At 67.4% G+C, this 56925-nt stretch carries 51 protein-coding genes (2 of these 51 cut by a window edge); 21 read left to right on the top strand and 30 right to left on the bottom strand.

Features of this window, described 5'->3' with window-relative positions:
* Together hpnD and VSR71_RS08215 are read left to right on the top strand one after the other, a co-directional pair.
* Positions 1–346, top strand: the 3' portion of a protein-coding gene (gene hpnD / locus VSR71_RS08220) for a presqualene diphosphate synthase HpnD (RefSeq protein ID WP_342913389.1). It extends 491 nt beyond the left edge of the window; the window shows 346 of its 837 coding nt (coding positions 492–837); its start codon lies beyond the left edge, outside the window; the stop codon is at positions 344–346.
* A 36-nt stretch (positions 347–382) separates the two neighbouring features.
* Positions 383–1645 carry a Zn-dependent hydrolase gene (locus VSR71_RS08215; RefSeq protein ID WP_342913388.1) on the top strand — a complete coding sequence of 421 codons (1263 nt, stop codon included), beginning with the start codon at positions 383–385 and terminating at the stop codon, positions 1643–1645.
* Positions 1646–1661: 16 nt separating this feature from the next.
* On the opposite strand, the gene VSR71_RS08210 is transcribed toward VSR71_RS08215, so the two are convergent.
* On the bottom strand, positions 1662–1889 hold the full coding sequence (locus VSR71_RS08210; RefSeq protein ID WP_342913387.1) for a hypothetical protein: 228 nt from the start codon (positions 1887–1889) through the stop codon (positions 1662–1664).
* A gap of 439 nt (positions 1890–2328) precedes the next feature.
* Here VSR71_RS08210 and ompR point away from each other — a divergent pair, with 439 nt between their 5' ends.
* From ompR to VSR71_RS08185, 5 genes are all read left to right on the top strand, one after another.
* Positions 2329–3051 carry a two-component system response regulator OmpR gene (gene ompR / locus VSR71_RS08205; protein WP_010810107.1) on the top strand — a complete coding sequence of 241 codons (723 nt, stop codon included), beginning with the start codon at positions 2329–2331 and terminating at the stop codon, positions 3049–3051.
* A gap of 24 nt (positions 3052–3075) precedes the next feature.
* Entirely contained in the window at positions 3076–4425 is a 1350-nt protein-coding gene (locus VSR71_RS08200) for an ATP-binding protein (RefSeq protein ID WP_342913386.1), read from the top strand.
* 356 nt (positions 4426–4781) lie between these two features.
* The gene (locus VSR71_RS08195) at positions 4782–5330 is read left to right on the top strand and encodes a peroxiredoxin (protein ID WP_133096856.1); all 549 of its coding nucleotides are present in this window, start codon (positions 4782–4784) and stop codon (positions 5328–5330) included.
* A gap of 106 nt (positions 5331–5436) precedes the next feature.
* On the top strand, positions 5437–5958 hold the full coding sequence (locus tag VSR71_RS08190; protein WP_342913385.1) for a carboxymuconolactone decarboxylase family protein: 522 nt from the start codon (positions 5437–5439) through the stop codon (positions 5956–5958).
* 180 nt (positions 5959–6138) lie between these two features.
* Complete coding sequence (locus VSR71_RS08185) at positions 6139–6714, top strand: GNAT family N-acetyltransferase (RefSeq protein WP_342913384.1); 576 nt, start codon at positions 6139–6141, stop codon at positions 6712–6714.
* Between the two features lie 42 nt (positions 6715–6756).
* On the opposite strand, the gene ispF is transcribed toward VSR71_RS08185, so the two are convergent.
* Together ispF and ispD are read right to left on the bottom strand one after the other, a co-directional pair.
* Entirely contained in the window at positions 6757–7266 is a 510-nt protein-coding gene (ispF, locus tag VSR71_RS08180) for a 2-C-methyl-D-erythritol 2,4-cyclodiphosphate synthase (RefSeq protein ID WP_342913383.1), read from the bottom strand.
* A gap of 14 nt (positions 7267–7280) precedes the next feature.
* Positions 7281–8021 carry a 2-C-methyl-D-erythritol 4-phosphate cytidylyltransferase gene (gene ispD, locus VSR71_RS08175; protein WP_342913382.1) on the bottom strand — a complete coding sequence of 247 codons (741 nt, stop codon included), beginning with the start codon at positions 8019–8021 and terminating at the stop codon, positions 7281–7283.
* Between the two features lie 239 nt (positions 8022–8260).
* On the opposite strand from ispD, the gene mfd reads away from it, so the two are divergent.
* The 8 genes from mfd (at position 8261) to VSR71_RS08135 (ending at position 18408) form a co-directional block, all read left to right on the top strand.
* A complete protein-coding gene (gene mfd / locus VSR71_RS08170; RefSeq protein WP_342913381.1) occupies positions 8261–11722 on the top strand; it encodes a transcription-repair coupling factor in 3462 nt (1153 codons plus the stop codon).
* A gap of 89 nt (positions 11723–11811) precedes the next feature.
* A complete protein-coding gene (argE, locus tag VSR71_RS08165; protein ID WP_342913380.1) occupies positions 11812–13029 on the top strand; it encodes an acetylornithine deacetylase in 1218 nt (405 codons plus the stop codon).
* 262 nt (positions 13030–13291) lie between these two features.
* Complete coding sequence (locus VSR71_RS08160; RefSeq protein WP_342913379.1) at positions 13292–14677, top strand: amidohydrolase; 1386 nt, start codon at positions 13292–13294, stop codon at positions 14675–14677.
* 105 nt (positions 14678–14782) lie between these two features.
* Positions 14783–15637, top strand: a complete 855-nt coding sequence (gene serB, locus VSR71_RS08155; protein WP_342913378.1) for a phosphoserine phosphatase SerB — start codon at positions 14783–14785, stop codon at positions 15635–15637.
* Positions 15638–15842: 205 nt separating this feature from the next.
* Complete coding sequence (locus VSR71_RS08150) at positions 15843–16157, top strand: hypothetical protein (RefSeq protein WP_342913377.1); 315 nt, start codon at positions 15843–15845, stop codon at positions 16155–16157.
* The gene (locus VSR71_RS08145; protein ID WP_342913376.1) at positions 16154–16456 is read left to right on the top strand and encodes a hypothetical protein; all 303 of its coding nucleotides are present in this window, start codon (positions 16154–16156) and stop codon (positions 16454–16456) included. The genes VSR71_RS08150 and VSR71_RS08145 overlap by 4 nt, the downstream gene beginning before the upstream one ends.
* A 10-nt stretch (positions 16457–16466) precedes the next feature.
* Positions 16467–18104, top strand: a complete 1638-nt coding sequence (locus VSR71_RS08140; protein WP_342913375.1) for a PepSY-associated TM helix domain-containing protein — start codon at positions 16467–16469, stop codon at positions 18102–18104.
* Between the two features lie 64 nt (positions 18105–18168).
* Positions 18169–18408: a DUF2789 domain-containing protein gene (locus tag VSR71_RS08135; protein ID WP_029049291.1), complete on the top strand. Its 240-nt coding sequence runs from the start codon at positions 18169–18171 to the stop codon at positions 18406–18408.
* Positions 18409–18444: 36 nt separating this feature from the next.
* Here the strand turns inward: VSR71_RS08135 and VSR71_RS08130 are convergent, their stop codons facing one another.
* From VSR71_RS08130 to phaC, 9 genes are all read right to left on the bottom strand, one after another.
* Positions 18445–19671 carry a cystathionine beta-lyase gene (locus VSR71_RS08130; RefSeq protein ID WP_342913374.1) on the bottom strand — a complete coding sequence of 409 codons (1227 nt, stop codon included), beginning with the start codon at positions 19669–19671 and terminating at the stop codon, positions 18445–18447.
* A 166-nt stretch (positions 19672–19837) separates the two neighbouring features.
* Positions 19838–20455, bottom strand: coding sequence for a hypothetical protein (locus VSR71_RS08125; protein WP_428979362.1), 618 nt, complete (start codon positions 20453–20455; stop codon positions 19838–19840).
* An 8-nt stretch (positions 20456–20463) separates the two neighbouring features.
* Positions 20464–21648 carry a beta-ketothiolase BktB gene (gene bktB / locus VSR71_RS08120; protein ID WP_342913373.1) on the bottom strand — a complete coding sequence of 395 codons (1185 nt, stop codon included), beginning with the start codon at positions 21646–21648 and terminating at the stop codon, positions 20464–20466.
* A 115-nt stretch (positions 21649–21763) separates the two neighbouring features.
* Positions 21764–23143: a 30S ribosomal protein S12 methylthiotransferase RimO gene (gene rimO / locus VSR71_RS08115; protein WP_342913372.1), complete on the bottom strand. Its 1380-nt coding sequence runs from the start codon at positions 23141–23143 to the stop codon at positions 21764–21766.
* Positions 23144–23288: 145 nt separating this feature from the next.
* Complete coding sequence (locus tag VSR71_RS08110) at positions 23289–24257, bottom strand: tRNA-dihydrouridine synthase (protein ID WP_342913371.1); 969 nt, start codon at positions 24255–24257, stop codon at positions 23289–23291.
* A gap of 228 nt (positions 24258–24485) precedes the next feature.
* A complete protein-coding gene (phaR, locus tag VSR71_RS08105; protein WP_018004481.1) occupies positions 24486–25037 on the bottom strand; it encodes a polyhydroxyalkanoate synthesis repressor PhaR in 552 nt (183 codons plus the stop codon).
* Between the two features lie 424 nt (positions 25038–25461).
* Positions 25462–26202: a 3-ketoacyl-ACP reductase gene (locus VSR71_RS08100; protein ID WP_342913370.1), complete on the bottom strand. Its 741-nt coding sequence runs from the start codon at positions 26200–26202 to the stop codon at positions 25462–25464.
* Positions 26203–26305: 103 nt separating this feature from the next.
* Positions 26306–27487 (bottom strand): acetyl-CoA C-acetyltransferase, encoded by a 1182-nt coding sequence (locus VSR71_RS08095; RefSeq protein ID WP_342913369.1) that lies wholly within the window; start codon positions 27485–27487, stop codon positions 26306–26308.
* Between the two features lie 82 nt (positions 27488–27569).
* Positions 27570–29339: a class I poly(R)-hydroxyalkanoic acid synthase gene (gene phaC, locus VSR71_RS08090; RefSeq protein ID WP_342913368.1), complete on the bottom strand. Its 1770-nt coding sequence runs from the start codon at positions 29337–29339 to the stop codon at positions 27570–27572.
* A 434-nt stretch (positions 29340–29773) separates the two neighbouring features.
* Here phaC and VSR71_RS08085 point away from each other — a divergent pair, with 434 nt between their 5' ends.
* Positions 29774–30010 carry a hypothetical protein gene (locus tag VSR71_RS08085; RefSeq protein WP_342913367.1) on the top strand — a complete coding sequence of 79 codons (237 nt, stop codon included), beginning with the start codon at positions 29774–29776 and terminating at the stop codon, positions 30008–30010.
* Between the two features lie 4 nt (positions 30011–30014).
* On the opposite strand, the gene pgeF is transcribed toward VSR71_RS08085, so the two are convergent.
* Positions 30015–30818 carry a peptidoglycan editing factor PgeF gene (gene pgeF, locus VSR71_RS08080; RefSeq protein WP_342913443.1) on the bottom strand — a complete coding sequence of 268 codons (804 nt, stop codon included), beginning with the start codon at positions 30816–30818 and terminating at the stop codon, positions 30015–30017.
* Complete coding sequence (locus VSR71_RS08075) at positions 30802–32061, bottom strand: RluA family pseudouridine synthase (RefSeq protein WP_342913366.1); 1260 nt, start codon at positions 32059–32061, stop codon at positions 30802–30804. Before VSR71_RS08075 ends, pgeF begins: the two co-directional genes overlap by 17 nt.
* Positions 32062–32078: 17 nt before the next feature.
* Between VSR71_RS08075 and VSR71_RS08070 the strand changes: the two genes are divergently transcribed.
* A complete protein-coding gene (locus tag VSR71_RS08070) occupies positions 32079–32909 on the top strand; it encodes an outer membrane protein assembly factor BamD (RefSeq protein WP_084254533.1) in 831 nt (276 codons plus the stop codon).
* Between the two features lie 84 nt (positions 32910–32993).
* Here the strand turns inward: VSR71_RS08070 and VSR71_RS08065 are convergent, their stop codons facing one another.
* The 3 genes from VSR71_RS08065 to VSR71_RS08055 are packed head-to-tail and all read right to left on the bottom strand — an operon-like array spanning position 32994 to position 36300.
* Complete coding sequence (locus VSR71_RS08065) at positions 32994–35201, bottom strand: ATP-dependent DNA helicase (protein ID WP_342913365.1); 2208 nt, start codon at positions 35199–35201, stop codon at positions 32994–32996.
* A gap of 21 nt (positions 35202–35222) precedes the next feature.
* A complete protein-coding gene (locus VSR71_RS08060; RefSeq protein ID WP_013956445.1) occupies positions 35223–35426 on the bottom strand; it encodes a DUF465 domain-containing protein in 204 nt (67 codons plus the stop codon).
* A 34-nt stretch (positions 35427–35460) separates the two neighbouring features.
* Positions 35461–36300, bottom strand: coding sequence for a hypothetical protein (locus VSR71_RS08055; protein ID WP_342913364.1), 840 nt, complete (start codon positions 36298–36300; stop codon positions 35461–35463).
* 143 nt (positions 36301–36443) lie between these two features.
* On the opposite strand from VSR71_RS08055, the gene VSR71_RS08050 reads away from it, so the two are divergent.
* The gene (locus tag VSR71_RS08050; protein WP_342913363.1) at positions 36444–38789 is read left to right on the top strand and encodes a Tex family protein; all 2346 of its coding nucleotides are present in this window, start codon (positions 36444–36446) and stop codon (positions 38787–38789) included.
* Positions 38790–38846: 57 nt separating this feature from the next.
* Here the strand turns inward: VSR71_RS08050 and VSR71_RS08045 are convergent, their stop codons facing one another.
* Both VSR71_RS08045 and VSR71_RS08040 read right to left on the bottom strand, forming a co-directional pair.
* Positions 38847–40205 carry an ATP-binding protein gene (locus VSR71_RS08045; protein ID WP_342913362.1) on the bottom strand — a complete coding sequence of 453 codons (1359 nt, stop codon included), beginning with the start codon at positions 40203–40205 and terminating at the stop codon, positions 38847–38849.
* Positions 40202–40873 (bottom strand): response regulator, encoded by a 672-nt coding sequence (locus VSR71_RS08040; RefSeq protein ID WP_342913361.1) that lies wholly within the window; start codon positions 40871–40873, stop codon positions 40202–40204. The genes VSR71_RS08045 and VSR71_RS08040 overlap by 4 nt, the downstream gene beginning before the upstream one ends.
* 275 nt (positions 40874–41148) lie before the next feature.
* Here VSR71_RS08040 and VSR71_RS08035 point away from each other — a divergent pair, with 275 nt between their 5' ends.
* On the top strand, positions 41149–42879 hold the full coding sequence (locus tag VSR71_RS08035; RefSeq protein WP_428979369.1) for a glycosyltransferase family 39 protein: 1731 nt from the start codon (positions 41149–41151) through the stop codon (positions 42877–42879).
* A 66-nt stretch (positions 42880–42945) separates the two neighbouring features.
* A complete protein-coding gene (locus tag VSR71_RS08030) occupies positions 42946–44001 on the top strand; it encodes a bifunctional UDP-4-keto-pentose/UDP-xylose synthase (RefSeq protein WP_342913360.1) in 1056 nt (351 codons plus the stop codon).
* Between the two features lie 42 nt (positions 44002–44043).
* Here the strand turns inward: VSR71_RS08030 and VSR71_RS08025 are convergent, their stop codons facing one another.
* The 11 genes from VSR71_RS08025 to VSR71_RS07975 form a co-directional block, all read right to left on the bottom strand.
* A complete protein-coding gene (locus VSR71_RS08025) occupies positions 44044–45123 on the bottom strand; it encodes an alpha/beta fold hydrolase (protein ID WP_342913359.1) in 1080 nt (359 codons plus the stop codon).
* A 268-nt stretch (positions 45124–45391) separates the two neighbouring features.
* Positions 45392–45823 (bottom strand): hypothetical protein, encoded by a 432-nt coding sequence (locus tag VSR71_RS08020; RefSeq protein ID WP_342913358.1) that lies wholly within the window; start codon positions 45821–45823, stop codon positions 45392–45394.
* A gap of 235 nt (positions 45824–46058) precedes the next feature.
* Positions 46059–46499, bottom strand: a complete 441-nt coding sequence (locus VSR71_RS08015) for a hypothetical protein (protein WP_342913357.1) — start codon at positions 46497–46499, stop codon at positions 46059–46061.
* Between the two features lie 282 nt (positions 46500–46781).
* Positions 46782–48683 (bottom strand): potassium transporter Kup, encoded by a 1902-nt coding sequence (locus VSR71_RS08010; protein WP_342913356.1) that lies wholly within the window; start codon positions 48681–48683, stop codon positions 46782–46784.
* Between the two features lie 320 nt (positions 48684–49003).
* Positions 49004–49729 (bottom strand): ABC transporter ATP-binding protein, encoded by a 726-nt coding sequence (locus VSR71_RS08005; RefSeq protein WP_342913355.1) that lies wholly within the window; start codon positions 49727–49729, stop codon positions 49004–49006.
* Positions 49726–50487 (bottom strand): ABC transporter ATP-binding protein, encoded by a 762-nt coding sequence (locus VSR71_RS08000; RefSeq protein ID WP_342913354.1) that lies wholly within the window; start codon positions 50485–50487, stop codon positions 49726–49728. Before VSR71_RS08000 ends, VSR71_RS08005 begins: the two co-directional genes overlap by 4 nt.
* Positions 50484–51590: a branched-chain amino acid ABC transporter permease gene (locus tag VSR71_RS07995; protein WP_342913353.1), complete on the bottom strand. Its 1107-nt coding sequence runs from the start codon at positions 51588–51590 to the stop codon at positions 50484–50486. Before VSR71_RS07995 ends, VSR71_RS08000 begins: the two co-directional genes overlap by 4 nt.
* Position 51591: 1 nt before the next feature.
* Positions 51592–52458, bottom strand: a complete 867-nt coding sequence (locus tag VSR71_RS07990; protein WP_342913352.1) for a branched-chain amino acid ABC transporter permease — start codon at positions 52456–52458, stop codon at positions 51592–51594.
* A gap of 254 nt (positions 52459–52712) precedes the next feature.
* The gene (locus tag VSR71_RS07985) at positions 52713–53915 is read right to left on the bottom strand and encodes an ABC transporter substrate-binding protein (RefSeq protein ID WP_342913351.1); all 1203 of its coding nucleotides are present in this window, start codon (positions 53913–53915) and stop codon (positions 52713–52715) included.
* Between the two features lie 120 nt (positions 53916–54035).
* On the bottom strand, positions 54036–54851 hold the full coding sequence (locus VSR71_RS07980) for an alpha/beta fold hydrolase (RefSeq protein ID WP_428979368.1): 816 nt from the start codon (positions 54849–54851) through the stop codon (positions 54036–54038).
* Positions 54852–54876: 25 nt separating this feature from the next.
* Entirely contained in the window at positions 54877–56499 is a 1623-nt protein-coding gene (locus VSR71_RS07975) for a benzoate-CoA ligase family protein (protein WP_342913349.1), read from the bottom strand.
* A gap of 305 nt (positions 56500–56804) precedes the next feature.
* Here VSR71_RS07975 and VSR71_RS07970 point away from each other — a divergent pair, with 305 nt between their 5' ends.
* Positions 56805–56925: the 5' end (the start) of a helix-turn-helix transcriptional regulator gene (locus tag VSR71_RS07970; RefSeq protein ID WP_342913441.1), read on the top strand. It continues 833 nt past the right edge of the window; only the first 121 of its 954 coding nucleotides appear in the window; its start codon is at positions 56805–56807; the stop codon falls past the right edge of the window.

Genomic DNA, 56925 nt, shown 5'->3' with positions numbered 1-56925 from the left:
CGTAGGCGAGGATGCGCGGCGCGGCCGCATCTACCTGCCCGTCAGTACGCTGCAGCAGTTCCAGGTGCCGGCTTCCGAAATCCTCAAGGGCCAGCATTCCGAGCGCTTTGTCGCACTGATGCAATACCATGCCGAACGCGCCCGCAGGCTGTACCGCGAGGCGCTGGCGGCCCTGCCCCGCCAGGACCGCCGCGCCCAGCGCGCCGGCCTGCTGATGGGGGCGATCTACCATGCGCTGCTCGATGAGCTGGAAGCCAGCCAGTTCCAGGTCCTCAGCCAGCGCATCGGCCTGACGCCGCTGCGCAAGCTGTGGATCGCCTGGAAGACCTGGATCCGCAATAGCTGACACATAGCAAGCACCCAACGAGCCACGACACCCGCCATGACCCAGACCACTGCTTCCCTCGGCCAGGCCATCCTCGACCACGCCGCCCAGCTCGCCCGCTTCTCGGACATGGAAGGCGGCCTGACCTGCGCCTACCTGACGCCGGCGCACCGCGCCGCGCAGGACCGGCTGGCCCAATGGATGGAAGCCGCGGGCATGCAGGTGCGCACCGACGCCATCGGCAACGTCATCGGCCGCTATGCCGCCGACCCCGCCGTCACCGATGCGCGCGTGCTGATGACCGGCTCCCACTTCGATACGGTGCGCAATGGCGGCCGCTACGACGGGCGTCTCGGCATCCTGCTGCCGATCGCCGTGGTGGATGCGCTGAACCGGGCCGGGATCCGGCTGCCGTACCACTTCGAGGTGGTGGGGTTCGCCGAGGAGGAAGGGCTGCGCTTCAAGACCAGCTTCCTGGCCAGCAGCGTGCTGGCGGGCCGCTTCGATCCCGCGCTGCTCGCCCGCACCGACGCGGACGGCGTCACGCTGGCCGAGGCCCTTGCCGCCTCCGGCCTGCCCGGCGCGGGCGACCTGGACGCGCTGCGCGCGGCGGCACTGGACCCGGCGACGCTGCTGGGATTTGTCGAAGTGCATATCGAACAGGGTCCCGTGCTGCTGCACCACGACCTGCCGCTTGGCGTGGTCACGCAGATTGCCGGAAGCAGCCGCTTCCAGGTGCGGGTGGAAGGCCAGGCCAGCCACGCCGGAACGACGCCGATGGGCATGCGCAAGGACGCCGCCGCGGGCGCGGCCGAAATGATCCTGCTGGTGGAACAGCGCTGCGCCGCCGCGCCCACGCTGGTCGGCACCGTCGGCCAGCTGCAGGTCCCGGACGGGTCGAGCAACGTGATCCCGGCGGCCTGCACCTTCTCGATGGACATCCGCGCCGGCGCCGACGACATCCGCGAGGCGGCCATCGCCGACATCGTTGCCGGCATCCAGCGGATCGCCGCACGGCGCGGGCTGTCGGCGCAGGTCGAGCGCGTGCCGCCGGTCAACAACGCGCCTTGCGCCCGCTGGCTGATGGACCAGTTCGGCGCGGTATTGAAGAAGCGGGGGATGGAGGCGTTCGAGCTGCCTTCCGGCGCCGGCCACGACGCCATGATGATGCACCGCATCACCGACGTGGCGATGCTGTTCGTGCGCTGCGGCAATGGCGGCATCAGCCATAACCCGCTGGAAACCATTACCGCCGAGGATGCGCAGCTGGCGGCCGAAGTCTTCGTCGACTTCCTGCGCCATTTCCAGCCGCGCGGCTGACAGCGGACGGCAGCGCTCAGCTGCCGTCGTACATCTCCCGCCCGAAATCGTAGAGGCTCTTGCGCAAGCGGCGCCGCTCGTCCGGCGACAGCCGCGAACCGCCGCGATCGCGTTCGTCCGCGCGGCGGCGATCGGTCTCGCGCTGCTCGGCGCGATGGCGCTCGGCACGGGCACGCGCCTCGCGCTGGCCGTTACCCGGATCGCTCGCCTGCGTCGACGGGTGGCGCTTGAGCAGGTTGGCCATGCCGGCCGACTGGGCCCGCGCCGGCCCGGCCGGACCAAGCAGCCATGCGGCAGCCGCAAGCGCAATGCATGCGCCGGCGATACCATGCTGGGGAGGCCCGTGCCGGGTTCGGTTCACTTTCATTGATAATGGCGGTCTTGGCTTCGGAAAACGCGGTCCTTGGAAACCGTCTGAAGCCGGGAAATTTGTTACCCCGTCCGATCCCCCGTCTGGCGCCGCTGTCCTCTGCAAGCATCGAGCCAGGGCCCGCGAGCCTGGGCTGACGATGCCGTGGATGCTGCGGTGAAAATGCGCGGAAAATCGGCGCGCAAGGGGCGCAAAAAGACGGGATGGCGCAGTGTAATCGCACGATTGATGCACGCTGCCATACCACGGGGTAAAGTATGTAACGTTTTGTTAAGCCATTTTGAGCGAAAGCGATAGTCGCTAAGATACCGCCATGGAAAATACCAGCCACAAGATTCTTGTCGTCGACGATGACCCGCGTCTGCGCGATCTGCTGCGCCGATATCTGGGCGAACAGGGTTTCACCGTGCTGGTGGCGGAAAACGCCACCGCGATGAACAAGCTCTGGCTGCGCGAGCGTTTCGACCTGCTGGTGCTGGACCTGATGATGCCGGGCGAAGACGGCCTGTCGATCTGCCGCCGGCTGCGCGGTGCCAACGACCAGACCCCGATCATCATGCTCACCGCCAAGGGCGAGGACGTGGACCGCATCGTCGGCCTGGAAATGGGCGCCGACGATTACCTGCCCAAGCCGTTCAATCCGCGCGAGCTGATCGCGCGCATCCACGCGGTGCTGCGCCGCAAGGGCCCGGCCGAAGTGCCTGGCGCCCCGTCGGAAACCCCCGAGACCTTCGCCTTCGGCGACTTCGTGCTCAACCTGGCCACGCGCACGCTGACCAAGAACGACGAGGAAATCACGCTGACCACCGGCGAGTTCTCGGTCCTCAAGGTATTCGCCCGCCATCCGCGCCAGCCGCTGTCGCGCGAGAAGCTGATGGAAATGGCGCGCGGCCGCGAATATGAAGTGTTCGATCGCAGCCTGGACGTGCAGATCTCGCGCCTGCGCAAGCTGATCGAGCCGGACCCGAGCAACCCGCGTTTTATCCAGACGGTCTGGGGCCTGGGCTACGTCTTCATTCCCGATGGCGTGAAATAACCGATAACGGCCGCTGTTCCTATCGTGGCGACCGTTATCGGCAGAACCGCGACGCGGTTCTTTGGTTCGCTGTTCTGGCGAACCTTCATGCTTATCGCCCTGCTGCTGGCGATCTCGCTGGGCATCTGGTTCCAGAGCTACCGGCTGTTCGAACGCGCCCCGCGCGCGCAGCAGATCGCCATGCAGGTGGTCAGCGTGGTCAAGCTCACGCGCGCCGCGCTGCTCTACTCCGACCCCGCGCGGCGGCGCTTCCTGCTGCTCGACCTGGTGCAGAACGAAGGCATCAAGGTCTATCCGCGCGAAAAGGACGACGATTTCGCCGCGCCCACCGCCAATCCCTTCCTGACCTCGCTGGTCCAGCAGGAAATCCGCAGCCGCCTGGGCGAGGACACCGTGCTGGCCACCACCGTCAACGACATTCCCGGCGTGTGGGTCAGCTTCGAGATCGAGGGCGACGACTACTGGGTAGCGATCAGCCCCGAGCGCTTCGAGCGCGTGCCCGGCATCCAATGGCTGTGGTGGAGTATTGCCGCGCTGCTGCTGTCGATCATCGGCGCGGCTTTTATCACCGCGCGCGTCAACTATCCGCTCAAGCGCCTGGCCAATGCCGCGCGCGCGATCGGTGCCGGCGGCGACCCGCCGGCGCTGCCCGAGCGCGGCGCCAGCGAAGTGGCGCTGGCCAACCACAGCTTCAACCAGATGGTGCAAGACCTGCGCCAGCTCGACGACGACCGCGTGGTGATGCTGGCCGGCATCTCGCACGACCTGCGCACGCCGCTGACGCGGCTGCGGCTGGAGACCGAGATGTCGCCGATGGACACGCCCACGCGCGACGCCATGATCGCCGACATCGAGCAGATGGACGCGATCATCGGCCAGTTCCTCAACTACGCGCGGCCACCGCTGGAAACCGTCGAACCGGTCGACCTGTCGGCGCTGGTGCACGATGCCGTGGGCGTCTATGCCGCGCACGACGACGTGCGCGTGCATGTGCGCGCCAACGAGCCGGTGATGGCCGTGGCCAACCGCATGGAAGTCCAGCGCATTCTCGACAATCTGGTCGAGAACGCGCGCCGCTATGCCAAGGACGAGCAGAGCGGCATGGCGGTGGTCGAGATCTCCACCCGCGTCGACGACAAGGAAGCGGTGCTGACCGTGGCCGACCGCGGCAATGGCGTGCCCGAAGGCCAGCTGTCGCTGCTGACGCGGCCGTTCTACCGGCTCGACAGCGCGCGCAGCGAGGCCAAGGGCGCGGGCCTGGGCATGTCCATCGTGAACCGCATCATGCAGCGCAACGGCGGGCGGCTGCTGCTGACCAACCGCGCCGCGCCGGATTCGGGCCTGGTGGTCAGCGCCTGCTTCCGCCGTGCATGAACGACGCCGCCCGGCAGCCATGCCGGCGCGTTGACAGGGGAACCTCCGCGCGCCGCAGCGACGCCGTGCTGCAGCCAGCTTGAATCCCGGCGGATCGTCACCAACTTGCCATTTGCGTGCCTGCCTTGCATGGCATACTTGCCGCTCCGCATCGCCTGCCGGGCGATGCCGGCGGCACTGAACCGCCACATGCCGTGCCTATCGGGCTCTTTGAGAATATCAATTAGCCCCATGCAGGATGTTCACGCATAATCACGTTTTGTCGCGGTGCACCGCAGCAAAGCTGCCTGGCAGGATCCACGCCGGGCCGCAGCGGCGGCACTGTACTCATTGCAACCGTATCTGGAGATAGTCTTATGAAGACCGTTGGTGAAAAGCTCGAAGCCTTCCACGTCGTCGGTGTCAAGCCGGGTTTCAACAATCACGAAGAGAACGGCCAGTCGGCTTTCGAAGACATCACCGAAAAGTCGTTCGAAGGCAAGTGGAAGGTTATCTACTTCTACCCGAAGGACTTCACCTTCGTGTGCCCGACCGAAATCGTTGCCTTCGCCAAGCTGAACGGCGACTTCGCTGACCGCGACGCGATCGTGCTGGGCGGCTCGACCGACAACGAGTTCGTCAAGCTGGCATGGCGCCGCGAACACAAGGACCTGAACAAGCTCAACCAGTGGCAATTCGCCGACGTGACCGGCTCGCTGATCGACCAGCTGGGCGTGCGTGACCAGGCGGCCGGCGTGGCCCTGCGCGCGACCTTCATCGTCGACCCGGACAACGTGATCCAGCACGTTTCGGTGAACAACCTGAACGTCGGCCGCAATCCGGACGAAGTCCTGCGTATCCTGGACGGCCTGCAGACGGACGAGCTGTGCCCGTGCAACCGTGCCGTTGGTGGCGCAACGCTGTAATTTGCAGTTTTTCGCCAGACACCGTGGCGATCCGCGGAGGGCCCTGCCCTCCGCTCCGAAACCCGCTCGCGCGGGTTTTTTGGGCCCCGATCGATAGGAGAAATAAATGGAATTCCTCAGCACGATTAAAAACCTGATCCCAGATTTCGCCAAGGACATCCGCCTGAACGTGGACGGCACCATCGCCCGCTCCTCGCTGGAAGACAACGATGCGGTCGGCGTGGCGCTGGCGGCGGCATTCGCGGCGCAGAGCAAAGTGCTGGTGGATGCCATCCGCAATGCCGGCGTGCTGTCGCCCGAGGAAACCAACGGCGCGCTGACCGCCGCTGCGCTGATGGGCATGAACAACACCTGGTACCCGTACGTCGAGATGGCGGACGACACCGACCTGTCGACCCAGCCCGCCGGCCTGCGCATGAACGCCTACGCCACCCATGGCGGCGTGGACAAGCGCCGTTTCGAGATGTACGCGCTGGCAGCCTCGATCGTGGGCAAGTGCCACTTCTGCGTGAAGTCGCACTACCAGCTGCTGAAGAACGAGCAGGGCATGACCGCGCAGCAATTGCGCGACGTGGGCCGCATCGCCGCGGTGATCGTGGCCGCGGCCAACGTGATCGCCGCCCAGTAAGTACACAGCGCGCCCCCGCGCCCTCCGACGGGGCCGTCCCGCGGCCCCTGTAGCACAGCAGCCGGCAGCTTCCCAGCGGGAAATGCCGGCTGTTCCCATCCTGCAACCGATCCCGCACCGGGCTGCACTGGCGCGGCGATCGGCCTACAATCCAGGCAGCATATGCACTTTCAGCCTGCCATGACCCTGCCTTCGCCGACTTCCCCCCGTTTTCACTACCGCCTTGCCGCGGTGCATGACTGGGGCGACATCGCTGCCGTCACGCAGCAAGCCTATGGCCAGTATGAGCTGGCAATCATGGAAGACTGCCGGGCCTCGTTCCAGCGCGGCATGCAGGCGGTGCTGGCGACCAGCAATCCCGACATGGAATGGTGGGTGGCAGAAACCGATCACGGCATCATGGGTGCGGTGCTGTTCTGCCATCCCGGGGCAACGCTGCCCGCGCTCGACGGCAGCACCATCACGCTGACGCAGCCGGAAGCGCGGCTGCTGTCGGTCAGCCCGCAGGCGCGCGGTCTGGGGCTGGGGCGCACGCTGATGCAGATCTGCATCCAGCGCGCGCGCGATATCGGCTCGCCTACGCTGCTGGTGCGAACCATGCCGGAGATGGCCTCGGCCAACCGGCTGGTGCAGCAGATGGGATTCACCAAGCGCACCGAGGCCGGCGCGCGCTCGGGCGCCATGGCGCGGCTGATCGACTACACCTACGCCATCCCTCCGGAAAACGCCCCTGTGGCAGACGCGCCGCACAGCTAGCAAAGCTCGCCCATCGCGCACACCGCGCCCGCCACAGGGCGTTCAGTCCTGCGCGCCCGTCACCGACGCGCGCCAGACCAGCACCGCGGCCTGTGCCACGATCCCTTCCTGCCGTCCTTCGAAGCCCAGCTTTTCGTTGGTCTTTGCCTTGACGTTGCAGCGCCCGGGCGCCAGCCCCAGGTCTTCCGCCAGGTTGGCCACCATCGCGCCGATATGCGGTGCCAGCCTGGGGGCCTGCGCAATCACGGTGGCATCGACATTGCCGATCTCATAGCCGGCCTCGCGCACGCGGCGCGCGGCCTCGCGCAGCAGCACGCGGCTGTCGGCGCCGGCAAACTGCGCGTCGGTATCGGGAAAATGGCGGCCGATGTCGCCCAGCGCGGCCGCGCCGAACAGCGCGTCAGTCACCGCGTGCAGCAGCGCGTCGGCATCGGAATGGCCCAGCAGGCCGCGATCGTGCGGGATTTCCACGCCGCCAAGGATCAGCTTGCGGCCGGGCACCAGCGCGTGGACGTCATAGCCCTGGCCCACGCGGATATCGAAAGGCATCATTGCGGTTACGCTCCTTATGCTCCATTTGCTCCAGTCCCCAGCAGCACCTCAGCGAGGGCGAAGTCTTCCGGGTATGTCACCTTGAAATTTCGCAGCGAGCCGTTGACCAGCCGCGGGTGCAGTCCCAGCCGTTCGATCGCGCTGGCTTCGTCGGTCACCACCGCGCCGGCCGCCAGGGCATCCTGCAGCGCCTGGCGCAGCACGCCCAGCCGGAACATCTGCGGGGTCTGCGCCTGCCACAGCCCTTCGCGCGGCACGGTGCCGCCGATGCGGGCATCGTCCTGCGCGCGCTTTAGGGTGTCGGGCACCGGTACCGCCAGGATGCCGCCGATGGCCGCATCCGGATCGTCGTCGCCGTCGCTTTCGACCGCGCGCACCAGCGCGTGGATCATCGCCGGCGTCAGGCCCGGACGCGCCGCGTCATGCACCAGCACCCAGTCGGTATCGGTGGCGCCGAGCTGGGCCAGGTGATGCAGTCCCGCCAGCACCGATGCATGCCGCGTGTCGCCGCCAATGAAGGCGGTGTCGAAGCGCAGTCCGGCGAACGTGGCCGCGCCGAAGCGCGATTCCAGCGGCATGTCGTCGGGCGCCAGCACCAGTGCGGTGGCGTTGATGGCGTCGCACGCCGAGAACGCCGCCAGCGCGTACCAGATCATCGGCCGGCCGGCCACGGTCTGGTATTGCTTGGGAACGGTGCCGCCGGCGCGGCTGCCGGTACCGGCACAGGGAATCAGGGCAAAGCGGCGAGCTGACACGGCTGGGGCAGGAAGTGAATGGAATGGCGAAGTGAAGCTGCAGGGCCTGGGGCCAGCGCCGGCACCGTGGCGCCAGCGGGACAACCGGGTCGCATTCTATAATACGGCCCTTGCCCGTCGCCATGGCGCATGCATGCCTGGCGGCGCGGGCGGGTGCCGCCATATGCCCGCCGCATTCTGTCCGACCCCCGCCCGCAATGCCGGCGGGGTGTCGTCGTTTTGAACGCCCCGTTGCCGACATGCCTGACGCTACGTCCTCCCTGCCCTTCGTCAACCTTCCGCTGGTCAAGCCCGGCCTGCGCCACACCGTGGCCGGCCTGCGTGGCTCGGCCGATGCACTGGCCATTGCCGCCTACGCGCGGCAGCACCGCGCGCGCGTGCCGATGCTGGCAGTGGTGTGCGCCAATGCCGTCGACGCCCAGCGCCTGGCCGAGGAAATCCCCTGGTTTGCGCCAGAGCTGCGCGTGCGCCTGCTGCCCGACTGGGAAACGCTGCCCTACGACAGCTTCTCGCCGCACCAGGACCTGGTCTCCGAACGCCTGGCCACGCTGCACGATATCCAGGGCGGGCAATGCGACGTGATGCTGGTGCCGGCCAGCACCGCGCTGTACCGGCTCGCGCCGCCGTCCTTCCTGGCCGCCTACACCTTCTTCTTCAAGCAGGGCGAGCGCCTGGACGAGGCCGCGCTGAAGGCGCAGTTCACGCTGGCCGGCTACGAGCACGTCAGCGCCGTGATGCGCCCGGGCGAATACAGCGTGCGCGGCGGCCTGATCGACCTGTACCCGATGGGCTCGGCGCTGCCGTACCGGATCGACCTGTTCGGCGACGAGATCGAGACTATCCGTGCCTTTGATCCGGACACGCAGCGCAGCCTGTACCCGGTCAAGGAAGTGCGCCTGTTGCCGGGCCGCGAGTTCCCGCTCGACGAAGCTGCGCGCACCGCCTTCCGCGGGCGCTGGCGCGAAGTCTTCGAGGGCGACCCGACCAAGTCGCCGATCTACAAGGACATCGGCAATGGCGTGCCGTCGGCGGGCATCGAGTACTACCTGCCGCTGTTTTTCGAAGCCAGCGCGACGCTGTTCGACTACCTGCCGGCGGATACGCAACTGGCCTTCGCGGGCAACATCGATGAAGCGATCCGCCGCTTCTGGGCCGACACCACGCAGCGCTACAACTTCATGCGGCACGACCGCGAGCGTCCGCTGCTGCCGCCGGCCGACCTGTTCCTGTCCGAGGAGCAGTTCTTCGTCGGCGCCAAGCCGATGGCGCGGCTGGTGCTGCAGACCGAGCCAGGCGCGGACCAGACCCCGTTCTCGGCGATCCTGCCCGATGTCTCGGTCAACCGGCGCGCCGACGACCCGCTGGTCAACCTGGAATCGCTGCTGCTCGACAAGCAGATCCGTGTGCTGATGTGCGCGGACTCCGCCGGCCGGCGCGAGACGCTGCTGCAGCTATTTGCAGAGAGCGGCCTGCGCCCGCAGCCGGTGGACGACTTTGCCGCGTTTCTTGCCGGCGAAGCGCATTTCTCGATTGCGGTGGCACCCTTGCAGAGCGGCTTCGCGCTGCCCATTGGGCTGCCACAGGGGCAACTCGCCTTCGTCACCGAGGCCGAGTTGTACGCAGGCACCGCGCGCCGCACCGGCCGCCGCAAGCAGGAACAGGCGACCGCAGTCGACTCGATGGTGCGCGACCTGGCCGAACTGAAGATCGGCGATCCGGTGGTGCACAGCGAACACGGCATCGGCCGCTACCATGGCCTGGTGTCGCTTGACATGGGCCAGGGCGAGGAGGAATTCCTGCACCTCGAATACGACAAGAGCAGCAAGCTGTATGTGCCGGTGCACCAGTTGCACGTGATTTCCCGCTATTCCGGCGCCGATCCGGACACCGCACCTTTGCACCACCTGGGCTCGGGCCAGTGGGACAAGGCCAAGCGCCGCGCCGCGCAGCAGATCCGCGATACCGCTGCTGAGCTGCTGAACCTGTACGCGCGCCGCGCCGCGCGCGAGGGCTTCGCCTTCCCGCTGTCGCCGAAGGACTATGAGACCTTTGCCGAAAGCTTCGGCTTCGAGGAAACGCCGGACCAGGCCGCCGCCATCGCCGCGGTGATCGCCGACATGACCTCGGGCAAGCCGATGGACCGGCTGGTGTGCGGCGACGTCGGCTTCGGCAAGACCGAGGTGGCGCTGCGCGCTGCCTTCGTTGCGGTGCTGGGCGGCAAGCAGGTGGCGATGCTTGCGCCGACCACGCTGCTGGCCGAGCAGCATTTCCAGACGCTGTCCGACCGCTTCGCCGAATGGCCGGTGCGCATCGTCGAACTGTCGCGCTTCAAGACCAAGAAAGAGATCGACGCGGCCATCAAGCAGATCAACGAGGGCAGCGTCGACATCGTCATCGGCACGCACAAGATCCTGTCCGACCAGGTCAGGTTCCAGCGCCTGGGGCTGGTCATCATCGACGAGGAACACCGCTTCGGCGTGCGCCAGAAGGAAGCGCTGAAGACGCTGCGCGCCGAGGTCGACATCCTGACGCTGACCGCCACGCCTATCCCGCGCACGCTGGGCATGGCGCTGGAAGGCCTGCGCGATTTTTCGGTGATCGCCACCGCGCCGCAGAAGCGGCTGGCGATCAAGACCTTCGTACGGCGCGAGGAAGATGGCGTGATCCGCGAGGCCATCCTGCGCGAGCTCAAGCGCGGCGGCCAGATCTACTTCCTGCACAACGAGGTCGAGACCATCGAGAACAAGCGCGCCAAGCTCGCCGAGCTGGTGCCCGAGGCGCGCATCGCGGTGGCGCACGGCCAGATGCACGAGCGCGAGCTGGAGCGCGTGATGCGCGATTTTGTCTCGCGCCGCGACAACATCCTGCTGTGTACGACGATCATCGAAACCGGCATCGACGTGCCGACCGCCAACACCATCCTGATCCACCGCGCCGACAAGTTCGGACTGGCGCAGCTGCACCAGCTGCGCGGCCGCGTGGGGCGTTCGCACCACCAGGCCTATGCCTACCTGCTGGTGCACGATGTCGACGGCCTGACCAAACAGGCGCAGCGCCGGCTCGAAGCGATCCAGCAGATGGAGGAACTGGGCTCGGGCTTCTACCTGGCCATGCACGACCTGGAAATCCGCGGCGCCGGCGAGGTGCTCGGCGACAAGCAGTCGGGCGAGATCCACGAGATCGGCTTCCAGCTCTATACCGACATGCTCAACCACGCGGTCAAGGCGCTCAAGGCCGGCAAGGAGCCCGACCTGATGGCGCCGCTGGCGGCGACCACCGAGATCAACCTCGGCACGCCGGCGCTGCTGCCCAACGACTATTGCGGCGATGTGCATGAGCGCCTGTCGCTGTACAAGCGCCTGGCCAACTGCGAGACTGCCGAGCGTGTCGACGATATCCAGGAAGAACTGATCGACCGCTTCGGCAGGCTGCCGGCGCAGGCGCAGGCGCTGGTGGAAACGCACCGGCTGCGCATCGCCGCGGCGCCGCTGGGCGTGCGCAAGATCGATGCGGGCGAGGCCACCATCAGCGTGCAGTTCGTGCCCAACCCGCCGATCGATGCCATGCGCATCATCGACCTGGTGCAGAAGAACCGGCATATCAAGCTGGCCGGGCAGGACAAGCTGCGCATCGAGGCCAAGATGCCGGACGTGACGGTACGCGCGCAGACGATCAAGCATACGCTGCGGCAACTGGCTTAAAGCTGCGGGCGGTGCCTGCGCCGCCTGCATGGACTCTGCACACGACCGGGTGTAGCATCGGACTCCTGATCGGTTAGAGATAGCGCCCCATGCCAGCCCAAGCCGCCGCCCCAAGCCAGACCGCCAATGACCACCCCGCGCGCGGCAGCGCGCTCGAATGGACCCAGCGGCTGGTCGCCTACGACACCACCAGCCGCCACTCCAACCTCGGCCTGATCGAGACCGTGCGCGACCACTTCCTGGCCAGGGGATTGAAGCCGCATCTGAGCTACAACCCGCAGCAGGACAAGGCCAATCTCTTTGTCACGGTGCCCGCGGCCAATGGCAGCACCAACGGTGGCATCGTGCTGTCGGGCCACACCGACGTGGTGCCGGTGGACGGCCAGAACTGGACTACCGATCCGTTCAAGCCGGTGATTCGCGACGGCAAGCTGTATGGCCGGGGCACCTGCGACATGAAGGGCTTTATCGGCACCAGCCTGTCGCTGCTGCCGGCCATCCTCGACGCAAGGCTGCGCGAGCCCGTGCACTATGCCCTCTCGTTCGATGAAGAGATCGGCTGCATGGGCGCGCCCTATCTGCTGGCCGAACTGCGCGAGCGTGGCGTGACGCCCGGCGGCTGCATCGTCGGCGAGCCGACCAGCATGCGGGTGATCGTCGCGCACAAGGGCATCAACGCCTACCGCTGCTGCGTCCGGGGCCAGGCCGCGCACTCGTCCCTGACGCCGCGCGGCGTCAATGCCATCGAATACGCGGCGCGGCTGATCTGCTTCATCCGCGATATCGCCGACGAGTTCAAGGCCAACGGCCCGTACGACCAGGCCTTCGACGTGCCCTACACCACCGCGCAGACCGGCACCATCCAGGGCGGCATCGCGCTCAATACCATCCCCGCGCTGTGCGAGTTCGTGTTCGAGTTCCGCAATTTGCCTGGGGTGGATCCGGAAGCGATCTACGCGCGCATCCATGCCTACGCCAACGACGTGCTGCTGCCGAAAATGCGCGCCGAGCATGCCGATGCCGGCCTGACGCTCAGCAAGATCGCCGCCGCGCCGTCCCTGGATGTTGCCGAGCAGGCCGCGATCACGCAGCTGGTGCGGGCGCTGACGGCAGACCGCGAGACCAACAAGGTTGCCTATGGCACCGAAGCCGGGCTGTTCCAGCGAGCGGGCATTCCGGCGGTGGTGTGCGGGCCCGGCGATATCCAGCAGGCGCACAAGCCGGATGAGTTCGTCGCGCTGGAGCAGCTGGCGGCGTGCGAAGGGTTCTTGCATAAGGTGGTGGATAGCCTGCGGGTTACGGCCTGATTTGGTCCGCCGCGGCTTTGTCGTCCGCACTGCGTCGATACGCCCGCCCTCACCCCAACCCTCTCCCGCAAGCGGGAGAGGGAGCACGGCCTCGGCGTTCGACGGCATCGTAATCATCCCATCCCCCTTGTTTGCTCCCCTCTCCCGCCTGCGGGAGAAGGGCGGGGGTGAGGGCCGGCGCCTGCAGTACTCCAGCGCCCCGCTCACCAAGTAGCCAACCACTCTGCCAGCATCAAACCAACAATAACGAAGGAGATTTTGCATGGCCGTCCGTTCCACCGCATCCCGTTCCCCCCTCCGCATTGCTTGCGCCAGCCTCGCACTCGCGGCCGGCCTGCTCTGCAACCCCGCGCAGGCGCAGACCACGCCTGCCCCGGCGGGCGCCGCCGCCGACGCCCTGCACGCCCAGATCGAAACCCGCGCCAGGGCGGTGGAAAAGCAGCTGATCGCCTGGCGCCGCGACATCCACCAGCACCCGGAGCTCGGCAACTACGAGACCCGCACCGCGCAACTGGTCGCCGACCACCTGCGCAAGCTCGGCATGGAGGTGAAGACCGGCGTGGCCAAGACCGGCGTGGTGGGCGTGCTCAAGGGCGGCAAGCCAGGCCCGGTGGTCGCGTTGCGCGCCGACATGGACGCGCTGCCGGTGAAGGAACGTGTCGACGTGCCGTTTGCGTCCAGGGCCAAGGGGCAGTATCTCGGCAAGGAAGTCGACGTGATGCACGCCTGCGGCCATGACACCCACGTGGCGATTTTGATGGCCACGGCGGAAGTGCTGGCCGGCATGAAAGACCAGCTACCCGGCACGGTCAAGTTCATCTTCCAGCCGGCCGAGGAAAGCCCGGCGGACTTCGAGCCCAATGGCTCGAACATGTGGGGCGCAAAACAGATGGTGGCCGAGGGCGTGCTGGACAACCCGAAGGTCGATGCGATCTTCGGCCTGCACGTCAGCAGCGGCATCGAGTCCGGCAAGCTCGGCTGGCGCAGCGGCGCATCGATGGCCGCGGCGGACCAGTTCTGGATCGACGTCAAGGGCCGCCAGACCCACGGCGCGCGCCCGTGGGGCGGCATCGACCCGATCGTGGTGGCCTCGCAGATCGTGATGGGGCTGCAGACCATCCAGAGCCGCCAGGTCAATGCCATGCTGGAGCCGTCGGTGATCACCGTGGGCACCATCCACGGCGGCAACCGTATGAACATCGTGCCGGAGAAGGTCGAGATGATGGGCACGATCCGCACCTATGACGAAGGCATGAAGAAGGACATCCATGCCCGCATGAAGCGCACCACCGAGGCCATCGCCACCAGCGCCGGGGCGGAGGCCAACTTCCGCGTGGTCGAGCTGTACAACGCCACCATCAACCAGCCTGCCCTGACGGACCAGATGGCGCCCACGCTCAGGCGCGTGGCCGGCGACGGCAACTGGATGACCACGCCCAAGGCAACAGCGTCGGAAGACTTCTCATTCTACCAGGAGAAGGTGCCCGGCCTGTTCTTCAACCTGGGCGTGACGCCCAGGGGCCAGGATGTGACCAAGGCGCCCTCCAACCACTCGCCCGAGTTCTATGTGGACGAGCCGGCGCTGATCAACGGCGTGCGCGCACTGTCCAACCTGACGGTGGACTACATGCTGATGGCGCAGCGCTGAGCATCCGGGCAGCGCTCAGCCAGGCGGCCAGGGCGGCTACAATAACGGTTTTTCCGTGTTGCCGCCCTCTTTGCCTGTGCTGCACGCGCCCGATCCTCACCTGTCATGCCCCTGATCCTCCAGAGCACCGCCCCGCTTTCCGCCGCCGACCTCGACACCGTCCGCACCCTCGCCCGCGCCTCGAAACTGGTGCCGCGCAGCGACACCGTGGCCGCTGCCGAGGACTGCGCGCCGCTGACGCCGGCGCTGCGCGATGCGCTGGACGATTTCTGCGGTCCGCGCGGTATCGACTGGGCCGTGGTCCCCGCCGGACGCAAGCTGTCGGACTTCCGGCTGGTGGCGATGGACATGGACTCGACGCTGATCACCATCGAGTGCATCGACGAGATCGCGGATTTCTGCGGCCTCAAGGCCGAAGTCTCCGCCATCACCGAAGCAGCGATGCGCGGCGAGATCACCGACTTCAACGAAAGCCTGCGGCGCCGCGTGGCGCTGCTCAAGGGCCTGGACGCCAGCGTCCTCGACCGCGTCTACGCCGAGCGCCTGCGCCTGTCGCCAGGTGCCGAACGCATGCTGCAGGCCGTGCAGGCACTGGGCATCAAGACGCTGCTGGTGTCGGGCGGGTTCGTCCACTTCACCGACCAACTCAAGCCGCGCCTGAAGCTGGATTTCACCCGCGCCAATACGCTGGAAATCGTCGACGGCAAGCTGACCGGCAATGTGGTCGGCGAGATCGTCAACGCCGACGTCAAGGCCCGTACCGTGCAGGAAGTCTGCGTGCAGATCGGCGCCACGCCGGACCAGGCCATCGTCATGGGTGACGGCTCCAACGATCTCAAGATGATGGCGGTCGCCGGCCTGTCGGTGGCCTTCCGCGCCAAGCCGGTGGTGCGCGCGCAGGCCAGCGTCGCATTCAACCACGTCGGGCTGGACGGGCTGCTGGCGCTGTTCCCCCACTGACGTCACGCGATCTGCCGCGGCGCCGATCTTTTGGCGCCGTCTTCTGGCGCCGAGTTCGTGGCGCCGCGTTCGTGGCGCCGCTGCATCGTACTTTCGGCATGGATGGCGGCGCCGCCACGTTTCGGCGCCTCTCGCCAACATTCCGCTTGCAGCGACAAATGCGAATCATTACCATTAATGTTTCGATTCGCTGACATTTCCTTTCATGCAAGTTCTGGCCGTTTTTCTGGGCCTGGCCGCGGCCGCGTGCCTGTACCTGGCTGCGCCTAACCAGGTCCTGCTGCCGCCCGGACGCGGCCCGCGGCCGCGCATATTTGGCTGGCTGGGCCTGGCGCTGGTGATAGCCAGCACTTGGCTGTGGAGCACCACCAATGGCTGGCCGGTGGCGATCGCCGCCAGCCTGGCAACGGTGCCCTGCGCGCTGTCGGCCTGTCCTTTCGTCGGCATTTATGCCCAACGCAAGCGCCAGGCGGCTCAGGGCCGGATGGTGCAGACAGGGCAAGGGGGCCAACAGGCATGAACGCGACCCCCGATACCATGGGCACCAAGTGGCTGGCTGGCACCCTGCTCGGCCTGCCCCTCGCCGTAGCGCTGTGCACGCTGTCGATCCTGTGGCTGCCCGGCGGCTGGGAATCCGGCATCGTCGCCGCGGTCGTGGCTTGCCTGCCGGTGTGGGTGGCCATCATCAGTGGCAGCCTGCTGTTCCGCACCAGCCGCTCGGCCTGGCTGTGGCTGGGGGGCGCCACCCTGCTCTGCTTCGGCGCGCTGTGGGCCCTGCGCCTGGCGGGCCTGGCCCCGGCCGCACTGCCCGTCTCCTGAGAACGCCATCATGAAAACCGCAACCCTGCGCCTGTACCAGACGCTGCATACCTGGGTCGGCCTGATGGCCGGCTGGGCCCTGTTTATCGCCTTCTTTGCCGGCGCCGTGACCGTGTTCCACCACGAGCTCCACGTGTGGCAGTCGCCCACGCGCCTGAAAGGCAATGCGCCGGTCGAGGCCAAGGCCGACCCGGCAGCGGTCGACCGCTTCATGCACAAGCTGGTGGCACTCCACCCTGAGGCCGCCGCCAGCGCCTATGTGATCATGCCGTCCGAAGGCGAGCCCAATATCGCCGCCTACTGGCAGGACAAGGCCGGCGAATGGCAGATGACCACCGACGCGCGGCTGGCCGGCGACGCCGCGATGCAGCGCGACACCTCGCGCGACCACGTGATCGGCGAACTCTCGGCGTTCCTGAACAGCCTGCACTATTCGCTCGGCATTCCGGTCGGCGGGATCTACTTCATGGGCGCGATCTCGGTGCTGTACGGGCTGGCGCTGGTGTCGGGCGTGCTGCTGCACCTGCCGCGCCTCAGGAAGGACCTGTTCGTGGTGCGGCCGGGACGCAACCTCAAGCGCTTCTGGATGGATGCGCACAACGTGCTGGGACTGTTCAGCCTGCCCTTCCACCTGGTCTTTGCCATCACCGGCGCGCTGTTCTGCCTGTCGCTGGTGCTGATGATGGTGTTCAACACGCTGACCTTCGACGGCCGCCTGTTCGAAGCCGTGCCGCGCGCCACCACCGCGGTGCCGGAGGTGGCTGCCGCCGGCCGCGCCGTGCCGACGATGCCCGCCGCGACCCTGGTGCGGATCGCGCAACAGCATGGCGGCGAGCGCTTCACGGCAGAGTCGTTCCGCTTCCAGCGCTTCGGCGACGCCAATGCCGTGGTCGAAGTGCGCGGCACCAGCACCAGGGCGCTCGGCAACCTCGGCTCGGTCGGCATCCACGCCGCGCAGGGCGAACCCAACGCGGGCCAGCTGACCTCCAACCAGACCGCCGGCGCACGCGACGGCAATCACGGGCTGTACAGCGCACTGTACGCGCTGCACTTCGGCACCTTCGGCGAGTTGCCGGTGCGGCTGGTCTACCTGCTGGCCGGCCTGGCCGGCGCGTTCCTGTTCTATTCGGGCAACCTGCTGTGGATCGAGTCGCGGCGCAAGCTGCGCCAGGCCGAACAGCCGCGCGTGCACCGGTTGCTGGCGCAGGCGACCGTGGGCGTATGCATCGGCTGCTGCATCGGCGTGGCGCTGTGCTTCCCGGCAGCGCTGCTGTGGCCCGAACGCGCGGTGAGCTACACCTACTTCACGGCGTTCGGCATTGCCTGCGCGTGGGCGCTGCTGCGCCCGCCGGTACGGGCGGCGATCGAACTGCTGTACGTGGCGGCCCTGGCCGCGCTGACCGTGCCGCTGTCCAACGCCATCCTGACCGGCGACCACCTGCTGCGCAGCATCCCCAGCGGGCACTGGATCATCGCCGGCTTCGATATCGGCGCCATCGCGCTGGCGGCGGGTTTCGTCGCCCTCGCCCGCGCCACCCAGCGGCGTGCGCGCAGCGGACCGGCCGAGTCGGTCTGGGCAATGCCGCGTGCCGCCTCGTCCACGGCCACGGCCGGCGCCAAGCCGATGTCCGGCGCGGACGTCCGCTGAGCGCCGGCGGTCGCACGGGGCTCGCCTACACTACATGAGCCCCCAACCAGCAAACCCGACCGCCATGGAACCGACCTTCCACCAGTTTTCCGAACTGTTCGCGCAACTCGGCCTGGCTTCCGATGAAGCCAGCATCCGCAGCTTCATCGGCCAGCACGCGCCGCTGCCAGACGATGTGGAGCTGGCGGAGGCGCCGTTCTGGACGCCGGCGCAGTCGGCACTGCTGCACGACGAGCTTCTCGACGACGCCGACTGGGCCGAAGTGGTCGACCAGCTCAACCTGGCGCTGCGCAAGCCTGCCTGAAGCGGCGCGGGGCGCCCCGCCTCCGCCCTGCCTTCCTTACACCGCGCCCAGCTTCGCCTCCATCGCCTGGCGCAGGTCGGCGATCAGGTCGCGCGTGTCTTCCAGGCCGATATAGAGCCGCACCAGTTCGCCGGAGTCCTGCCAGCCGGCCGGCGGCCAGGTTCCTGCCGGGCGCATGCTCTGCACGTGGTAAGGCACGGCCAGGCTGTGCGCACCGCCCCACGACCAGCCGATCGCGAACAACTGCAGCGCCTCGACAAAGGCATCGACCTGCTGGCGCGAGTAGCGCGCGCGCAGGACGATGGCGAACAGGCCGGTGGCGCCGGTGAAGTCGCGCCGCCAGTTGGCATGGCCGGGGCATTCGGGCAGCGCGGGATGCAGCACGCGCGCCACCTCGGGCCGCTGGCACAGCCATTCGGCGACTTCGCGCGCGCCGCGGTCGTGCGCCGCGAGCCGCACCGGCAGGCTTGGCAGCCCGCGCAGAACCAGGTGGCAGTCATCGGCGGACACCCCCCAGCCCATCAGCATGCGGGTGCGCCGCAGGCGGTCGTGCAGCGCATGGTCAGCCGTCATCACCGCGCCCATCAGCACATCGCTGCCGCCGGACTGGTATTTGGTCAGCGCCTGCACCGAGATATCGATGCCCTTTTCGAACGGGCGGAAGTAGACGCCGCCCGACCAGGTGTTGTCGATCGCCGTCAGCACGCCATGCGCCTGCGCGGCGGCGACGATGGCATCGGTGTCCGCCACTTCCATCGTCACCGAGCCCGGCGACTCCATCCAGATCAGGCGCGTCTCGGGCCGGATCATCGCGGCCATGCCGGCGGCGTCCATCGGGTCGTAGTAGCGCACCGACACGCCGTAGTCGCGCGCCAGCCATTCGCCATGGTCACGGTTGGGACCGTAGACGTTGTGCGGCACCAGCACGTCGTCGCCACTCTTGAGCAGCGCGAAGTAGACCAGCGAAATCGCCGCCAGCCCGGAAGGCAGCAGCAAGGTATGGCGCGCGCCCTCGATCAGTGCCAAGTGTTGGCACAGCGCCTCGCTGGTCGGGGTGGCGTGCAGGCCGTAACGCCAGTAGGTGGTGGCGCCGTCACCCTGCGCACGCAGTTCGGCCAGGTTCCGGAACACCACGGTCGAGCCACGGTGGATGGCGGGCGAGAACGAGGCAAAGCCGGATGCGATGTCCAGTTCGGGCTGGACCGCCACGGTCTGCAGGTAATGGGGGCGGGATGCGGGCTTGTCGGACGATGAATCGGACACGGCGGATTCCTTGCTGGCTGCTGGCCGGCGCTGGCGCGATGCCAGGCAGGCATCACACTGTCCCGGCCAGGAATGAGACTCGGTGAGCCTTCGAGCTTACCAGCAAATGCCGGCCGCGCCACCGGGAACGGTAACGGTCGGCCTATCGCGCGAGAATGGTGCCGAATTACCAGCCGGAGATCGACGACTTGGGCGGCGGCGGCGCGTAGGTGACGCCGCTGCCGGGCGTCATGTCGAACGGCGGAATGACGAGCACGCCCAGCGGGCGGATAAAGAACGGCAGCACGATGGCGGGATTGAAGGCATCGGTCCAGGTGCCGCGCACGGCGCCACTGGCGTCGATATTGCCCTCCCAGTTGCCCGTTACGCGCGTGCCATCGTCCGACTCTTCCATCAGGAAAGCGCCGTTTTCCCATTCACCGGCGAGCAGGCGCACACCGGCGCCGCGGCCGCTATATTCGCCGCGCACGCTGTCGCGCTCGTCGGGCTTGGGGCCGAGCCGCAGCCGCACGGGCTGGTCGCCGACCTTGCCGACATAGACCGGCAGCGATGCATATTCGGAGCGCGGCGCCAGCGGCCTGGGCGCGCCGGTCGACAGCGCCGTGCCGCGCCTGGCCTCGCCATCGCGGATGGCCTGGTTGATGCCCAGGCTCTCGCCGCCAACCGCGCCCGCCCCGACCGGGCCGGTCGACAGTTCGGTCGCCGGTGCGGCCTGCGCCGTGCCCGCCAGGGCGAGCACGGCAGCCAGCGCCGGGATGGACGATTTCAGCAGCACACGGCGCAAGGCGAACCTCAGATCCGCTCGAAGATGGCGGCAATGCCCTGCCCGCCGCCGATGCACATCGTCACCAGCGCGTAGCGGCCTTGCACACGTTGCAGCTCGTGCAGCGCCTTGACCGTGATCAGCGCGCCAGTGGCGCCGATCGGGTGGCCCAGCGAGATGCCCGAGCCGTTCGGGTTGACCTTGGCCGGATCCAGGCCCAGGGCCTTGGTGACGGCGCAAGCCTGCGCGGCGAAGGCTTCGTTGGCTTCGATCACGTCCAGGTCGGACACCTGCAGGCCGGCGCGTTCCAGCGCGATCTTGGTCGCCGGCACCGGGCCGATGCCCATGGTCTTCGGATCGACGCCGGCATGGCCGTACGACACCAGGCGCGCCAGCGGCTTCAGGCCGCGGCGCTCGGCCTCGGCACGCTCCATCATCACCACCGCGGCAGCGGCGTCGTTCAGGCCCGAGGCATTGCCGGCCGTGACCGTACCGTTTTCCTTGACGAAAACCGGCTTGAGCTTGGTCATGTCGTCCATGGTGGCGTCATGGCGCACGTGCTCGTCGGTGTCGAAGGTGACCTCGCCCTTGCGGCCCTTGCTCACCACCGGGACGATCTGGTCCTTGAAATAGCCGGCCTTGATCGCGGCGGACGCGCGGCGGTGCGATTCCAGCGCGGCCTCGTCCTGCTGCGCGCGCGAGATGTCATATTCCTTGGCCACGTTCTCGGCCGTGACACCCATGTGGATGCGGTGGAACGGGTCGTGCAGCGCGCCCAGCATCATGTCGACCAGGCCGGCGTCGCCCATGCGGGCGCCCCAGCGGGCCGCCGGCGCCAGGTACGGGGCCCGGCTCATGCTTTCGGCACCGCCGCCGATGGCGACGTTGGCGTCGCCCAGCAGGATGGTCTGCGCGGCGCTGACAATGGCCTGCAGGCCCGAGCCGCACAGGCGGTTCACGGTCAGCGCGGGCGCGTTGACCGTGACCCCGCCGTTGACCGCGGCAACGCGGCCCAGGTACATGTCGCGCGGCTCGGTCTGGATCACGTTGCCGAACACCACGTGACCGACGTCGTCGCCGGATACCTGCGCACGGGCCAGCGCCTCGCGCACGACCAGCGCGCCCAGTTCTGCCGGCGCCACATCCTTCAGGCTGCCGCCAAAGGTTCCGATCGCGGTACGGACACCGCTCACCACTACGACTTCACGCGTCATGACTTGTCTCCAAGGAGGTATGTTGCACCGCACAGTATAGCGGTGTCGGCACAGAAACGAACGACCGTACTTTTACCTAATCGCCGCTGCGCCGGCCTCGTCCGGCAGGACTAGCTCAGACCTCGCCCCACAGGTCGTGGCCATCGGCACCCGTGATCTTCACGTCGACGAACTCGCCCGCGCGGTAGCGCTGCGAGGTACGCTCCGGCGGCGCGATATAGACCAGGCCGTCGATTTCCGGCGCATCCGCCGACGAACGGCCAATGCCGCCGTCCTGGTTGACCTCGTCGACCAGCACGCGCAGGGTCTGGCCGACCTTGCGCTGCAGGCGGCGTGCGGACACTTCCTCGGCCACTTCCATGAAGCGGGCGCGGCGCTCTTCGCGCACCTCGTCGGGCAGCGCGCCCGGCAGGTCGTTGGCCGTAGCGCCTTCCACCGGCGAGTACGCAAAGCAGCCGACGCGGTCGAGCTCGGCCTCGGCGATAAAGTCCAGCAGCGTCTGGAACTCGGCCTCGGTCTCGCCCGGGAAGCCGGCGATAAAGGTGCTGCGGATGGTCAGCTCGGGGCAGATCTCGCGCCAGGCGCGGATGCGGTCCATGGTCTTCTCGGCGTTGGCCGGGCGCTTCATGCGCTTGAGCACGTCCGGGTGGGCGTGCTGCAGCGGCACGTCCAGGTAAGGCAGCACGTGGCCCTGCGACATCAGCGGGATGATCTCGTCGACGTGCGGATACGGGTAGACGTAGTGCAGGCGCACCCAGGCGCCGTGCTGCGCGGCCAGTTCGCCCAGCGCCGCCACCAGCTCGGTCATGCGGGTCTTGAGCGGGCGGCCGTTCCAGAAGCCGGTGCGGTACTTGACGTCGACGCCATAGGCGCTGGTATCCTGCGAGATCACCAGCAGTTCCTTGACGCCCGCCTTGAACAGGTTCTCGGCCTCCAGCATGACTTCGGCCACGGGGCGCGACACCAGGTCACCGCGCATCGACGGGATGATGCAGAACGAGCAGCGGTGGTTGCAGCCCTCGGAGATCTTCAGGTACGCGTAGTGCTTGGGCGTCAGCTTGATGCCGGCGGCCGGCACCAGGTCGGTGAACGGATCGTGCGGCTTCGGCAGGTGCGTGTGCACGGCCTGCATCACTTCGCCCAACGCATGCGGTCCGGTCACGGCCAGCACCTTGGGGTGCACCGACGACACGATGTCCTGCCCCGCCGCGTCCTTCTTGGCGCCGAGGCAACCGGTCACGATGACCTTGCCGTTCTCGGTCAGCGCCTCGCCGATGGCGTCCAGGCTTTCCTGGACGGCCTCGTCGATAAAGCCGCAGGTATTGACCACCACCAGGTCGGCGCCGTCATAGGTGCCGCTGATGGCATAGCCCTCGGCGCGGAGCTGGGTGATGATCTGCTCGGAGTCGACCAGGGCCTTGGGACAGCCAAGCGAAACGAAACCCACGCGCGGACTATGGTCTTTCTGGGTCGTTGATTCTGAAGGGTTTTTCACGGTGCGATACGAATGTGGGGCAGGCGGGGCGGAGTATATCCGGTTATCGCGCGGGCGATCGGGCGCCCTGCGATTGCAGGCCAATCGTATATTTTACCCTTTTGCCAGCCTTTGCCGGCGCCTGACGCCACACTTGACGGCTGGTTCAATCGGGAATCGGAGAGGCGCCGGGGGCACTCAGCAGCAGGCGCGCGATCTCGGCCGAGTCATGCATGCGCCGGATTGCGGCATGCAGTTCGTCGGCCTGCGGCCAGGTCCGTTTCAGATAGCTGAGCCAGAGCTTGACCCGGCCGTGCTCATGGCAGGACGAGATCCGTTCGTGCAGCTTCCTCAGGTACAGCGAGATCTGGCGCAGCACCAGCGGCCATTCCGCGGCGGACGGCGCGCTCTCCATCTGGCCGCGGATGCGCTGGGCCAGGAAAGGGTCGGAGACCGCGCCGCGCCCGATCATCACATCGTCGCAGCCGGTCACTGAACGACAGCGCTCCCAGTCGGCAACTGTCCAGACGTCGCCGTTGGCAATGACCGGAATGTCGATGGCCTCCTCGATCCGCGCGATCCACTCCCAATGCGCGGGCGGCCGGTAACCATCGTCGCGCGTGCGCGCATGCACCACCAGCGACGCCGCCCCGCCTTCCGCGAGCGCCGCGGCGCAGTCCAGGGCGAGCGCGGTATCGGAAATACCCAGCCGCATCTTGGCGGTCACGGCAATATGCGCCGGCACCGCGGCGCGCACGGCGGCAACGATGCGGTTCAGCAATTCAGGTTGGCCGAGCAGCATGGCGCCGCCGCCATGCCGGTTGACCACCTTCGCCGGACAGCCGAAATTCAGGTCGATACCGTGCGGCGACAGGGTTGCAGCATAGGCGGCATTGCGCGCCAGCCATTCGGGATCGCTGCCCAGCAACTGGATCACCATCGGGGTGCCGCTGCGAGTAAAGCCGCCCTCCAGGGTTTCGGGCGTATCCCGCTCATAGACACGCGCGGGAAGCAGCGAGCCCGTTACCCGGACAAACTCCGACACACAGCCGTCGAAGCCGCCCAGGCCGGTCAGCACGTCGCGCAAGACATAGTCCGCTAGCCCCTCCATCGGAGCGAGGATCAGCCGGCTCATATCAGGAGTGCGCCAGGCGGCGCGCGCCGGCTGTGCGGGCACGCAATGGGCAAGGAAGGTGGATTCTGGAAGGCATCGGGAGTCGCGCTTTGCAGGCGAGTCCGCAAATGAGCCGCCAGTTCAGGAGGTCGGCATTTTAACCGCTTTGGCCGCTGCGCTGCACGCCGGAAGCTTTTATCAACAGCGCACAGGAAAAGCGGCAGGCCAGGCGGCCCGCCGCCACATCGATTACTTCTTGTCCGGCTGGTTGAACGGGAACGTCCCGAACATATTCTTGGCCTGGTTCTGCATCTGTTCCTGCATCTGCACGAACAGGTTCTTGCTCTGCTCGATATAGTTGCTCATCATGCCCTGCATCATGGGGCCCTGCATGTTCATGAATTGCGACCACATGTCGGGGCTGAAGGCTTCGCCCGAATACAGGCCCTTGGAGTTCTCGGCCAGCTTGTTCTGGATATCGATAAAGGCCTGGATGTTCTTTTCCAGGTAGGTGCCCATCATGCCCTGCATGGCATGGCCATAGAACCGGATGATCTGCGACAGCATGGCACTGGAGAACATCGGCACGCCGCCAGTCTCTTCTTCAAGGATGATCTGCAGCAAAATGCTGCGGGTCAGTTCATCCCCAGACTTGGCGTCAACGACCTTGAACTCTTCGGAATCCATGACCAGCTGCTTGACGTCAGCCAGGGTGATATAGGTGCTGGTCTGGGTGTCGTAGAGCCTGCGGTTCGGATACTTCTTGATCAGTCGCTCTGCGCCTTTTTTGGTCGTGGCCATCGGTGCTCTGTCCTTGTGTCGTCGCTGATTGCGCGCTGCTGCACCGCATGGGGTGCACTGCGCAAATCGGTACCGCCTGCGCCATCTGTATTGTCGTGTCGGCTTGCCGCGGCCTGTGCGCGCATGGCTGCGCGTTGCGGCTTCGCCACCTCGCCCCCGCGAGGGCCGCGCTGCACGACTATGGTGCTGGCTGCGCCGCTGCCCTGATTCTATGCCCAACACAGCACTAAGAAAAGCGACCCAGCTTAAGGAAAACCCGGTAAACCCCCGCCAAATCGGCAAAAAAGCCGCCAAGCAGAAACGATTCGCGGGCCCTTGCGGCCCGCGAAAGCGGCAGCGAATCGAAACCTCCGCCGCCTTGTGCGCCGCGCTGGCTGCACCGCAAAATGCGGCCGCCGGCGCGGTTGCCGATCACGCCGGCAGGTCAGCCCATGTGCAGGCCGCCGTTCAGCGAGAAGTCGGCGCCGGTCGAGAAACCGGACTCATCGGACGACAGCCAGGCGCAGATCGAAGCGATCTCGTCCGGCTCGCCCAGGCGCTTCACCGGGATCGTGCCGACGATCTTGTCGAGCACATCCTGGCGGATCGACTTGACCATGTCGGTAGCGATATAGCCCGGCGAAACGGTGTTGACCGTCACACCCTTGGTCGCCACTTCCTGCGCCAGCGCCATGGTGAAGCCGTGCAGGCCGGCCTTGGCGGTGGAGTAGTTGGTCTGGCCGAACTGGCCCTTCTGGCCGTTCACCGACGAGATATTGACGATCCGGCCCCAGCCGCGGTCGACCATGCCGTCGATCACCTGCTTGGTGACGTTGAACAGCGAGGTCAGGTTGGTGTCGATCACCGCATCCCAGTCGGCACGGGTCATCTTGCGGAACACCACGTCGCGCGTGATGCCGGCGTTGTTGATCAGCACATCGACCTCGCCGACCTCGGCCTTGACCTTGTCGAAGGCGGTCTTGGTCGAGTCCCAGTCGGCGACGTTGCCTTCCGAGGCAACGAAATCGAAGCCGAGCGCCTTCTGCTGCTCGATCCACCTTTCACGGCGCGGCGAGTTGGGGCCGCAACCGGCCACCACACGAAAGCCATCCTTGGCCAGCCGCTGGCAAATGGCGGTCCCGATGCCGCCCATGCCGCCGGTCACATACGCAATGCGCTGAGTCATGTCCACTCCTTGATTGGCTCTTCGTTATCGTTGCCGGGCCCGCGAGGACCGCTGGCCCGGCCTACTGCTGATTTGTTGCCGCCTGGTTGCGGATCGGTTGCGCTCAGTTGCGCTCAACCGCCAGCGCCACGCCCATGCCGCCACCGATGCAGAGCGAGGCCAGGCCCTTCTTGGCGTCGCGGCGCTTCATCTCGTGCAGCAGCGTCACCAGGATACGGCAGCCCGATGCACCGATCGGGTGACCGATGGCGATGGCGCCACCGTTGACGTTGACCTTGGAGGTATCCCAGCCCATCTGCTGGTGCACCGCCAGCGCCTGCGCGGCGAAGGCTTCGTTGATTTCCATCAGGTCGAGGTCCTGCGGCGTCCAGCCGGCACGCGACAGCGCGCGCTTGGAAGCCGGCACCGGGCCCATGCCCATCACCTTGGGATCGACGCCTGCGTTGGCGAAGCTCTTGATCGTGGCCAGCGGCGTCAGGCCCAGTTCCTTGGCCTTGGCGGCGGACATCACCACCACCGCGGCGGCGCCGTCGTTCAGGCCCGAGGCGTTTGCCGCGGTCACCGAGCCGGCCTTGTCGAAGGCGGGCTTCAGGCCGGCCATGCTGTCCAGCGTGGCGCCCTGGCGGACAAATTCGTCGGTCTTGAACGCGACCGGGTCGCCCTTGCGCTGCGGGATCAGCACCGGCACGATTTCCTCGTCGAACTTGCCGGCCTTTTGCGCGGCCTCGGCCTTGTTCTGCGAGCCGACCGCGAACTCATCCTGCGCCTCGCGCGTGATGCCGTATTCCTTGGCGACGTTTTCGGCGGTAATGCCCATGTGGTACTGGTTGTACACATCCCACAGGCCGTCGACGATCATGGTGTCGACCAGCTTGGTGTCGCCCATGCGGAAGCCGTCGCGCGAGCCCGGCAGCACGTGCGGCGCGGCGCTCATGTTTTCCTGGCCGCCGGCCACCACGATCTCGGCGTCGCCGGTGGCGATGGCGTTGGCCGCCAGCATCACGGCCTTCAGGCCCGAGCCGCAAACCTTGTTGATGGTCATGGCCGGCACCATGGCCGGCAGGCCGGCCTTGATCGACGCCTGGCGCGCCGGGTTCTGGCCCGAGCCAGCGGTCAGCACCTGGCCCATGATGACTTCGCTGACCTGTTCCGGCTTGATGCCGGCGCGCTCCAGCGCTGCCTTGATGACCACGGCGCCCAGTTCCGGGGCCGGAATCTTGGCCAGCGAACCGCCAAACTTGCCTACTGCGGTACGGGCCGCGGAAACGATGACAACGTCAGTCATGGTGTAGTCCTTTCGATGGAAATGGAAATCCTGCAACGCGGCCGGCGCCGCCGGTTTGGCGGCCCCGGCCATCCTGCAAGCATCAAGCCTTGGCTTTGACGTAACGCCCAGGCGCGGGTTCGATCATGGGATAGCGCGCGTTGCCGTACTCAGCGGGTGCGGCGCGCTTGGCGCCGGCATGGCTGCCGAGCCATGCCATCCAGTCCGGCCACCAGCTGCCGTGGTGCTCGGTGGCACCGGCCAGCCATTGCTGCGGCGATGCCGCCAGCGTGTCGTTGATCCAGTGGCTGCGCTTGTTCTTGGCCGGCGGGTTGATCACGCCGGCGATATGCCCGGAAGCGCCCAGCACGAAACGCACGTTGTTCTTCAGCAGCGCGGTCGAGGCATAGGCGGCGGTCCACGGCACGATATGGTCTTCGCGCGAGCCGTAGAGATACGTCGGCGTGTCGATGCTGCCAAGGTCGACCGGCACGTTGGCCACGGTCAGCTTGTTGGGCACCTTCAGCTCGTCCTGCAGGTAGGTATGGCGCAGGTACCAGCAGTACCACGGGCCCGGCAGGTTGGTGGCGTCGCCATTCCAGAACAGCAGGTCGAACGGCACCGGCGTGTTGCCCTTCAGGTAGTTGTCGACCACGTAGTTCCACACCAGGTCGTTCGGGCGCAGGAACGAGAACGTATTGGCCAGTTCCAGCCCGCGCAGCAGCGAGCATGGCGCGCCGGCGCCACCACCCAGCGTGGCTTCGCGCAGCTGCACATGCGCTTCGTCGACGAACACGTCGAGGATGCCGGTATCGGCAAAATCGAGCAGCGTGGTCAGCAGCGTCAGGCTCGAGGCCGGATTCTGGCCGCGCGCGGCCAGCACCGCCAGCGCGGTCGAGACGATGGTGCCGCCCACGCAGAAGCCCAGCACGTTGATCTGGTCCTGGCCGCAGATATCGCGCGCGACCTCGATGGCGCGGATGGCGCCGTGCTCGATGTAATCGTCCCAGGTAGCGGCTGCGAGGCTGGCATCGGGATTGCGCCACGACACCAGGAACACGGTGTGGCCCTGCTCCACCACATGCCGCACCAGCGAGCTTTCCGGCTGCAGGTCGAGGATGTAGTACTTGTTGATGCACGGCGGCACCATCAGCAGCGGGCGCGCGTGGACCTTGCCGGTCAGCGGCTTGTATTGCAGCAGCTGGAAGTATTCGTTTTCATAGACCACGGCGCCTTCGGTCACGGCGACGTTGCGGCCGACCTCGAACGCGGTCTCGTCAGTCTGCGAGATCTTGCCGCGGGTCAGGTCTTCGAGCATGTTGCGCACGCCGGCGCGCAGCGATTCGCCGCCCGATTCGATCAGCAGCCGCTGCGCCTCGGGGTTGGTGACCAGGAAGTTGGCCGGCGACATCGCATCGACCCATTGCGAGATCGCGAAGCGGATGCGCTGGCGCGTCTTGGCGTCGGCCTCGACGGCATCGGCCAGCTCGGTCATGGCGCGTGCGTTGAGCAGGTAGAACGCGGCCGCGAAGCGGTAAGGAACATTGTTGCGCCACGCTTCGCCGGCAAAGCGCCGGTCATGCAGCGGCCCCGCGGCGTCGGGATTACCCTCGGCCATGGCCTGCCACAAGGCCACGAAGTCGTTCATGTAGCGCTTCTGGATTTCGCCCAGTTGCGCCGGGGCGATCTTCACGCCCGCGAGCGCGTCCAGGCCCGGAATGCCTGCAGCGGCCGCATGGCCGTTGCCGTCTGTGCCCTGCCACTGGCGGGACCATTCCAGCCAGGTGGCTGGATCGAATGGCCCCGGCGTGAACTTGAACGGTTGGGACTTGCCTTCCTGTGTGGAAGCTGCCGCACCTTTGCCGGTCGCCATGATATGAATTGTCTCTCTGCCGTCACTATACGAACCGGCTCCGGGCATTGCCCTGGCCGGCACTTTTGCATTGGGAGATGCTATCCGGATGGACCCGGCGCGCGCCTCACCCGAATCGGGCAGGCCAGCCAGTTTATTTCGCCGGAATCCCTGCCGCGCCTGCGCGGCGGATTCCGCCCATCCCGATAGCAGCTCCCATTTTTTACCGGCTACCGCGGCGTTCTGGCTGGCAACGCCATGCGGTATGCTTGCCGGCAAAAACCCTTGGAATCGTCAGCGATCCCGAGACATCTGAGGCCATTGTTGCCTTGCAACGTACGCGCTGTCAATGTGGAAATCCGCCCCGGCGCGGCGCGCTTCCCGACCTACCGGACGGTATGCCGCGCCTGCCTCCGCCGAGGCTCCGCAGGATAGACGATAAGGATGAAAATTTTATGTACATCGTCGCAATTGGCTGGCTCTATGTCGCGCTGATGATGGCGATCACCGAGCACACGGTGGTGGCGGGCATCGCCACGTTCGTGTTCTATGGCCTGGCGCCGGTGGCACTGGTGCTGTACATCCTTGGCACCCCCGCGCGGCGGCGGCGCAAGGCGCAAGCCGAGCGCACCGCGCAGGCCGGCGGCAATGCGCCACCGGCGGCGGAAACCACGCCAGAGAGGAAAGACTGATGCTTCAGTCGGCCAGCCAGACCATGCTGGCCATGCGGCCGGTCACGCCGTCGCGGCGATAGGAGTAGAAGCGCGCTGCGTCGGTGACAGTGCACGCGTTACCGCCATACACTTCGGTGCAGCCGGCGCGTGCCAGCCGCGTGCGCGCGAGCGCATAGATGTCGGCGAGGTACTTGCCCGGGGCACCGGCACGGAAAGCCGCGGCAACAGCGGCCTGCTCGCCGGCATGCGCCTGCGCCAGGAAGGCGTCGCGCACCTCGGCGCCGACTTCGAACGCATCCGGCCCGATGGCCGGACCCAGCCACGCCAGCCAACGCCGGTCCGGACCGCCGGCTGCGGCCTGCATGCGTGCCAGCGTGGCTTCGATGACGCCGTTGCACAGCCCACGCCAGCCGGCATGCGCGGCGCCCACCACCATACCTTGCGCATCGCACAGCAGGACCGGCAGGCAATCGGCCGTCATCACGGCGCAGACATGGCCCGGCGCGATCGCGACACTGGCATCGGCCCGCGGCGCGTGATCGCTTGCATCGGCCACGTGGTCGGCCGTGACCACGGCGCAGCCATGCACCTGGTCAAGCCAGCGGGGCAGCGACGGCAAGTGCGCCGCGAGGCGTTCGCGATTGCGCGCGACGTCCGACGGATCGTCGCCCACATGCGTGCCCAGGTTGAGCCCGCCCGGCACGCCGCCGGCAAGCCCGTACGGTGCATGGCTGACGCCGCCATGGCGCGTGGTCGAAAGTGCGCGCACGCGCGCCGGCGCCGGCCAGTCGGGAACCAGCCATTGGGAGTCAGGCATCGCGCTCATCGTCGTCATCGTCGTCACCTTCCTCGCCATCGCCGCCGGCATATTCCCAGTGGGCTTCGCCGCCCTCCCACACTTCGTCCCAGGCCTCTTCTTCGTGCTCATCCTGCGCGCTTTCGAAGTCGAGCGCATCGACCAGCGCCTGCAGGTCTGCAGGCGGCTGCGCGGTCCACGACATGTGGCGGCCGGTGGCCGGATGCACCAGCCCGAGCTTGTACGCATGCAGCGCCTGGCGCTCGAACGGCACCGGCAGCGGCACGCGGATCGCCGGACGCTGGCCGCGCTGCGTCGCGCGGAAGTAGACCGGATCGCCCACCAGCGGATGGCCGATCGATTCGAAGTGCACGCGGATCTGGTGCGTGCGTCCGGTCTCGAGCTTGCACATCACCATCGAGACAAAGCTGCGGCCCAGCGGCACCGTCGCCAGCGTGCGGAAATGCGTGCGCGAGGGCTTGCCGCTGGCCGTATGCACCACCGCCATACGTGTGCGTTCGCGCGGGTCGCGGCCGATCGGCGCATCGATGGTGCCCTCGTCGTACGTGCGGCCCCACACCAGCGCAATGTACGTGCGCTTGACCGTGCGCGCCTGCAGCTGGCGCACCAGGTCGGTCTGCGCGGTCAGAGTTCGCGCGACCACCATCAGGCCCGAGGTTTCCTTGTCGAGCCGGTGCACGATGCCGGCGCGCGGCAGCGCCGCGGCATGCGGATCGCGATGCAGCAGCCCGTTGAGCACGGTGCCGCTCCAGTTGCCGGCGGCCGGATGCACCACCAGCCCGGCGGGCTTATTGATGACCAGCAGCGTGTCGTCTTCATAGACCACGTCCAGCGGCACATCCTCCGGCGCAAAGGCAGACGATTCAGGCGCGGCCTGCGGCCGCACTTCGATACGGTTGCCCATCTGCACCGCGTCGCGCGGGCGGCGCACCTGGCCGTCTACGCGCACCGCGCCGCTTTCGATCCACTGCTGCAGGCGGCTGCGCGAGAATTCACTGAAGTGACGCGCCAGCAATTTGTCGAGGCGTTCGCCATGCGCGGCACTGTCCACCTCCAGGGACAGCGTTACCCCGGCCTCGGCGCCTGGCGCGGCAGTGGCCGGCACAGCCTCGGCAAAGTCTTCGAATTCCTCGGAATCGGCCACGGCTGCGGCGGCGCGCACCTGTTCGGGTGGCAGTCCTCCCACACCTGCGCCCGGTCGGGCTTGAGGTTGGGGGCTTGGGCTATAATGCTTGACGCTATTTTTCTTCATCCGGGATACGATTGCCCATGCAATTGCAGAGCATGAAACGCGCGCCGTGGCGCGCGACAATTGGAGCGGTTCTGCTCGCAGGCGGCTGCGTCATGCTGTCGGCATGCGGCCTGCTGGCAGACCAGCCCGACGAAACCGCCGGCTGGTCGGCCAACAAATTATATTCGGAAGCCAAGGACGCACTGGATGGCGGCGACTACACCCGCGCTGTCAAGCTGTACGAAAAGCTCGAAGGCCGCTATCCGTTCGGGCGCTATGCGCAGCAGGCGCAGATCGACACCGCCTACGCCAACTACAAGGACGGCGAGACGGCCGCAGCGCTGGCCGCGGTCGACCGCTTTATCCAGCTGCACCCGAACCATCCCAACATCGATTACGCCTACTACCTCAAGGGGCTGATCAACTTCAACGACAACCTGGGCTGGCTGGGCCGCTTCTCCGGCCAGGACCTGAGCGAGCGCGACCCCAAGGCCGCACGCGCCGCCTACGACGCGTTCAACACGCTGGTCACCAAGTACCCGGACAGCAAGTACACCCCCGACGCCGCGCTGCGCATGCAGTACATCGTCAACTCGCTGGCCCAGCACGAGGTGCATGCCGCACGCTACTACTACAAGCGCGGCGCCTACCTGGCCGCGGTGAACCGCGCGCAGCAGGCGCTGAAGGACTATGACGGCGCGCCGGCCAACGAGGAAGCGCTGTACATCATGATCCGTTCGTACGATGCGATGGGCATGAAGGACCTGCGCGACGATACCGCCCGCGTGATGGAGAAGAACTTCCCGGAAAGCGACTTCATCAAGTATGGCGAACGCCGCAAGGACAAGTCCTGGTGGGAAGTGTTCTGAGCCTCGCCCACGCCCACCAGTGGCGATAAAAAAACGGGACGTGTCGCATGACCGTCCCGTTTTTGTTTTCCAGGGGCGCGCCCTTCAGTCTGCCGCGTCCGCTTCCTCGGCGGGCGCCGCCTTGCCCTCGCCGCGCAGCGATTCCAGGAAGCGCACCACCGTGGCTGCCTCGCGCGTGCGCGTGAACGGCGGCAGGCTCTGCCAGATCTGGCGGCCATAAGGCTTTTCCACCAGCCGGGTGTCGAAGATGGCGAGCACGCCACGGTCGGACTCCGAGCGGATCAACCGCCCCGCGCCCTGCTTCAGCGTGATCACCGCATGCGGCAGCTGGTGCACGGCAAACGGGCTCAGCCCCTTCTTCTGCAGCACTTCCATGCGCGCGGCCAGCACCGGGTCGTCCGGCGGCGCGAACGGCAGCTTGTCGATGATCACCAGCGACAGCGCCTCGCCACGCACGTCCACCCCTTCCCAGAAGCTCTGGCTCCCTACCAGCACGGCGTTGCCCAGTTCGCGGAAGCGGTCGAGCAGTTCGGTACGGCTGGCCTGACCCTGCACCAGCAGCGGCAAATTCAGGCCGCGCTCGGCGAAGGCATCGTAAAGCAGGTCGGACGCGCGCTGCACCGCGCGCAGCGTGGTGCACAGCAGGAAGGTGCGCCCGCCGGCCGCCTCGATCAGCGGCAGCGCGGCCTGCACCACGGCATCGGTGAACTGCGGCGACTGCGGCGCGGGCATGTCGCGCGGCACATACAGCAACCCCTGCTTCGCGTAGTCGAACGGGCTCGGCAGCGTCAGCGAACGGTCCTTGTCGAGCCCAAGCTGGGCCGCATAGTGCGTAAAGTTGCCCTTGACCGACAGTGTGGCAGAAGTAAAGACCCAAGCACGCGGCTGGCCGCCGCGCTGGCGCGAAAAGATCGGCGCGATCGACAGCGGCGTGCGGTGCAGTTGCACGGTGTGGGAGAACACTTCGACCCAGCGCACTGTTTCTGCGGGCGTCGGCGCTGCCGCGCCGCCGTCGCTTCCCTCGCCTGCCGGTGCGGCGGGCACGGGCGCGGCAACGACATCGCTGCGCCATGCCGCCAGCCGCTCGGCCAGCTCCAGCGCGCGCCGATGGCACTGCTGCAGCGATTCGGCGCGCTCCGCCTGGCTTTCCAGCATCTCGACGAAGGCGGACAACGCCTCGTCCAGCGCATCGAGCGTTTCATTGAAGGGCTCGGCAATGCGGCGGTCGGCCTCGATCTGGCCCAGCGCCAGCCTCGCGTTGTCCTTGCCGAACGCCAGCCGCAGGTCACGCGCGGCACGCTCCAGCGGCGCGCCCAGCGCCACCCAGTCGACCGCGTCGCGCGCATGCGACAAGCCTTCCGCCACGGTGTCGCGGGCCAGTTCGAGCAGCTGGCTGGTCGACAGCGTCTCGCCGAAGAACAGCGTCGCGGTCTCGGGCAGCTGGTGCGCTTCGTCGAAGATCACGGTGTTGGCGGCGGGCAGCAGCTCGGCCATGCCGGTATCGCGCAGCACCACGTCGGCGAAGAACAGGTGATGGTTGACCACCACCACGTCAGCCTGCTGCGCTTCCTTGCGCGCGCGCATCACGAAGCAGTCCTTGTAGAACGGACATTCCGAGCCCAGGCAGTTGTCGCGCGTCGACGTCACCATCTGCCATACGGGCGCGTTCTCGGGCACGGCAGCCAGCTCGGCCTTGTCGCCGGTCTTGGTTTCCTTGACGAAGCGGCCGATGTCACGCAGCCACGCGGCATCCTGGCGCGATGCCAGCCGCCCGGCCGCCTGCGCGCGTTCCAGGTGATAGTGGCAGACGTAGTTGGCGCGGCCCTTGAGCAATGCCACCGAGACCGGCACGTTCAGCGCATGGCGCACCGTCGGGATATCGCGCAGGAACAGCTGGTCCTGCAGGTTCTTGGTGCCGGTGGACAGGATGACCTTGCCGCCCCACAGCATGGCCGGCACCAGGTAGGCGTAGGTCTTGCCGGTGCCGGTGCCGGCCTCGACGATCACGGTGTCGTTGGATGCGATCGCCTCGGCGACGGCATCGGCCATCTTGTGCTGCGAAGCGCGCGGCCGGTAGCCCGGGATGGCCTGCGCCAGCGTGCCGGTATCGGCAAAGATGGTGCCAAGCTCGGCGCTGCGGCTGGCTCCGGCGTCGACGGCGCTCGCGGCGACGTCATGCACGTCCGTTGCGTCGTCCGCGCTGGCGACGTCGTCTTGCTCGGGGGAATCGGAAAGGTCGGACAAGGTGGGGGAAGACTTTGTGTAAGCCGCCGGTCGGTGTGCCGGCGGCATTTGGCGCGGCGGCCCGGATGCTCAGGCCGGCACGTCGGGTTCAAGCTGCAGCTGCAGCAGCGTGATGGCGTCCTTCAGCTTCAGTCGGCGCTTCTTCAGGCGGCGCAGCTGCAGCTCGTCATGGACGGCGTCGCTGGCGAGCCGGTCGATCAGGAAGTCCAGGTCGCGGTGCTCGATCTGCAACTCCATGATGCGCCGCTCCAGGGTATTCAGGTTGCTGTCCATGTGCGCCTCCGCTGCACGGTCACAGTCGATCGGCTCAGAAGCCGAACGGGCGCGGCGCCGACGCCTGGCCCTGCTGTTCCTTGGCCTTGGCGCGCCGCTCTTCCAGTTCCTTCTGGCGCCGCTCGAGGTCGCGCTGCTTGGCGTCGTACGTCTTCACGTTTTCCTCGCGCTGGCGAGCCTGCTCGGCACCCTTCTGCTGCGCCTCCTTCATCTTGGCGTCGAAGTCGGACTGCTTCTGCTGGTACGCCTGCGCATTGGCGGCGCGCTGCGGCGCTTCGCCCTGGCGTTGCGCGTCGCGCAGCTGCTGTTCCTGTTGCTTCTTCTCGAACGCGGTGCGGCTGGACTGCTCGCCGGCGGCGCGCTGCGGCTGGCTGGCCTCGAATTCGGCACGGCGCAACGCCTGTTCACGGTCGCGCTCGGCGGCGCGGTGCGCGCGTTCGGCCTCGCCGACTTCCAGCTCGCGCTTGCGCAGCACCTGGAGCTCCTGGCGCTGGACTTCCTTGGCCTTGTCGACGCAGCTGTTGACGAAGAACTTGCTGTAGCACTCGTGCTCGGCCGCGGAGAAGCGGTAGTTGGTCCAGGCGCGCGAATCGCCAATGGCCTTGCGCTCGGCGCCGAAGTCGCGCGTAGCCCCGGTGGCGGGCGCGGCGGCCGGCGCAGAAGCCTGCGCCAGTGCCGGCCGCGCCGGCAGCAGCGCGGCCCCGGCGGCGAGCGCCAGCACTGCCAGACTGGCAGCTTGAAAGAGTACGGATTTCGGCACGTTGGCGACGGTTGGCATGGCCGGCGAGGATGCGGGCGGGAATATGGTCGAGGATAGGGGCGAGACTGCCGCTGAAGTGGCCTGGGCGGCGGCCGGACGAGGCTTGACGATCATGACGGGATTCTAGCATCCGGGCCGCCTCGCGGCCTGCCCCGCACATGCCGGCAACGCCCCTTGCGCGACGCCGGCGGCAAGCGTGGCCGAACTGCGGCGCGCTTGTGGCAAAATGCCCCGCTTTCGACCGACTGCGTTTTCAGATGTCCAACCTGCCCGCTTCCGTCTCGCAAAAAATCGTGTCGCTCATCGCGGCTGAACTGTCAGTGCAGCCGCGCCAGGTCGCGGCCGCCGTGGACCTGCTCGACGAGGGCGCCACCGTCCCGTTCATCGCCCGCTACCGCAAGGAAGTGACCGGCAACCTGGACGACACGCAGCTGCGCAACCTGGAAGAGCGCCTGCTCTACCTGCGCGACATGGAAGACCGCCGCGCGGCCATCCTGGCGTCGATCCAGGAGCAAGGCAAGCTCACGCCCGAACTGCAGGCCGCCATCGAGGCCGCCGAAACCAAGCAGGCGCTGGAAGACCTCTACCTGCCGTACAAGCCCAAGCGCCGCACCCGCGCCCAGATCGCGCGCGAATGCGGACTGGAGCCGCTGGCGCTGGCCCTGCTGGCCGATCCCACGCTGGACCCGCAGGCCGAGGCCGCCAAGTACGTCAACGGCAACCCGACCGCCGACGGCGGCGTGCCCGATGTGAAGGCCGCGCTGGACGGCGCGCGCGACATCCTGTCCGAGCAGTTCGGCGAAACCGCCGAACTGCTGGGCAAGCTGCGCGAGCATCTGTGGAACAACGGCGTGGTCGCGTCGACCGTGATGGAAGGCAAGGAAACCGCCGAGGAAGAGAAGTTCCGCGATTACTACGCCTACAGCGAGACCATCCGCACGGTGCCGTCGCACCGCGCGCTGGCCCTGTTCCGCGGCCGCAACGCGGGCGTGCTGATGGTCAAGCTGGGCCTGGGCGAAGAACAGGACGCGCTGGTGCCGCACCCTTGCGAAGGCATGATCGCGCGCCATGTCGGCATCCAGCAGCTGGGCCGCCCCGCCGACAAGTGGCTGGGCGACGTGTGCCGCTGGTGCTGGCGCGTGAAGGTGCAGCCGCACCTGGAAACCGAGTTGCTGACGCAGCTGCGCGAAACCGCCGAAAGCGAAGCCATCAAGGTGTTCGGCCGCAACCTGCATGAACTGCTGCTGGCCGCGCCGGCCGGACCCAAGGCCGTGATGGGCGTCGACCCGGGCATCCGCACCGGCTGCAAGATCGCGGTGGTCGACAGCACCGGCAAGCTGCTCGACACCGCCACCATCTACCCGCACGAGCCGCGCCGCGACTGGAACGGTTCGCTCGCCACGCTGGCGCGCCTGGCAAAGCAGCACAACGTCGCGCTGGTCTCGATCGGCAACGGCACCGCCAGCCGCGAGACCGACAAGCTGGTGCAGGACCTGATGAAGCAGATGCCCGAACTGAAGCTGACCAAGATCGTGGTCAGTGAGGCCGGCGCATCGGTCTACTCGGCGTCGGAACTGGCCGCCAAGGAATTCCCGGACCTGGACGTGTCGCTGCGCGGCGCCGTGTCGATTGCACGCCGCCTGCAGGACCCGCTGGCCGAACTGGTCAAGATCGATCCCAAGTCAATCGGCGTGGGCCAGTACCAGCACGACGTCAACCAGCGCGAGCTGGCGCGTACCCTCGATGCCGTGGTGGAAGACTGCGTGAACGCCGTGGGCGTGGACGTCAACACTGCCTCGGCGCCGCTGCTGGCGCGCGTGTCGGGCCTGAACACGGTGCTGGCGCGCAATATCGTCGAGTACCGCGACGCCAATGGCGCCTTCGCCAACCGCAATGCGCTGAAGAAGGTGCCACGCCTGGGCGACAAGACCTTCGAGCAGGCGGCCGGCTTCCTGCGCATCAACGACGGCGACAACCCGCTGGACCGCTCGTCGGTGCACCCGGAAGCCTATCCGGTGGTGCAGCGCATCCTCGATGCCATCAAGAAGGGCCTGCGCGACGTGATGGGCAACCGCGAGGCCCTGCGCGGCCTGTCGCCGGAAAAGTTCACCGACGAGTCGTTCGGACTGCCGACCGTGCGCGACATCCTGTCCGAGCTGGAAAAGCCCGGCCGCGACCCGCGCCCCGAGTTCAAGACCGCGACCTTCCAGGAAGGCGTGGAGGACGTGAAGGACCTGCAGCCCGGCATGGTGCTGGAAGGCGTGGTCACCAACGTGGCGGCGTTCGGCGCGTTCGTCGATATCGGCGTGCACCAGGACGGCCTGGTTCATATCTCGGCGCTGTCGAACAAGTTCGTCAAGGACGCGCATGAAGTGGTCAAGGCCGGCCAGATCGTCAAGGTCAAGGTGATGGAGGTCGACGTCAAGCGCAATCGCATCGGGCTGTCGATGCGGCTGGATGACGAGCCGGGCCAGGCGGCACCGCGCAGCGGCAGCGGCGACCGCGGCGGCCAGCGCAACGGCGGCAAGGGCTTCGGCGGCGGCCGCCGCGAGCCGGAGCCGGCGGGCGCGATGGCGGCGGCCTTTGCCAAGCTCAAGCGCTGAACCGCAAGCCCGGCGCAAGACCCAGGACGCCCCGCACGAAGCAGTGCGGGGCGTTTTTCATTGCGTGCCGCCGCGGGCAATCGTCACGACCAGCCCCGTCGCGCCGTCGGTCCGGTTGGTGAAGGCAAGGTCAAGCCCGTGCAGCCTGGCCACGCGCAGGGCGATGGAAACGCCGAGGCCATGCCCATGCTCCCGGTGCGCCCCGCTCCCGCGGAAAAACCGGTCGCCCAGCCGCACCAGCACCTCGGGCGCGATGCCCGGCCCCTGGTCGCGCACGGAAATGCCTCCCGGCGCGAAATCCACCGTGACCAGCGCCCCCGGCGGGCTGTAGCGGATCGCGTTGTCGAGCAGGTTGCGCAGCAGCAAGGACAGCAGATTGGCGTCGCCCGCGACCGGCAGCGGTTCCCCGCCCTGCTCCGGCCATTCGAGTTCCACGTCGACCTGCTTCTGCTGCGCCAGCGCCAGGCAGTCCGACAGCGCCTGCTGCGCCACCGGCAGCCAGCTGACCGGCTGGCGCGACGGCAGCGCCGAGGCATCCTCCAGCCGGCTCAGCGTCAGCAGCTGCGATACCAGCCGGCTGATGCGGTCGATGCCGGCGGCGACGTTGGCGCGGGCCTGGTTGCGCTCCGCGGCATCCGGCGAGCGCTCGGCAAGCTCCCATTGCGCCTTCAGCGCGGCCAGCGGCGTGCGCATCTCATGCGCGGCGTCGGCAGTCAGGCGGCGCTCGTGCTCGATCGAGTCTGAAACGCGCGCCAGCAGCCGGTTCATCGCGTGGACCAGCGGCACCAGTTCACCGGGCACCGCCGCCAGGCTGAGCGGCTGGCGATCATCAGGCGCGCGCCGTTCGATGTCGGCCGACAACGTCCGCACCGGCGCCATCGCGCGGCGCGTGAACCAGATCAGCAGCCCGATCAGCAGCGGCAGGCCCGCGGCCCATGGCAGCACCTGCGCGGCGATATAGGACAGGATCAGCTCGTTGCGCTCGGCCAGTTGCTGGCCGACGCAGACGCGCCAGCCGGTATCGGGATCATCGAGGTAATAGAGCCGCCAGCGCTGGCGGTCGAGGACGGTATCCGTGAAACCCTTCACACCCGGCGCGCGCGGCAGCAGGTCGCCCTCCGGATCGATATGCAGGGGCTGCCCGTCCGGCAGCCACGCGGCGATGGCGAGGTCACCGAGACCGGCATCGCCCTGGTCGCCTTCCACCAGCTGCGGCAGCCGGGTGCGCGACTGCCCGGCGGCAAGGTCGACCATCGGCACCACCGAGTGCATCTGCAGCGCCATGCGCACCATGTCGGTGTCGTACAGCTCGTTGATCTCATGCCGGGCGCGCACGTAGGTCAGGCCGATGGTCAGCAGCCAGACCACCGGCGTGGCGATCAGCACGGCAAGGATAAGCCGCCGCTGCAGCGTCATTGGCAGTCCTCGGCGGCGCCCAGCGTATAGCCCGCGCCGCGGAAGGTACGCACGATCCTGGGATGGATCTTGCGGCGCAGGTGGTGGATATGGACTTCCAGCGCATTGCTTTCCACGCCGCCCTGCCAGTCATAGAGCTTGTCGCGCAGGAAATCGCGCGTCAGCAGGCGGTTCGGGTGTGCCAGCAGCAGTTCGAGCAGCATGGCTTCGCGGCTGGTCAGCTCCACCGGCGTGCCGGCCCAGTACGCCTGCCTGCCGGCGGGATGGAATTCCAGCGCACCGTGCTTCCACACCGGCGACGACATCCCCACGGCCCGGCGTGTCACGGCGCGCAGGCGCGCGGCCAGTTCGTCGAGCGCGACCGGCTTGACCAGGTAGTCGTCCGCGCCGGCGTCGAGCCCGCCGATGCGGCTTTCGATCGCATCCCGCGCCGTCAGCACGATCACGGGAATGCTGCACCCGCGCGCACGCCAGCGCGCGAGCAACGCCATGCCGTCCTCGCCGGGCAGGCCAAGATCCAGAACCACGGCGTCATAGCCGGCCATCTCGAGCGCATGGTCGGCTTCCGCGGCCGTGCTGAACCAGTCGACCGCATAGTCCAGCAGCTGCAGCCCGCGCCGCAGGCCGTCGCCGAGCATGGGGTCGTCTTCAACGATAAGGATTCTCATGTTCCGGGTGTTATGCGGGTGTTATGCGCGCGTTATGCACGCATTCTGCACGCGCTGTGCGGGTGTTATGCGGCCGTCACGCCGCGCAGGCGATCGATTGTGCCTCCGCAGGCTTAATGTGCCATTAAGGTTGGCGGCTTATCCTCGCGCTCGCATTGCCAGGCCTTGTCCTGTTCAACGCCGCGCCTGGCGCCGGCGCCGACAAGGCCGTCAACTCTTCCGCCCGCGCCGCCTTGCCGTCACACCTGCCCTCCAGCCCTGCCAACCCCGCCGCGCTGCCGCACGCCGAGCGCTTCGCCGCGGGCCGTGCGCATGCCGCGCGCGTGGCTGGCATCCCCGCCATTGCGCTCGCGCTCGCCGTGCTGGGGTTCGTGCTGCTGTGGTTCGGCACGCTTGGCGCACGCCACCTGCTGGGACCGGACGAGGGCCGCTACGCCGAGATCGCGCGCGAAATGCTGGTCAGCGGCGACTGGGTCACGATCCGCTATGACGGCCTGAAGTACTTCGAGAAGCCGCCCTTCCACATGTGGGTGACAGCGCTGTCGTACACACTGTTCGGTATCGGCGAATGGCAGGCGCGGCTGTGCGTGGCGCTTGCCGGCCTGGCCGGCGTGGCGGCGTCGATGCTGGCGGCGGCGCGCTGGTTCGGCGCGCGCGCGGGTTGGCTGGCCGGGCTGGTGCTGGCATCGGCGCCGATGTGGAATGCCGCCGCACACTTCAATACGCTCGACATGACGCTCTCCGGCGTCATGGCCTGCGTGCTCGCGAGCATGCTGCTGGCGCAGCACCCACGCACCACGCCATCGGCGCAACGCCAATGGATGCTGGCGTGCTGGGCCGCGATGGGCGTTGCGGTGCTGACCAAGGGGCTGGTCGGGCTGGTGTTACCAGGGCTGGTGCTGGTGGCGTACACCGGCGTCACGCGCGACCTGGCGCTGTGGCGGCGCCTGCATGCGCCCGCGGGCATAGCGCTGATGCTGCTGGTGGCGGTGCCCTGGTACTGGCTGGTGGCACGGCGCAATCCCGAGTTCCTGCGCTTCTTCTTCGTCCACGAGCACTGGCAGCGCTACACGTCGACCGTGCATGCGCGCCAGGGCCCGCCGTGGTACTTCGTCCCGCTGATGCTGGGCGGCTTCCTGCCGTGGCTTGGAGTGCTGCCCGCGATGGTCCGCGGCGTCAGGCATCGCGCCGGGGCCACCGGGACCACCGTGGCAATTGGCCCGGCACCGTTCCAGCCCGCCCTGATGTGCGCACTGTGGGCATCGTCGATCTTCGTCTTCTTCAGCCTGTCGGGTTCCAAGCTGCCCGGCTACATCCTGCCGGTGTTCCCGGCGCTGGCGATCCTCGCCGGTGCCGCGCTGGCGCAAACCGGCGTGTCGGCGTGGCGCATACAGCTCTGGGCGATGCTGGCGATCGGCGCGCTCGGCCTGCTCGCCAGTCCTGTGGTGGCGACACTCGATTCCAACAACACACCGAACCTGCTCTATCGCGCCTACGCCGTGTGGGTGGCGATGGCGTTTGCCCTCGTCTGCGCCGGCACGCTCGCCGCGCTGTGGCTGCTGCGCCGGCACGGGCGCATGGCAAGCATCACGGCTTACGCGCTGGGCATGCTGCTGGCATTCACCGTTGCCCTGCTCGGCCATGAGGCCATTGGCCGCTCGGCATCGGGCATCGGACTGGCCGTGCCGATCGAGCGCGTGCTGCGGCCCGGCATGCCGCTCTATGGCGTGGGCATGCTCGACCATACGCTGCCCTTCTACCTGCGACATCCGCTCACCATGGTGGCGCAGCCCGATGAACTGGCCTTCGGCACGGAGCAGGAGCCGCAGAAGTGGCTGCCGACCATCGACGCCTTTGTCGATGCGTGGCAGCACGGCCCGCGTGCCGTGGCGCTGCTGTCGCCGCGGACGTTTGCCGAACTGAGCGCGCGCGTGCCGATGCATGTGATCGCGCGCGACTGGCGGCGCGTGGCCGTGGCCAACTTTCCCGTCGCCGGCATGCGCTAGCGTGCTGCCGGTGTTTCGTGCCGCGCTCGTGCGGCACGCCTTCTGTTCCATGCGATCGTCAACACAATGCAAGGCAAGAAAGTACTGATTCTCGGCGTCAACGGCTTCATCGGCCATCACCTGACGCGCCGCATCCTGGAAACCACGCCGTGGGAGGTCTACGGCATGGACATGAACACGGACCGCCTGGGCGATCTTGTCGACCACCCGCGCATGCACTTCTTCGAAGGTGACATCACCATCAACAAGGAGTGGATCGAGTACAACATCCGCAAATGCGACGTGGTGCTGCCGCTGGTCGCCATCGCCACGCCGGCCACCTACGTGCGCCAGCCGCTGCGCGTGTTCGAGCTGGATTTCGAGGCCAACCTGCCGATCGTGCGCGCCGCGGTCAAGTACGGCAAGCACCTGGTGTTCCCGTCGACCTCGGAGGTCTACGGCATGTGCAGCGACGAGGAGTTCGACCCGGAAGCCTCGCCGCTGGTCTATGGCCCGATCAACAAGCCGCGCTGGATCTACGCCTGCTCCAAGCAGCTGATGGACCGCGTGATCCACGCCTATGGCATGGAGCAAGGGCTGAACTACACGCTGTTCCGGCCCTTCAACTGGATCGGCGCGGGCCTGGACTCGATCTTCGAATCGAAGGAAGGCTCGTCGCGCGTGGTGACGCAGTTCCTCGGCCATATCGTGCGCGGCGAGCCGATCAAGCTGGTCGACGGCGGCGCGCAGCAGCGCGCCTTTGCCGATATCTCCGACGGCATCAGCGCGCTGATGCGCATCATCGAGAACCCCGACGGCATCGCCAGCGGCAAGATCTTCAATATCGGCAATCCGGCCAATATCCATTCGGTGCGCGAACTGGCCGAGATGATGCTGAAGATGGCGGGAGACTATCCCGAGTACGCCGACGAAGCACGCAAGACGCGGATCGTCGAAACCTCGTCGGGCGACTTCTACGGCAAGGGCTACCAGGACGTGCAGCACCGCGTGCCGAAGATCGACAACACCATCGAAGAGCTGGGCTGGAAGCCCGAGGTCGGCATGGAGCAGTCGCTGCGCCGCATCTTCGAGGCCTATCGCGATCACGCGGCCGACGCGCGCACGCTGGTGAACCAGTCGTAGGTACAGGCAAGCGGCAAGTGCCTCCAGGACGCCCAGGGTGCCCTAAGCGTCCGCGCGGTCAAACCCGGCCTTGCGCGCCAGCACGATGGCCTGCGCGCGGTTCTCCACTTCCAGCTTGGCGAAAATGCTGGTGATGTGGTTGCGCACGGTCTTCTCGCACAGGTCCAGGCGCGCGGCGATCTGGGCGTTGTCGCGGCCCTGCGCGATCAGTTCGACGATATCGCGCTCGCGCCGTGTCAGCGCGGTGAAGGCGGGATCGCGCACCGGTGCCGCGGCCGGCAGGAAAGCGCGCACCTCGTCGAGCCAGCGACTCCACGCGGGCTCGGTGTCGAGCAGCAGGTGGTTGCCGCTTTCCAGCGGCACGAAGCGTGCGCCGGGAATTTCGCTGGCGATCAGGCGGCCCTCGTCGAACGGCACGCGCGCGTCGCGGACCGCATGCAGCACCAGCGTCGGACACGTGACCCTGGGCAGCAGTGCGACCACGTCGATATCGTTGAAGACGCGCATGAAGCGCGCGGCATTCAGCGGCGACGTGGAGACGCGCTCCAGCTCGTTGAACCACGCATGCTGCTCGGCCGTGCCGCCCGGGATGAACTGAGTCGTGAAGAACTGCCGGAAAGCGGGGTTCTCCTGGCCCCAGCCAAGCTCGGCGAGCTTGTTCATCAGCTCGGCTTCCTCGCGCAGGCGCGGGCTCAGGTTATCGCGCTTGAGCCGCCCGCGCGCATAGCCACCGTGCAGGATCAGGTGGCTGACGCGCTCGGGGTGTGCCACGGCGTAGGCCACGGCGATCGATGCGCCCTGCGAGATACCCAGCAGCGGGAAATGCTCCACACCGTTGGCATCGACGATGGTTTCCAGGTCGCGCAGCCACGCGTCGAACGACAGGTCTTCGATGTCGCGGTCAGACAGTCCGCAGCCACGTTCGTCATAGCGGATCAGCGTGTGGTGCGCCGACAGGGCCGTGATCATGTGGCTCCACACCGGGCTGCCCACGTCGAACTCGAGGTGGCTCATCCAGTTGGCCGCCTTGACCAGCGGCGCGCCGCTGCCCGTGACGGCGTAGGCAAGGCGAACGCCATCCCGGCTGGTGCACAGGTGTATCTGCTGCTTGAACATCGGCATGTCTGGCCGCGCGGTGCTGGGACGGCCTGCCGGCGGGAAGGCCGTCGGGCCTTGCCTGCCAGGCACGGGCGCGCCGCGTGACTTCACTAGTTTAGGAAAGGATCGGCGCGGCTTTGCGAGGGATTGCGCCAGCGCTCACGGCGTTGCGCGAATGCATTTGGCCCGGCATGAAGCCGGGCCAAATGCCGGGGATAAGCGTGCGCCGGTGTCGGGCATGTGCGTGTCATGGCGCACATGCGACGGCGTGGCGCCTCACCGGCCCGGGCGCTCATGCATGGCTGACCGCCGCGCGTCCGTTCGACGACAGGCATTCGCCACTGTCGCGCGAGCCGCCGCGCGCGCCGTCGCTGTAGCCGTCGCGCGAACTGATGCGGGCCCCTTCCGTAAACGGGTCGAACGGTCCCATGCGCGCGCCATCGGTGTATGGATCGGGCTTGCGCATGCCGTCCCGGTTCGGATCAAAGCCACGGACCGCGCACACGGACATGCCCTGGCGCGCCACCACGGGCAGCATCGTGGCCTCGGTCGCGGGCCGGTGCGCTCCGTCGGTGAAGGCGTCGCGCTGTCCTTGGCGGGCATGCGCGGCAGTCCGCGTGGATTCGTCATCCGTTCCGGCGTGGGCGGTCGGGCTCATGCCGGCAGCCAGTGCTGCGGCAAGTGCGGTGACGGTGAGCAGGGTCTTGGCAAACTTCTTGTGCATTGCTATCTCCAACCGGGGATGCCGGCAGCGCGGCCGCCGCGATCCCTCATGCAGGCGATCACCAACGGAAAGCACGGGCCGCACGGGATCGCCTTTGCCGTGCGCGCCGATTGCCTGGCGCCGGCCGGCTGCCCTCCCATCGCGGCAGCGGTGCGGCGCCTGACTCCTGGATCAGGAAGATGCGGGCGTGGGTGACGCGCGGGCGCGCCTGGCGCCCCGCTTCAGTCGGTCAACGTCATTGCAGCCATCCGAACATCGCGAGCAGCGGCGCCAGCGGCATCAGCCGCGCCGGACTGCGCCAGCGTGCCGCCAGGCACGCCGACAGGCGGCCGGCGGCCAGCTGCACCGCAGTGCGCCAGAGCGCCGAATCCGGCGCCTGGCGACCGCGCAGGGAACGCGCCAGCGACAACGCGCGTCCCAGCTCGCGCGCCGGCGCGCCGTGATCGTGGTCCAGCTCGCGCAGCGAGGCGAGCCACGACTCCCAGTTCGCGTGTGAATGACAGAAGACGTAAAGCAGCAGCAGCGCCGGCGGCAGCAGCACCGCGCCGGTGGGCGCGATGCGCTGGCGCAGCATGCGTCGCAGCCATGGCGGCAGCGCACGTCGCGGCAGGCGGGCGCGACGGGCTTTGTCGGCATGCCGGCTGGACGGGCGAAACCACTGCTGCAACGAACGCATGGCACAGCTCCTCTAGGAGGTGGACCGCCACGAAGGGGTCCTGTGACAAGTTGAGGGTTGCATTGTCCGGCGCCGGGGCCGGCGCGCGCATGAGGCCGTGGTCCCGGGCCGGCTGCCGCGACGCCCGGGTTTCCGGGACAGGCGCCCCGGGGAAGCGCCTGCAGGTGGCGCATCGCACGCGCGCCCCTCGTCCGGGCTGGCCGCGCGAAACAAAAAAGCCCCGGGACTCGCCTTGCGGCGTCATCCCGGGGCTTGCAGCGGCGGGCACCAGGCCCGTCCGCTTCAGATCTCGACCTTGGTGCCCAGCTCGACCACCCGGTTGGCCGGGATCTGGAAGAAGTCTGACGGCTTGGCGCCGTTCTGATGCATCCAGGCGAACAGGCTCTCGCGCCACATCGGCATGCCCGGCAGCTTGGACGGGATCACCGATTCGCGCGCGATGAAGAACGAGGTTTCCATCAGCTCGAAATGCATGCCGAGCTTGCGGTCGGCCAGGTCCAGCACCTTCTGCACGTCCGGCGTTTCCTTGAAGCCGTATTCCGACTTCAGGATAAAGACGCCGCCGCCCAGGTCCTTGCAGCTGACGCGATGATCGTCGTCGACATACGGCACGTCGCGCGTGACGAAATGCATGAACACTACGCGCTCGTGCAGCACGCGGTTGTGCTTGAGGTTGTGCAGCAGCGACACCGGCACCGAATCGGTATTGCCGGTCAGGAACACCGCGGTGCCCTCGACACGGTGCGGCGGGTGCGCCAGCAGGCCGGCGATGAACGGCTCCAGCGGGATGCCGTCTTCCAGGCTGCGCGCGCGCAGCAGCTTGCGGCCGCTGTACCAGGTCATCAGCATGAAGAAGGCCATGCTGCCCAGCAGCAGCGGGAACCAGCCGCCTTCGGCAATCTTGAGCAGGTTGGCGGCAAAGAACGACAGGTCCACCACAAGGAAGCCCGCGCCGACCACCACCACCATCGCCGTGTTCCACTTCCACACATTGCGCATGCACACCGCTGCCAGGATGCTGGTGATGACCATGGTCGTGGTCACGGCGATGCCGTAGGCCGCCGCCAGGTTCTCGGACTTCTTGAACGAGATCACCACGCCGATCACCAGCACCAGCAGCAGCCAGTTGACCACCGGCAGGTAAATCTGGCCGATCTCCGCGGCCGAGGTGTAGCGCACGCGCATGCGCGGCACGAAGCCCAGCTGGATCGCCTGGCTGGTCAGCGAGAAGGCGCCGGAGATCACCGCCTGCGAGGCGATCACCGTGGCGCAGGTGGCCAGCAGCACCATCGGGATCAGCAGCGGCTCCGGCACCATCAGGTAGAACGGATTCTCGGCGCCGGCCGGGTTGTGCAGCAGCATTGCGCCCTGGCCGAAGTAGTTCAGCATCAGGCACGGCATCACCAGGATGAACCAGCCGATGCGGATCGGGCGCGCGCCAAAATGGCCCATATCGACGTACAGCGCCTCGGCACCGGTCAGCACCAGGAACACGGAGCCCAGCACGATAAAGGCCTGCAGCGCATGCTCGACCAGGAAGGTGATGCCGTACAGCGGATTGACGGCCTTGAGGATCTCCGGCGCCTGAACCAGGTTGAACACGCCCAGCGCGCCCAGTGTCAGGAACCACGCCGTCATGATCGGCCCGAACAGCTTGCCCACCGCGTGGGTGCCATGCCGCTGGATCAGGAACAGCGCGGCCAGGATCACCAGCGTGATCGGTATCACGAACTGCGACAGCTGCGGCGCGGCGATCTCCAGCCCTTCCACCGCCGACAGCACCGAGATCGCCGGCGTGATGACCGCATCGCCATAGAACATGCAGGCGCCGAAGATGCCCAGCATCATCAGGATCTTGGCCTTGGCCGAGCGCTGCGCCACGGTGCGCAGCACCAGCGCCATCAGCGCCAGCACCCCGCCTTCGCCGTCGTTGTCGGCACGCATCACGAACACCACGTACTTGATCGAGACCACGATGATCATGGCCCAGAACAGCATCGAGATGACGCCAAGCACGGCGTCGGTGCTGAAGGCGATGCCATGTTCCTTGCTGAAGCACTCCTTGAGCGCGTACAGCGGGCTGGTGCCGATGTCGCCGAAGACGACACCGACCGCACCGAGTACCAGGGCACGCGTGCTGGGACTCTCGACGAAATAATGGCTGGTTGTGGACTGGGTAGTCATGAGATTGGGTCTGCCCGGCCGGCTCGCCGGCAGTTTTGTTGGCTCTGGCAGTCGCCACCCGGTCGCGAGGATGCCGACTGCTGCGACCGTTTTCCGGCGCTTTTTGCGTTCTATTGCATTGCACAAACCCGCGCAATTCTAGATGAACTGCCCGCCAACGACCACTCCGGATGATTCGGATGCCGTTTTCGTGGCTCAGCAAGCATGGGAGGGAAGTGGCCAGTGGTCAAGGCCCGGGTAAGCAAAACAGCGTGTCCTTGCGCCCGCAAGGGCCGTTGTGGCATGGCAACATTTGCGCCCAATAGGGCACCCGAAGAGGGTCAGACGCCGAGGTAACGATCCAGCGCCTCCGGCTTGCCGGCCAGGTCGGCCGCGGGGCCGGCCAGCACCACCCGGCCTTTTTCCAGCACCACGGCGCGGTCGGCGTGCGCCAGCACCGAGCGGAAGTTCCGGTCTACCACCACCGAAGCGATCCCGGTGGCGCGCACCGTGGCAATGACTTCCCAGATTTCGCGCACGATGCGCGGGGCCAGCCCTTCGGTGGCTTCGTCCAGCACCAGGCAGTCAGGATTGGTCATCAGCGCGCGGCCGATCGACAGCATCTGCTGCTCGCCGCCGGACAGTTGCTGGCCGCCATGCGTCAGGCGCTCCTTCAGGCGCGGGAACAGGTCTAGCACGCGCGCCTCGTCCCAGTCGTTGCGGCCGTTGCAGCCCTTGCGGGCGGCCATCAGCAGGTTTTCACGCACCGACAGGCTGGGGAAGATGCCCCGCCCTTCGGGCACGTAGGCGACACCCAGGCGCGCCACCTCGAATGGCTGCGCTCGCGACATATCGCGGCCGGCCACGCGGATCTGCCCCTGGCGCTGGCGCACATGGCCCAGCAGCGTACGCAACAGCGTGCTCTTGCCCATGCCGTTGCGCCCCAGCAGGCCCACGGTCTCGCCCACGCCGACGGTGAAATCGATCCCGCGCAGAACATGGCTCGAACCATACCAGGCATTGATGCCGGTGGCTTCGATCATCGGGGTGCTGATGGGCGTACTCATGCGGCCTCGCTTTCTTCCTCGCCCAGGTAGGCGAGCTGGACTTCGCGGTTGGCCCGGATCGCCTCGGGCGTGCCGGTGGCGATCACCGCGCCGTTGACCATCACGGTGATGCGGTCGGCAACCGAGAACACCGCGTCCATGTCATGTTCGACCAGCAGGATGGCATGGCCCTCGCGCAAGCCGCGCAGCAGCCCCAGCATGCGCGTCGATTCCTCGGCGCCCATGCCGGCGAGCGGCTCATCAAGCAGCAGCGCCACCGGCTGCGTGGCCAGGCACATCGCCACCTCGAGCTGGCGCTTCTGGCCATGCGCCAGGTCGCTGGCGAGCCGGTCCGCCAGCGGCGCCAGGCCAGCGCGCTCCATGGCCTCGTCGGCCAGCGTGGCGCTGGTGCGGCAGCCCTGCGCGCTTTCCCACAGGCGCCAGGCCCGCTGCGCGCGCGACTGCGCCGCCAGCCGGCAGTTCTCGCGCACGGTCAGCGGCAAGAAGATGTTGTTGCGCTGGTAGCTGCGTCCCACGCCGTGCCGCGCCAGCCGCGGCTGCGACCAGCCGGTCACCTCCTCGCCCTTCAGGAACAGGCGCCCGGAGGTGGGCGGCAGCTCGCACGACAGCATGTTGATCAGCGTGGACTTGCCCGCGCCGTTGGTGCCGATCACGGCATGGATCTCGTGCAGCGCCAGCGACAGGTCCACGCCGGCCACGGCGGTGAGGCCGCCAAAGCGGCGCGTAAGCTGCTGCGCCTGCAGTACCGGGGTAGTCATGCGGCCTCCGTATTGCGCGCGTTGCCGTCAGCGGCCTTACCGGCCTTAGCGGTCTCACTGGCCTCGGTCCCGTGCCCGCCGTTGTGGCGCCCGGTCTTGCCGCGGCGCCCGTGCCGCAGCACCGCGGGCAGGCTCACCAGCCCGCGCGGCAGCAGCGCGACGGCAACGATGATGAAGCCGCCCATCACCAGCTGCCAGTGCTTGGTCAGCGTGCTGAACCATTCGGCAAGCAGCACGAACGAAAACGCCCCCAGCACCGCCCCGGCCAGGCTGCCGACGCCGCCCAGGATCACCATCAGCATGGCGTTGCCCGACTGGTGCCACGACGCGATCTCCGGATTGACGAAGCCGAACTGGATGGCATAGAGGAAGCCCGCCAGCCCCGCCAGCACCCCGCCTGCGACAAAGGCGCCAAGCTGGTAGCGATAGGTGGCATAGCCGGCGGCGCGCATGCGCTGCTCGTTATGGCGGATGCCCACCAGCGCATGACCGAAGCGCGAGCGCAGCACCAGCGCCAGCAGTGCGACCGTGGCCACCAGGCCCGTCCAGACCAGCCAGTAGAAGTGCGTGGGGTCGGTGACGGTCAGCAACTGCTCGCCCGGCACCGGGAATTCCGGGCGGAAATAGATATAGGTGCCGTCGCTGCCGCCGGCGACCTTGGTGTCATGGAAGACGAAGTACACCATCTGCGCGAAGGCCAGCGTGACCATGATGAAATACACGCCGCGCGTGCGCAGCACCAGCGCGCCCACCGCCAGCGCCAGAATTGCGGAGGCGGCCAGCGCGCCGGCCAGCAGCAGCCAGCCGTTGCCCGGGCCGGACTGCGGCGCGAGCATCGCGGTGGCGTAGGCCGCCATGGCGAAGTACGCGGCATGCCCCAGGCTCACCAGCCCCGTATAGCCGATCAGCAGCTGCAGCGACAGCGCGAAGATCGCCATGATCATCACCTTGCTGAGCAGCTCGATATAGAACTTGTGGCTGTCCGCGGTCAGCAGCAGCGGCAGCACGGCGAGCACGGAAAAGGCCACCAGCCAGCCCAGCGCGGCAAGCAGTGCGGCATTGCCGCGGGAATGCCGGCGCGCCGGCAATGTCGTCGGATTCATGTCATCCCGCCTTGAACAGCCCCTGCGGCTTCCACAGCAGGATCACCGCCATCAGCAGGTAGATCAGCACGCCGGCCGCCTCCTGCCAGAACACCTTGCCAAAGGTATCGACGAAGCCCAGCAGCAGCGATGCCACCAGCGCGCCCTTGACCGAGCCGATACCGCCGATCACCACCACCACGAAGCACACGATCAGCACCTGCCCGCCCATGCCCGGATACACCGACGACACCGGCGCCGAGATCATCCCCGCCAGCACCGCCAGCGCCACACCCAGCGCAAACACGAAGCGGTACAGCACGGTGATGTTGATGCCGAGCGACTGCACCATCTCGCGGTTGGTCGCGCCCGCGCGGATCATCATGCCCAGCCGCGTGCGCCGGATCACGTAGTACATGGCCACGGCCACCGCCAGGCACACCGCCGAGATAAACAGCCGGTACACCGGGTAGGTCATGTCGTTGCCGATCGGCAGCGCGCCGTCGAGCAGCGCCGGCACCTGCACGCCATGCACATCGTCGCCGACCAGGATGCTGCGCAGCTCTTCGAACACCAGGATCAGCCCGTAGGTCATCAGCACCTGCTGCAGGTGGTCGCGCTCGTACAGGTAGCTGAAGAAGGCCCACTCGAGCACGTAGCCGAACACCACCGCCAGCACGATGCCGAGCGGGATGGCGATGAACAGGTTGCCGGTCAGCCCGGCGAGCGTGAAGGCAAGGTACGCGCCCAGCATGTAGAAGCTGCCGTGCGCCAGGTTGATCACGCCCATGATGCCGAAGATCAGCGTCAGGCCGCTGGCGACCAGGAACAGCAGCAGGCCGTACTGCACGCTGTTCAGGCACTGGATGAGGAAGGAGACGATGTCCATGCGGGCACTTCTGCAGACTACGACAGGAGGACGGTCTTGGGTGCGCCAAAGCCGCCCGAACTTGTTTGAGCAAGGTGTTCTCCCTCTCCCCGCAGGGGGAGAGGGTTGGGGTGAGGGGTGGTTTGGCCAGGAGCCACACCAAGCGGGGCCAATGGTCTTGAACCTGCGGGCTCAGCCTTTGACCCGCCCGCCCTCACCCCCAGCCCCTCTCCCGCAAGCGGGAGAGGGGAGCCAACCCGCAGGTGTTGAAGCCCTTACAGCCTGCACCCACGCGCTGGATCAGCCAGCGCCTTGACCGCCACCGAGCTGACCTTGTTCTCGCGCCCGTCCACCTTGCGCAGATAGAAATCCTGCACCGGGTTGTGCGCCTTCGACAGCGTAAAGGCACCGCGCGGGCTGTCGATCCTGGCGGCGCCCATGGCCTTGTACAGGTCGGCTTTGCGCGTCATGTCGCCCTTGACCGCACTGGCGCCGGCCGCGAGCAGCTGTGCCGCGTCGTAGCCCTGCACCGCATAGACATCGGGCTGCAGCTTGAAGGTCTTGGCGTAGTCGAGCCGGAAGTTCTTGTCGCGCGCATTGGACAGGCCGTCGGCATAGTGCAGCGTGGTCTCCAGCCCCTGCGCGGCATTGCCCTGCGCTTCCAGCGTGCCGTCGGTCAGGAAGCCCGAGCCGTACAGCGGGATCTTGTCCTTCAGTCCAGCGCCGGCCCAGTCCTTGACGAACTTGACCGCGCCGCCGCCGGCAAAAAACACGAACACGGCATCCGGCTTGAGCGAAGCCACCTCGGTGATCAGCGCCTGGAATTCGACATTGGGGAACGGCAGGCTCAGTTCCTTGACCACCTTGCCGCCCTTGGCCTCGAAGGCCTCCTTGAAGCCCTTGACCGACTGCTCGCCGGCGGCGTACTTCCACGTCAGCGTCACCACCTTCTTGAGTCCGCGCTCGGCCAGCACCTGGCCCATCGCATAGCCCGGCTGCCAGTTCGAGAACGACGTGCGGAAGATGTTCGGGCCGCACAGCGGACCGGTGGCTTCATCGACGCCGGCGTTGGGGATGATCAGCAGCGTGTTGTTTTCCTTGGCGACCTTGACGATGCCCATCTGCACGCCCGAATGCACCGTGCCAACCACCACGTCGACCTGGTCGCGCTTGACCAGCTTGGTGGCGTTTTCAGGGGCCTTGGCGGGGTCGGATTCATCGTCGACCTTGAAGTACTCGATCTCGCGGCCGCCGAGCTTGCCGCCCTGCTGCTGCACATACATGCGGAAGCCGTTCTCGATGGCGGTGCCGAGCGCCGCATAGGTGCCGGTGTACGGCAGCATGAAGCCGACCTTGATCTTGCCGCCCGGCGCAGCCGGCGCCGGCTGTGCGGTCTGGGCGAAGGCGCCGGCCATGGCAAACACGGTGGCGACGGCAAGGCAGGCAGGCGCGAGCCTGCGCGGGGTGATGCGACGCATGTTGTCTCCTGGTGGTCAAGCCGGCGGCTTACCGGACCGTTGCCGGTCCCCCTGCCGCTGCCGTGGCCTGCGACGGCGCATGGTGCGCCGCGGACCCTGCGGAGCGGGCGGGAAGCCCAATTATTTTAGGTATGAAGTATATGTGTTTATATGCCGAACCGCGGCCTGCGTCAACGCCTCAGGCTGGTCGCGGTGTGGCGAATGCCCGCATCGCGCGAGTTTAAGCAAGGTGGTTTGTGGGGCATATCGATGGATACCCTCGATCTGCGCCATGGTGCCGTACTCGTCGTCTTCGCCCTGCACCGCCAGCACCGGACCCTTCAGACCGGACAGCAAAGGACGCAGGTCCCACTGGCGAAAGGCGGGGTCGAGCCAGATATCGTTCCAGCCCCAGAAAGCGGAATCGACGTCGTCGTGATGACGCCCCAGCCGCTGGCGCAGGTCGGTGTCGAGGTAGACCTGACGCGTGGCGGCGATGCTGCTGACCGACAGGTCCTCCACCACGATATGCGGGGCCAGCACGGTGATGCCGGCCAGCGCCTGCGGAAAGCTGGCGGCGTAGATCAGCGCAATCGAGCCGCCATCGCTGTGGCCCAGCAACCAGGGCACGCCATGCGTGCGGCCGGGGCCGATGTCGAGCGCGTCGAACAATGCCGGCAGCGCCTCGCGCGCCTGGCGGTGCATGAAATCGGGGCGCCATTTCTCGGCATGCGGGCGCGGCGTGGAACGGCCGTAGCCGTAGCGTGAGAACACCAGCCCGCGATAGTCGCCGGCCTCGCAGAAATTGCGCGGAAAGTCTCGCCACATGCTGACCGAGCCCAGGCCTTCGTGCAGGAACACCACCAGCGGGCGCTGCGTGCGCTCGGGGCGCAGCCACTGGTATTCGATCTGGATACGACGCTGGTCGAAGGGGATTTCCACCAGGCTGGTCGGCATCGGCATCTTGTCGTCTGGCATCGCTTCAGGAAGGAGTTGTCTGGGACTGGCGCGCGGCTTCCTCGCGCTGGCGCAGCCGGAAGCGCTGGATCTTGCCGGTGGCGGTCTTGGGCAGTTCCGGCACGCATTCGATCTGGCGCGGGTACTTGTACGGCGCCAGCCGTGATTTGATGAATGCCTGCAGCTCCGCGGCCATGCCGTCATGCCATTGCTGGCCCGGCCGCAGCACGACGAAGGCCTTGGGCTTGACCAGTTCGTCGGCATCGGCCACGCCGATCACCGCGGCTTCCACCACGGCCGGGTGCAGCGCCAGCGCGGCTTCGACCTCGAACGGCGAGACGTAGATGCCGCCGACCTTGAGCATGTCGTCGCTGCGCCCTGCATAGGTGTAGTAGCCGTCGGCATCGCGCAGGTACTTGTCGCCGCTGCGCGTCCATGCACCGACGAAGGTGTCGCGGGTCTTGTCGCGATTGCACCAGTACATCAGCGCCGCGCTCGGCCCCTTGATGAAGAGGTCGCCGATCTCGCCAGGCGCGCACGGTTCGCCGCGCTCGTCCAGCAGCTTCAGTTCGTAGCCCGGGACGGCCATGCCCGTGGTGCCATAGCGCACCTCGCCGGGCCGGTTCGACAGGAAGATATGCAGCATTTCGGTGGAGCCGATGCCATCCAGGATGTCACAGCCGAAATGCGCCAGGAAACGCTCGCCGATATCGCGCGGCAATGCCTCGCCGGCGGAGGTGCACACGCGCAGCGCCACCTCGTCGCGCGCGGGCAGGTCGGGCGCGGCGAGCATGCCCGCGAACAGTGTCGGCACGCCACAGAAAACTGTCGGCTTCTGCTCGCGCAAGCGGCGGAACACTGCCGTCGGCGTGGGCCGTTCGGCCATCAGCACGGTAGTCGCGCCCACCGACATCGGGAAGGTCAGCGCATTGCCCAGCCCGTAGGCGAAAAACAGCTTGGCGGCCGAGAACACGACATCGTCCTCGCGGATGCCGAGCACCTGGCGGGCATAGAGGTCCGCGGTATGGAACAGGTTGCCGTGGGTGTGCACCGTGCCCTTGGGGCGACCGGTCGAGCCCGACGAATAGAGCCAGAACGCCATGTCATCGGGGCCAGTGCGCACGACCGGTGCCGGCGAGCGGGTGCGAGCCAGCATCGCGCCCACGCTGCATGCCGGCGCCGCATCGCCGTGCGGAGCGGCCTGAATCACCGTCGGGGACAGACCGCTCTTGTCGATCGCTGCCTGCATCACCGGCAACAGCGGCGTGGATACCACTACCGCGCGGGCGCCGCTGTGCGCCAGCATGTACGCGTAGTCGTCCGCGGTCAGCAGCGTATTGACCGCTACCGGCACCACCCCGACCAGCAGGCAGCCGAGGAACACCGTGGGGAAGTCGACGGTATCGAGGGCGCACAGCAGCAGCCGCTCTTCCTGCCGGAACCCCGCATCGCGCAGCGCGCCGGCAAAGCGGCGGGCGCGGGCATCGAGTCCGGCGTAGGTCAGCGAAGTGGCGTCGTCGACATAGGCGACCTTGTCGCCCCGTCCTGCCTCGAGGTTGCGCGAAAGCAGGTCTTCGGCGGCGTTGTAGCGCGGCGGCAGTACCGCGACGATGCCGGCGGCGGTCGCGGCAGTGTTGGGGGGCGTCATGTCTCACTCCTTGGTGTCGCCTGCCGCACGCCGCCGGAACCGGTAGCTGCGCGCCAGGCGCCAGGCCAGTCTGTTATCGCGATGTCCGGATCACGTTGCGTGCCGGCATCCGCTTTGCGATGCATTTTATTTCATATCAACTATTATGCAAGCAAGGGGATGCACTATAAGACAGCGCTTCATGCGCGGCCGCCGAGCGATGAGCCCGAAGCACCACAGGACGCGGCAACGCTGCTCGTATAATGCGCCCTTGCTTTTTTGCCAGGCGGCCCAGGCGCCGCCCGGCCAACATGACCCTCGACACCATGCGCCGCGACCCAGCCCCGCTGCCTGCCATCGATTCCGACGCCCGCCCCGCGCGCGAAGCGTCCATGCCGGCCGCCAACGGCGAGCGCGACCCCTACCTGACGCAACTGGGCGACCGCA

Origin of the sequence: Cupriavidus oxalaticus (genome assembly GCF_038900635.1) — a bacterium.
Lineage (GTDB): Bacteria > Pseudomonadota > Gammaproteobacteria > Burkholderiales > Burkholderiaceae > Cupriavidus > Cupriavidus oxalaticus_B.
This window is presented reverse-complemented; position numbering and strand designations above follow the sequence as displayed.

Excerpts from the sequence above, each read along its gene's own strand:
- VSR71_RS08215 (WP_342913388.1), top strand. The coding sequence starts at position 383 with ATGACCCAGACCACTGCTTCCCTCGGCCAGGCCATCCTCGACCACGCC.
- VSR71_RS08210 (WP_342913387.1), bottom strand. The coding sequence starts at position 1,889 with ATGGCCAACCTGCTCAAGCGCCACCCGTCGACGCAGGCGAGCGATCCG.
- ompR (WP_010810107.1), top strand. The coding sequence starts at position 2,329 with ATGGAAAATACCAGCCACAAGATTCTTGTCGTCGACGATGACCCGCGT.
- VSR71_RS08195 (WP_133096856.1), top strand. The coding sequence starts at position 4,782 with ATGAAGACCGTTGGTGAAAAGCTCGAAGCCTTCCACGTCGTCGGTGTC.
- VSR71_RS08190 (WP_342913385.1), top strand. The coding sequence starts at position 5,437 with ATGGAATTCCTCAGCACGATTAAAAACCTGATCCCAGATTTCGCCAAG.
- VSR71_RS08185 (WP_342913384.1), top strand. The coding sequence starts at position 6,139 with ATGACCCTGCCTTCGCCGACTTCCCCCCGTTTTCACTACCGCCTTGCC.
- ispF (WP_342913383.1), bottom strand. The coding sequence starts at position 7,266 with ATGATGCCTTTCGATATCCGCGTGGGCCAGGGCTATGACGTCCACGCG.
- mfd (WP_342913381.1), top strand. The coding sequence starts at position 8,261 with ATGCCTGACGCTACGTCCTCCCTGCCCTTCGTCAACCTTCCGCTGGTC.
- argE (WP_342913380.1), top strand. The coding sequence starts at position 11,812 with ATGCCAGCCCAAGCCGCCGCCCCAAGCCAGACCGCCAATGACCACCCC.
- VSR71_RS08160 (WP_342913379.1), top strand. The coding sequence starts at position 13,292 with ATGGCCGTCCGTTCCACCGCATCCCGTTCCCCCCTCCGCATTGCTTGC.
- serB (WP_342913378.1), top strand. The coding sequence starts at position 14,783 with ATGCCCCTGATCCTCCAGAGCACCGCCCCGCTTTCCGCCGCCGACCTC.
- VSR71_RS08150 (WP_342913377.1), top strand. The coding sequence starts at position 15,843 with ATGCAAGTTCTGGCCGTTTTTCTGGGCCTGGCCGCGGCCGCGTGCCTG.
- VSR71_RS08145 (WP_342913376.1), top strand. The coding sequence starts at position 16,154 with ATGAACGCGACCCCCGATACCATGGGCACCAAGTGGCTGGCTGGCACC.
- VSR71_RS08140 (WP_342913375.1), top strand. The coding sequence starts at position 16,467 with ATGAAAACCGCAACCCTGCGCCTGTACCAGACGCTGCATACCTGGGTC.
- VSR71_RS08135 (WP_029049291.1), top strand. The coding sequence starts at position 18,169 with ATGGAACCGACCTTCCACCAGTTTTCCGAACTGTTCGCGCAACTCGGC.
- bktB (WP_342913373.1), bottom strand. The coding sequence starts at position 21,648 with ATGACGCGTGAAGTCGTAGTGGTGAGCGGTGTCCGTACCGCGATCGGA.
- VSR71_RS08110 (WP_342913371.1), bottom strand. The coding sequence starts at position 24,257 with ATGAGCCGGCTGATCCTCGCTCCGATGGAGGGGCTAGCGGACTATGTC.
- phaR (WP_018004481.1), bottom strand. The coding sequence starts at position 25,037 with ATGGCCACGACCAAAAAAGGCGCAGAGCGACTGATCAAGAAGTATCCG.
- VSR71_RS08100 (WP_342913370.1), bottom strand. The coding sequence starts at position 26,202 with ATGACTCAGCGCATTGCGTATGTGACCGGCGGCATGGGCGGCATCGGG.
- VSR71_RS08095 (WP_342913369.1), bottom strand. The coding sequence starts at position 27,487 with ATGACTGACGTTGTCATCGTTTCCGCGGCCCGTACCGCAGTAGGCAAG.
- phaC (WP_342913368.1), bottom strand. The coding sequence starts at position 29,339 with ATGGCGACCGGCAAAGGTGCGGCAGCTTCCACACAGGAAGGCAAGTCC.
- VSR71_RS08085 (WP_342913367.1), top strand. The coding sequence starts at position 29,774 with ATGTACATCGTCGCAATTGGCTGGCTCTATGTCGCGCTGATGATGGCG.
- pgeF (WP_342913443.1), bottom strand. The coding sequence starts at position 30,818 with ATGAGCGCGATGCCTGACTCCCAATGGCTGGTTCCCGACTGGCCGGCG.
- VSR71_RS08075 (WP_342913366.1), bottom strand. The coding sequence starts at position 32,061 with ATGAAGAAAAATAGCGTCAAGCATTATAGCCCAAGCCCCCAACCTCAA.
- VSR71_RS08070 (WP_084254533.1), top strand. The coding sequence starts at position 32,079 with ATGCAATTGCAGAGCATGAAACGCGCGCCGTGGCGCGCGACAATTGGA.
- VSR71_RS08065 (WP_342913365.1), bottom strand. The coding sequence starts at position 35,201 with ATGCCGCCGGCACACCGACCGGCGGCTTACACAAAGTCTTCCCCCACC.
- VSR71_RS08060 (WP_013956445.1), bottom strand. The coding sequence starts at position 35,426 with ATGGACAGCAACCTGAATACCCTGGAGCGGCGCATCATGGAGTTGCAG.
- VSR71_RS08055 (WP_342913364.1), bottom strand. The coding sequence starts at position 36,300 with ATGATCGTCAAGCCTCGTCCGGCCGCCGCCCAGGCCACTTCAGCGGCA.
- VSR71_RS08050 (WP_342913363.1), top strand. The coding sequence starts at position 36,444 with ATGTCCAACCTGCCCGCTTCCGTCTCGCAAAAAATCGTGTCGCTCATC.
- VSR71_RS08045 (WP_342913362.1), bottom strand. The coding sequence starts at position 40,205 with ATGACGCTGCAGCGGCGGCTTATCCTTGCCGTGCTGATCGCCACGCCG.
- VSR71_RS08040 (WP_342913361.1), bottom strand. The coding sequence starts at position 40,873 with ATGAGAATCCTTATCGTTGAAGACGACCCCATGCTCGGCGACGGCCTG.
- VSR71_RS08030 (WP_342913360.1), top strand. The coding sequence starts at position 42,946 with ATGCAAGGCAAGAAAGTACTGATTCTCGGCGTCAACGGCTTCATCGGC.
- VSR71_RS08025 (WP_342913359.1), bottom strand. The coding sequence starts at position 45,123 with ATGCCGATGTTCAAGCAGCAGATACACCTGTGCACCAGCCGGGATGGC.
- VSR71_RS08020 (WP_342913358.1), bottom strand. The coding sequence starts at position 45,823 with ATGCACAAGAAGTTTGCCAAGACCCTGCTCACCGTCACCGCACTTGCC.
- VSR71_RS08015 (WP_342913357.1), bottom strand. The coding sequence starts at position 46,499 with ATGCGTTCGTTGCAGCAGTGGTTTCGCCCGTCCAGCCGGCATGCCGAC.
- VSR71_RS08010 (WP_342913356.1), bottom strand. The coding sequence starts at position 48,683 with ATGACTACCCAGTCCACAACCAGCCATTATTTCGTCGAGAGTCCCAGC.
- VSR71_RS08005 (WP_342913355.1), bottom strand. The coding sequence starts at position 49,729 with ATGAGTACGCCCATCAGCACCCCGATGATCGAAGCCACCGGCATCAAT.
- VSR71_RS08000 (WP_342913354.1), bottom strand. The coding sequence starts at position 50,487 with ATGACTACCCCGGTACTGCAGGCGCAGCAGCTTACGCGCCGCTTTGGC.
- VSR71_RS07995 (WP_342913353.1), bottom strand. The coding sequence starts at position 51,590 with ATGAATCCGACGACATTGCCGGCGCGCCGGCATTCCCGCGGCAATGCC.
- VSR71_RS07990 (WP_342913352.1), bottom strand. The coding sequence starts at position 52,458 with ATGGACATCGTCTCCTTCCTCATCCAGTGCCTGAACAGCGTGCAGTAC.
- VSR71_RS07985 (WP_342913351.1), bottom strand. The coding sequence starts at position 53,915 with ATGCGTCGCATCACCCCGCGCAGGCTCGCGCCTGCCTGCCTTGCCGTC.
- VSR71_RS07980 (WP_428979368.1), bottom strand. The coding sequence starts at position 54,851 with ATGCCGACCAGCCTGGTGGAAATCCCCTTCGACCAGCGTCGTATCCAG.
- VSR71_RS07975 (WP_342913349.1), bottom strand. The coding sequence starts at position 56,499 with ATGACGCCCCCCAACACTGCCGCGACCGCCGCCGGCATCGTCGCGGTA.